This window comes from Rhodococcus maanshanensis NBRC 100610 (assembly GCF_001894865.1).
Lineage (GTDB): Bacteria > Actinomycetota > Actinomycetes > Mycobacteriales > Mycobacteriaceae > Rhodococcus_G > Rhodococcus_G maanshanensis.
This window is the reverse complement of sequence record NZ_BCXA01000013.1, coordinates 112,085-164,265: the sequence shown is the minus strand read 5'-3', so window position 1 is coordinate 164,265 and position 52,181 is coordinate 112,085. Positions and strand designations below refer to the sequence as shown.

Genomic DNA, 52,181 nt, shown 5'->3' with positions numbered 1-52,181 from the left:
GGCGCTGGCCGCGGCGGCGTCGGCGCCGTGGCTGACCGCGACGGCGCTCTCGGGCGCCGGGGCGCAGGGATCGGACCCGGCGGGGGTTGCGGCGTTCGCCGCGCGCGCCGAGCCGGGGCTGGGGACGCTCGGCAGCCTGGCCGGGCTCGGCGGGATCTGGAACTCCACCGCGGTCCCGGCGACCAGGACGGGGATCTTCGCCCTGGTCGGGACGGCGGTGCTGCTGGCGGTGGTCGCCTGCGGCCTGCCCGCGCTCTGGCGGCGCCGCGGCAACCCGGTGATCGCGGCGCTGGCCGTGGTCGCGGCCGCGGCGGTCCTGCTGCCCGCGCTGGCCGCCACCGGGTGGGGCCTGACCGCGGGCGAATGGGCGGCGACCCGGGTGCCCGGCGCCGGGCTGCTGCGCGACGCCCAGAAGTGGGTGGCGCTGGCGGCGCCGTTCTACGCGCTGGCCGCGGCGGCCGGGGCGGGGGCACTGGCCCGGATCGGGGGTCGGGTGTTCGGCCATGACCCCCGTGGCCGCGACTCCGACGGCCGCCCGGCGACCGCAGGGCGGAATCGTTCGGCGGTCGCCGCCGCCGTCGGGATCGTCGCGGTGCTGGTCTCGCTGCCCGACCTGGCCTGGGGGGTGGGCGGCGCGCTGCGGCCGGTGCACTATCCGGCGTCATGGGAGCGCGTCGCCTCGCAGCTGCCGGCCGCCGACGAGGGCGGCGACGTCGCGGTGCTGCCCTCCGGGATGTTCCGGCTGTTCCCCTACAGCGGCGACACCCCTGTGCTCGACCCGGCGCCGCGGATGCTGCCCGAGGACGTGCTGCAGACCGGCGAGCTGATCGTCGCGCACGGCACCGTCGAGGGCGAGGGCAGCAGGGCCCGCGACGTCGAACGGCTGCTGCTCGCGGGCGGGGACGCGGACGGCCTGGCCCGGCTGGGGGTGCGGTGGGTGCTGGTCGAACACAGCACGCCCGGCCCGCTTGGGCAGTCGCGCCGGACCCTCGATCAGCTCGACGAGGCGCACGCCGACGAGGAGTTGTCGCTGTACCGGGTGGCCGGGTCCGTCGAAGTGACCGCCGCCGACCCCGCGCGCCGCGCGGCCGCCGTCGCGGCCCACCTGCTGTGGGCGGCGCTGCTAACCGGCAGCGCGCTGGGACTTCTGGCCCAGCGGGCCCGCGGCAACCGCGGCCGGGGCCGCGCCGATCAGGCCTGACACGGGCCGCCCGGCGGCCGAGGCAGACAGCACGGTGCGCACGCCGGACGCGGTCTGCGCCCAGGAGAACTCCGCGGCCCGCGCGCGGGCCTTCTCGCCGAGCTCGGCACGCTGCTCGGCGTCCGCGAGGAGGGATGCCACCGCCTCGGTCAGGTCCGCGACGTCACCGTCCGCGACCTCGTCGCCGCCGACCAGTGACCCGGTGACCCCGTCGATGATCGAATCGGTCAGGCCCCGCGAGCTGCGGTAGCCGACGGTGGGGACGCCGTGCAGGGCCGCCTCGATCACCGCGAGACCCCAGCCCTCCTTGCGTGAGGGCATCACGTGCACCCAGGCCCGGGAGAGCAACTCGTGCTTGCGTTCCTCGGGGACGTGCCCGTGGAAGGTGACCGCATCGGCGATGCCGAGCTCGAGTGCGCGGTCACGGAGGTTCTCCTCCCACCAGCCGCCGCCGATCACGTCCAGGCGCAGGTCGGGGGTGCCGCGGCGCAGCGTCGCGACGGCGGAGAGGGCGTCCTCGATCTGCTTGTGCGGCACCAGCCGCGAGAGCACGCACACGCTGGGGTGTTCGGTGCGGGTGTCGTCGCACCCGATCCGCACGGCGGGCGGGACCGAGTCGGCGCCGTTGCGCACCACCGCGATCCGTTCCCGGCCGACGCCGAGCGCGGTGAGCTCCTCTGCGGACGGCAGCGACACCGTCAGGTACTGGTTGCGACGGTGGACCCGCGGCGACAGGGTGGACTCCACCCACCAGCCGACCCGCGCCATCAGCCGTCCGGCCACCGGCCACTGCTCGCGGTGGCAGTGGTGCACGAGGACCGTGACCGGGGCGCCCGCGACCGCGCGCGCGAAGAAGGGAATGCCGTTCTGGGTGTCGATCACCGCGTCCGGGCGCACGCCCTTGAGCGGGCCGATGCCGAGGCGGCCGAGCGCGATGGCGGCCAGCGCCCGCGGGTAGACGGTCAGCCGTCCGCCGCCGCGACTGATCGCGATGCCGTCGAGGGTGTCGGTGCGCGGCGCTCCCCGGTAGCGGGCGGTGCGCAGGGTGACCTTGATGCCCTGTTCCGCCAGACCGGCCCCGACCTGCTCCAGGTACCGCTCGCTGCCGCCGCCCTGCGGGTGCCCGCTGTCACGCCAGCACAACAGCAGAACCTCGCGCACGGTCACAACTCCTGTTTCGGATGGCTACGGCCGCGGTGGCGGTCAAGAGGACACAATAACCGCTGCGCAGCGCGATCGTGTCCGCTACGGTGATCCGTCGATCCGTGCGCCGCGGCGCGGCCGCTATGGTTCCTACCCGTGACCGCCCTTCCCGTGACCCGCATTTTCGCCCGCCGGGCCACCCTCCGACGGTCCGTCGGACTGCTGAGCGACTTCCGCCACGAGCAGGACGACCCGGACCTCTTCTACGGCGCGTTGGCACGGGATTCGCTGGAGCTGATCGAGGACCTGTACGCCGGGATGACCGGGCAGGCCCTGACCGGCCGCACCGTGCTCGACGTCGGCGGCGGCCCCGGCTACTTCGCTGAGGCCTTCCACCGGGCCGGAGCGCGATACATCCCGGTCGAACCGGACCCGACCGAGATGCACGCGGCCGGGCTGACCGTCGGCGGCGCGATCAGGGGATCCGGGATGGCACTGCCGTTCCGCGACGACAGCGTCGACATCTGCTTCTCCTCCAACGTCGCCGAGCACGTGCCGGAGCCGTGGACGATGGCCGACGAGATGCTGCGGGTCACCAAGCCGGGCGGGCTGATGGTGCTCTCGTACACGCTCTGGTGGGGGCCGTTCGGCGGGCACGAGACGGGCCCCTGGCACGTGTTCGGGGGCGAGTACGCGGCCCGCCGCTACGCGCGCAAGAACGGCCGCGAGCCCAAGAACCGGTTCGGGGTGTCCCTCTTCGACGTCGGGGCGGCCGACGGATTGCGCTGGGCGCGCACGACTCCGGACGGCGAGCTGCTCGCGGCGTTCCCGCGGTACCACCCGCGCTGGGCCTGGTGGATGGTCCGCCTCCCCGGCCTGCGTGAGCTGCTGGTGAGCAACCTCGTCGTGGTGCTGCGCAAGAAGTAGGCGCTGCGCGCCCGTGCGCGCTTGACGAGTGTCTGGACTCGTCAACCACGCACGGGCGGCGCAGCCGCCTACGCTTCTGGGCCATGACCGGACTCGCCCTCGACATCGGCGGCACCAAGCTCGCGGCTGGACTTATCTCCCCCGACGGTGAACTGCTCGCCGAGAAGCGCAGCCCGACCCCCGCCACCGGGGTGTGGGACGCCGCCGCGACGCTGCTGCGCACGGTCGCCGACGGGCACACGGTCACCGGGGTCGGGATCGCCTCCGCGGGGCCGGTCGACATCGAGGCGGGCACGGTCAGCCCGCTGAACATCCCCGACTGGCGCGACTTCCCGATCGTCGACGCGGTGCGCGAGCTCTTCCCCGGCGTGCCGGTGCGGATGGCGATGGACGGGACCTGCACCGCGCTCGGCGAACACCGTTTCGGCGCGGGCCGCGGCACCGGCAACATGCTGGGCATGATCGTCTCCACCGGGGTCGGCGGCGGGGTCCTGCTCGGCGGCAGGCCCGTCGGCGGCCGCACCGGCAACGCCGGGCACATCGGGCACGTGGTGGTGCCTGGAGCCGAGGACATCGCCTGCGCGTGCGGCGGCATCGGCTGCCTGGAGGCGGTGGCGAGCGGACCGTCGTCGGTGCGGTGGGCGAACACGCGGGGCTGGGCGGGCTCGACCGGGCTCGAGCTCTCGGAGTCCGCGCAGGCGGGCGACGCGATCGCGCTCGCCGCGCTGCGCAGGTCCGGGACCGCGGTCGGGGTGGCGATCGCCTCCGCGGCCGCCCTGCTCGACCTGGATCTGGCGGTGGTCGGGGGCGGGTTCGCGCAGTCGGGCCCGCCGATGTGGGAGCCCATGGTCGAGGCCGCGGCACGCCACGCCGGGCTGTCCTTCACCCGCGGGCTGCGGATCGTGCCCGCGGCGCTCGGCGGACGGGCGACGCTGATCGGTGCGGGGGCATTGACGCTGGTCGGCTAGCGTTTTCCATTTTCGTTACGGGCCCGACCGAAACTGGGACTTGTTTACCCTCCACGAGGCTGTAACGTGTTCTAATGTGCTTCTCACCACACTTCGACTTCCCGCCAGGGAACGACGGATCGAGGGCACGTGAGCACCACAGGAACAGCCCCAGACAACGCGGCCGAGGTCGCCCGGCCAAGCGACTCCAAGCGCGACCCCGACGACCTTCGGCTCGCGCTGCAGCACTGGCTGACCAGCCGCCTGCACGACGGCGCGGACCCGCTGGTCTCGGACCTCCGGCTGCCCGACGCCAACGGCATCTCCAGCGAGACCATCCTGTTCGACGCGACCTGGACCGGGTCCGCGGATGACGCGGAGCCCGGCGCCCGGCTGACACACGAGCTGGTCGCCCGGGTCGAGCCGACCGCCGAGTCGATGCCGGTCTTCCCCAGCTACGCGATGGGGACCCAGTTCGACGTGATGAAGACGGTGGGCGAGCTCTCCGACGTCCCCGTCCCGACGGCGTACTGGTCCGAATCCGACCCCGCCGCGCTGGGTGCACCGTTCTTCGTGATGCAACGGATCGACGGCATCGTCCCGCCCGATGTGATGCCCTACAACTTCGGGTCCTGGGTCTCGGAGGCCACCGACGAGCAGCGCCGGACCCTGCAGGACGAATCGGTGGCGGTGCTCGCCCGGCTACACGCGATCGAGGATCCGCAGCAGCACTTCGGCTTCCTGCGCCTGCACGACGCGGGCCCGAGCGCCGAGGAGTCCTTCCGGGCGCACCTGGCCCGCCAGCGCGGCTACTACGAGTGGGCGACAGCCGCAGGACCGCGCTCGCCGCTGATCGAGAAGTGCCTCGACTGGCTCGAGGCGAACGTGCCCGCCGACGACTCCCCCGCCGTCCTCTGCTGGGGCGACGCGCGGATCGGCAACATCATGTACCGCGACTTCACGCCGGTCGCGGTGCTCGACTGGGAGATGGCCGCGCTCGGCCCCCGCGAGATGGACGTGGCGTGGATGTACTTCCTGCACAGGTTCTTCGAGGACATCGCCGGTGTCGCCGGCCTGGCCGGACTGCCAACGTTCATGCGCCGCGACGACATGATCGCGGAGTACGAGGAGCGCACCGGGCACCGCTGCCAGAACTTCGACTACTACAGCCTGTACGCGGCGCTGCGGCACGCGACCATCATGTTCCGCATCCAGTCCCGCGCGATCGCCTTCGGCCAGGCGCAGCAGCCGGAGGACCCGGACGACATGATCCTGCACCGCGGCACTCTCGAGTCCATGCTCGACGGCACCTACTGGGCGCGGCTGCCGTGACGCCGCCGCGCACCGAGGAGGGTCCGCCGCCGTAATCGTTCCCAGGCCAGCGAACACCGACACCGATACCCGAAACCCGTTCACCAGCAAGGAAGATTTCATGACTGACTACGACAAGCTCTTCATCGGCGGACAGTGGGTGGCGCCGGCCACCGACGAGCGCCTCGAGGTGTTCTCGCCCGCGACCGTGGAGCGCGCAGGCAGCGTCCCGGTCGCCGGCCCCGCCGACATCGACGCCGCGATCGCCGCCGCCCGCACGGCGCTCGAGACCGGCCCCTGGCCGCAGACCACCCCGGCACAGCGCGCCGAGATCCTCGTCAAGGCGGCGAAGCTGATCGAGGAGCGCTCCGACGAGCTGTGCACGCTGATCACGTCCGAGATGGGCGCGCCGCGCGCGAGCGTCGAACTCATGCAGAAGACCCCCACGCTGGCCGTGCTGAACAGCTATGCGGCGCTGGCCGAGACGTTCTCCTGGGAGGAGGAGCGCACCGGACCGTTCGGCCTCTGCAAGGTCATGCGTGAGCCGGTCGGCGTCGTCGCCGCCGTCATTGCCTGGAACGTCCCGCTGTTCCTGCTGGTCAACAAGCTGGCGCCGGCCATCATGTCCGGTAGCACCATCGTGGTCAAGCCCGCGCCGGAGACCCCGATGAACGCCAACCTGGTCGCGGAGATCTTCACCGAGGCCGGCCTGCCCGAGGGCGTGCTCTCCATCGTCCCCGGCGGCGCGGAGACGGGCGAGTACCTGGTCTCGCACCCCGACGTCGACAAGATCACCTTCACCGGCAGCAGCGCCGTCGGCCGCAAGATCGGCGCGATCGCCGCGCAGAACCTCAAGCGCTGTTCGCTCGAGCTCGGCGGCAAGTCCGCCGCGATCCTGCTCGAGGACATGGACGTCCCGGCGACCATGCCGATGCTGGTCATGTCGGGCCTGATGAACTCCGGCCAGGCGTGCGTCGGCCAGACCCGCATCCTGGCCCCGCGGTCGCGCTACGACGAGATCCTGGAGTCCATGGTGCAGTTCGCCGGGTTCATGCCGATGGGCATGCCCGACGACCCGGCCGCCCAGCTGGGCCCGATCATCACCGAGAAGCAGCGTGACAAGGTGCTCGGCTACATCGAGAAGGGCAAGGAGGAGGGCGCCCGTCTCATCCTCGGTGGCGGCGTGCCTGCCGGCCTCGAGCAGGGCTACTTCGTCGAGCCGACCATCTTCGCGGACGTCGACAACTCCATGACGATCGCGCGCGAGGAGATCTTCGGACCGGTCCTGTCGGTGATCCCCTACGACAGCGTCGAGGAGGCCATCAAGATCGCCAACGACTCCGACTACGGCCTCGCCGGCTCGGTGTACACCACCGACATCGACAAGGGCCTCGAGGTCGCCAAGCAGATCCGCACCGGCACCTTCGGGATCAACTGGTACGCCTTCGATCCGGGTTCGCCGTTCGGCGGCTACAAGAACTCCGGCATCGGCCGCGAGAACGGGCCCGAGGGCCTCGACGAGTACTGCGAGCTCAAGTCGGTGCTGATGCCCCCCGGCTACGGCGCCTGATCGACGACAGAACGCAGAACGGCCCCGCGAACCACTCGGTTCGCGGGGCCGTTCGCCTGTTGTCGGCTAGCTGCCGAAGGAGAGGGCCGAGCTGCCGTCGGAGCTGCCGCCGGGCAGGAGGCCCACCTGCATGACCTGAGGCTCGTCGATGACGGGGTGCATGAGGTCGAGGAGGGCCACGCAGCCGCCGACGACGCCGTACAGCCCGGTGGGGATGTCCTGGGTGGTGCTGGTGACGGTCTGGCCGGGCAGCGCGCCGAACAGCGTCAGCGGGTTCGACACGTTCGGGTACACGACCACGCCCGGGTCGAGGAGCTTGGTCGGGTTCTCGACCACCGCGGGCACGTCCTTCGCGTTGACCACGAAGGCCTGGCATCCGGTCAGAGTCCACAACGGGTTCGGGTTCTTGATGGACATGGTGATGCTGTTGCCCGACGACGAGGCGTTGACCTCGGGCGGCAGAACCGTCGCCGCGGACGCCGTGGCCGGCATGGTCATCGTGACGGTGGCGACGGTGGCGACGGCGATCGCTGCACCGCCGGCGAGACGCTTGAGACCACCCCGGGTTGCTGCCTGCATATTCGACCCTCTCAACTGAACGTATGTCCACATGAACACTGACAAACCGAAAGGGTAAGGCGTCCGGGGGTCTCGCGTGGACGATCCGCTGAACGGTTGGACAATTCACACAGCTCGGGCGCGACGCCTATTGTTCGGGAGTGAGCCAGTCCGAGAGACAGCCAGACTCCAATCCGGCGCAGAACCCGAATGCCGGCGACGAGAGCACGCTCACCGTGCTCCTCGCGTTCGGCGCGAATCTTGCTATCGCGGTGGCGAAGTCGGTCGCCGCCGCGCTGACGGGGTCCGCCTCCATGGTCGCCGAGGCGACCCATTCCTGGGCGGACACCGGGAACGAGGTACTACTGCTGATCGCCAACAGGCGGTCCCGGCACCCGGCCGACACGGCGCATCCACTCGGGTTCGGACGCGAGGCCTACATCTGGTCGATGTTCGCGGCACTCGGCCTGTTCGCCCTCGGCGCGGGCGTCTCGATCACCCACGGCGTCCAGGAACTGTTCAATCCGGAACCGGCCAGCGACTTCGGGGTCGCCTACGCGGTCCTCGGGATCTCGTTCGTCCTGGAGGCGATCTCCTTCCGGCAGGCGTACCGGCAGCTGCGAACGGAGGCGTCCGACGCCGACCGGGATCTGCTCGAGCACGCGCTCAAGACCTCCGACCCGACGGTCCGCGCGGTGTTCGCGGAGGACGCCGCGGCGCTGATCGGTCTGGTGATCGCGTTCGCGGGCGTACTGGCGCACCAGCTGACCGGGTCCCCGATCCCGGACGCCATCGGCTCCATCGCGGTCGGCGTGCTGCTCGGGGTGATCGCGCTGATCCTCATCGACCGCAACCGGCGGTTCCTGGTCGGCGAGGAGGCGTCGCCGCAGCTGCGCGGCGCGGGTCTGGAGACCCTGTTGTCGCTGCCCCAGGTGAGCCGGGTGACGTTCCTGCGGATGGAGTACCTGGGCCCCCGACAGGTGTACCTGGTCGCGGGCGTCGACCTGGTGGGCGATCTGGCCGAACACACGGTGGCCGCCATCCTGCGCGACCTGGAGGCACAGCTCGAGGCGCACCGGCACATCGTCAAGGCCGTGCTCACGCTGTCGAACGAGGACGAGCCCAGCCTGACGGCCTGACGCGGGGCCGCACCACCCCATGAACGACCCGATGCCACACCGGTTCACACGAGGTGAACCGATGTGGCATCGGGGAAACCTGAAGCGGTCGGACTAGCCCAGACGCTGCTTGAGCGCCTCGAACTCGTCGCGGATGCCGGAGGGCACCTTCTCGCCGAGGAACTCGAACCACTCCTCGATGAGCGGGATCTCCTGCTGCCACTCGTCGACGTTCACAGCCAGCGCCTCGTCGACATCGGCGGCCTCCACGTCGAGCCCGGTCAGCTCGAGGTCGGCCGCGGTCGGCACGTAGCCGATCGGGGTCGCCTGCGCGCCCGCCTTGTGCTCGATGCGGTCGATGATCCACTTGAGCACGCGGGAGTTCTCGCCGAACCCGGGCCACAGGAACCGGCCGTCGTCGCCGCGACGGAACCAGTTGACGTAGAAGATCTTCGGCAGCTTCTCCGAGTCGGCGTTCTTGCCGAGGGTGATCCAGTGGTTCAGGTAGTCACCGGCGTTGTAGCCGATGAACGGGATCATCGCCATCGGGTCGCGGCGGACGGTGCCGACCGCACCCTCGGCCGCGGCGGTCTGCTCGGACGAGAGCGTCGCGCCGAGGAAGGTGCCGTGCTGCCAGTCGAAGGACTCGCTGACCAGCGGGACGGTGGTCTTGCGGCGACCGCCGAACAGGATCGCCGAGATCGGCACGCCCTGCGGGTCGTCCCACTCGGGGGCCAGGATCGGGCACTGCGACATCGGGGTGCAGTAGCGCGAGTTCGGGTGGGCGGCCTTCTCGCCGGACTCGGGGGTCCAGTCGTTGCCCTTCCAGTCGATCAGGTGCTGCGGTTCGCCCTCGAGGCCCTCCCACCAGACGTCGCCGTCGTCGGTCAGCCCCACGTTCGTGTACAGCGAGTTGCCGGCCTCGAGCGTCTTCATCGCGTTGGGGTTCGAGCCGTAGTTGGTGCCCGGCGCGACGCCGAAGAAGCCGAACTCCGGGTTGACGGCGTACAGACGGCCGTCCTCACCGAAGCGCATCCACGCGATGTCGTCGCCGAGGGTCTCGGCGCGCCAACCGGGGATGGTCGGCTGGATCATCGCGAGGTTGGTCTTGCCGCACGCGGACGGGAAGGCCGCCGCGACGTAGTACGCCTTGTCCTCGGGCGAGATCAGCTTGAGGATCAGCATGTGCTCGGCCAGCCAGCCCTCGTCGTGGGCCATGGCCGACGCGATGCGCAGCGAGTAGCACTTCTTTCCGAGCAGCGCGTTGCCGCCGTAGCCGGAGCCGTAGCTCCAGATCTCGCGGTCCTCGGGGAAGTGGGTGATGTACTTGGTGTCGTTGCAGGGCCACGGCACGTCGGCCTGGCCGTCGGCGAGCGGCGCGCCGACGGAGTGCAGCGCCTTCACGAACGGCTTGTCGGAGCCCAGCTTGTCGAGCGCGGCCTGGCCCATCCGGGTCATGATGCGCATCGAGACGACGACGTACTCGGAGTCGGTGATCTCCACGCCCAGCTTCGGGTCCTCGGCGCCGAGCGGGCCCATGCAGAACGGCACCACGTACATGGTGCGTCCACGCATGCTGCCGCGGTAGAGGTCGGTCATCAGCGACCGCATCTCGACCGGGTCCATCCAGTTGTTGGTGGGGCCTGCGTCGATCTCCTCGCGGGAGCAGATGTAGGTCCGCGACTCGACGCGGGCCACATCGGAGGGATCCGAGTTGCCGAGGAACGAGTTCGGCTTCTTCTCGGCGTTCAGCCGCGTGAAGGTGCCCGCCTCGACCAGCTTGTCGGTGAGCCGCTCCCACTCCTCGTCGGAGCCGTCGGCGAACACGACGCGGTCGGGCTGGGTGAGCTCGGCAACCTCTTGCACCCAGGCGAGCAGCTCGCTGTGCGAGGTGGGTGCGGTGCCGTCAGTTCCGTTCAGACCGGGAATGGTCGCTGAGGTCATCAAACTCTCCTGGGTGTGCCGGAACCGTCCAACCACCGTCAGCTGCACGAATGCATTCGACGATGTAGTCGGTTTTCCCCTCTCGGCGGGGCGCATCCCGCTGCTCCGTCGACGCATGCGTGCGAACGCAAACGGCAAACGGAGGACACGGGCGCCGGGTGTCCTGGTACGAGGTTAACGCCGAGTGTCCCCTCGTAGGGAATCGGGTCTTGTCCGATGAGTCACAAGACCGATTCAGTGATCTCTTGCGGGGCGTTCTCGGCCGCACCCCAGGTCGGCAGCGCACACCGCGTGACGGCCTCGCACCCCTTCTCGGCGCGCAACGCGTGTGCGTTCTCGTCGGCGGGGTGCGCAGGGCGTAGGAGCCGTGGACAATGTCGCGCGCGGGCCTGAGACGGCCGGAGACAGACGAACACCCCCGGAGGGGACTGAGGACCTCTTGCTCGTCCTCGGAGGGGCCCCCGACGGTCCCCTCCCGTCATCTCCGGAGGTGTTCGTGGTCTATCTGTTCAGAAAGGACTAGCTGCCGTTCTTGAGCACGTTGCTGATCGTGTCGCCGAGAACGTCGCTGACCGAGCCGGTGGAGCTGAGCTGGCCCTCAGCGGAGCCGAGGCCGCCGATGTCCAGGCTGCCGGTGACGGCCTCGCCCGGGTTCGCCATACGACCGGTGAAGCACGCGGTCAGGTTGGGCAGCTCCGTGCCGATGCCGACGGTGCCGGCGGTCGCGATGCCGCCGCTGGTGACCGCGCCGCCGACCGGGACGTTGTTCGGGACCTTGTAGGTCATCTCCAGGGTGACCGGGTTACCCGAGTTGATGAACCAGCCGGGGCTGGTCACCTTGTAGCCGGCACCGTTCGGGACCGGGGTGACGTCGAAGGTGTGCTGACCCGTGGGGATACCGAGCTGGAAGACAGTGACCGTCGCCTTGACCGGCGCGGAGAAGCCGGCCGGCGGGTAGTCGGTGATGGTGTTGAGGTACGGGTTGCCGATACCGGTGGTGCCGACGACCGTCTTGTAGGTGATCTCCGTGCCGCCGGAGGCAGTGGCCGCCGAGACCGTCTTGTCGTAGGTGTGGGTGACGCCAATGGTGGAGATGTCCTGCTTGGTGGCGTGGCTCGTCTGCGAGCACTCGGCGGCGCTGGCGGTGCCGGCACCGAGGCCGACGGTCAGGCCGGTGGCAACGAGGGCAGCGGACGCGGCCACAGCCGCAACGCGGCCCATCGGGGTGTGAGACATGTGGAGAGCTCCATTCGATCAGTTACAGCGCAAACCGCGTAAGTGTCGAGACTGTCGCGGCCAAGGGGCGCCGGATTTTTCAGGGGTGGCGAGTCATCGCACCGTGACCTTTATACGGACAAGTGTCCAACCCCACAGGCGATTGCGAAAAATCGCCCACGGCACGGCCCCGACCCCTCGTGATCCGCTCCACCCCGGCCGCGAATCCGTGCCCCTCCCGAACCCGGTGCGCTACAGGCTGCCGCGGTCGGTCCTGGCCCAGCGAACCTCGCCGTCGGCCCCGCGATGGGCCTGCCAGGACTCGAAACCACCCTCGCCCTCGACGGCGGTGATGTGATCGGCGAAGCCGTCTTCGTCCAGGTCAGAGGCCACGTACAGGGTTCCACCGGTGGCGTAGGTCCTGGTGTCGAGGAGCCCGTCGCCGTCGAGGTCCGCGGTGGGGGCGTGCAGCTCCACCTCACCGGCGTCGGGGCCCATCGGGTGCTGGGCGGTGCCGAGCGTGCCGAGCAGCAGCATGTCGTCGTGCATCGTCACCACGACTCCTTCCGTTGGCTGGACTGGTCGCTACGTGGTTGGACGCAGCACCGGCGCGGCCGGTTCCACCGTTACCGAACGGTGACCGCTCGCGTAGGCCTCGAGCACGGCGAGATCACGGTCGCAGGCGGCCAGCTTTCCCGCCCGGCTGCCCGCACGCTCGCGAAGTTCCCGATCGAGCGCGGCCAGCCGGTCCTCGGACTCGCGCGTCCGCTCTCGATGCCTCGCCAGCACCGCCTCGGCACACCGGGCTTCGGTGTCGACCAGCCGGCCGAGCACTCGCTGTTCCAGTGCCGACCGCACCGTCGCCAGCGTCTCCACGGCCCACTGACGGAGGTGCGCGCGATCGGCGAGGTGTCCGCGGGCCCTGGCCAGCCACCAGGCGGCGCCGCCGCCGAGCAGCAGGGTCACCGGGATGCTGGCCAGGTCGAGCGCGGGCAGGGTCGAGAGCGGCGCCATCACCATCCGGCCGAGACCCAGCCCGGCTGACGCCCCGAACACGATCATCACCCGGTCCTCGAGCCCGCGGTGCCGCGGCGCGGGCGGCTCCGTCGACGGGACCGTCGGCGTCCGGTTCTCGTCGGGCAGCGCCGCGCCGAGCACCTGCGTGCTGAGGTCGGCCAGGCGGGCGTCCGCCGCCGCGTCCACCCTCGCGGTGAGTGCCGCGACCTCGTCCCGCAGCTGCTGCGGGTACGCCGCCAGCGCGGCGCGGTCGGCGCGGTCGATGGCGGCCCTCGCGGCGACGGACTCCGCCCGCACCTGATCGCTCACCTCGTGCACCAGGTCCACCCGGGCCAGGGCTGTGAGCCTGCGCAGGACCGCGGCCCGCTCGCCGCGCCATCCGTCCCGGTCCGCCACCAGCGTGGACCGCTCGGCCCGCAACGTCGTGGTGTCGTCGGTCGCCCGCAGTGATTCGGCGGAGGCCCGGATCAGACCCCTGGCCTGTTCGGCCGCGCCAGCGGCCCGCAGGCGCAGCCGTGCCCGCCGCTCGGGGACGGCGGTGGTCGCCTCGAGCAGCGCCGCCCGCAGTTCCTCGATGCCAGCGCCCTCCGGCGCGGCGACAGGGTGGATCACGGCACCCGCGAACCGGGGCAGGTGCTCGGTGAGCAATTCGGCATTACGTCGCGCGACCGCCGCCCAGCCGTGGTGCGCGTCGATCTTGGTGAGCGCGAAGAGCACCGTGTGCGCGGACTCGGCCCCGCCGGACAACAGCTCGAGGTCCTCGCGCCCGAGCGGCGCCGCGGCGTCGAGCACCATCAGCGCCACACCCGCCGCGGGATCGGGCGCCTCGGTGAACCGGAGTTCACGGCTCCCCGCCGTGTCCGCCGCCAGCGCGGCGATCAGGTCGCCGCGGCCACTGCCTGGCGCGCCGAGGACCACCACCGTCACCGCGCCGCCCGGATCCGGCTCGGGCGACGGCGGCCGTTCCAGACCGGCAAGCGCGGCCGGATTCCACCGACGCAGGACCGCGGCCAACTCGGGCGGCACCGTGTCGTTCACCGGACCTCCCCACGCGCCCACTGCCGAACCGCCGACCGATGCAGCGTCAGGGCCGCCCGAGTGCTACGCGCGTCGAAGCCCCCGTTCATCCGTCCCCGCCACGCCCTGGCCCGACGCAGCGCGACAGCGGGATCGTCCGGCGGCGATTCCCGCTCTCGCGGAGGGATCGCCTCGACCGCGACGGTCAGCGCCTCGTCTCCCGCCAGGAATTCCTCCACCGCGTCGCGGACGCTCGCGGTCCCGGTCAGCGCCCGCAGCTCCCTCGACAACCCCGCCGCCCTTGCGGCCCGGCAGGCCTCGACCCGCTCGGCCACCGCGATCCGCAGATCGGCCACGCCGAACCGCGAGCGGCCATCAACAGGCAGGCAGGGCACACCCAGCACCGCCGCGGCGCGTTCGGCGGCGACGGCGGAGTCGGCGAGAGTGTCCGCCTTGTTCAGGACGGCCAGCGCGCGATCCCCCGCGACGCCCGCCGCGGCCACATCGGCGCGGCGCGGCGGGTCGCACACCACGAGCACGATCAACTCTGCGGTCAGTTCCGGATCCTCGGCGCCCGGCACGTCCCAGGCGGGGGTCTCGACGATCTCGGCCCCCGAGACCGGACCGAGCGCCCCGATGACCGCGGACCTGCCGACGCCCGCGCGCCCCGTCAGCTGTACCCGCACCGGAGCGCGGTACCTCCCCACGGCCCGGCTCACCAGGGCCCCGGCCACCGGATCCGCCTCCGTCGCCGATCGTCGTAGGCCGTCGACCGTCACACCGAATTCCATCGACGCCACCCGCGTCACTCCCCCCAGAGAAAAGAACGCGCCCCCCGGCGCGCACCGAATGATCGCAGCCCGTGCGGGCCGGCGCAGCGGAAGCCCCCTGGAATGCCGCCCTTGACCTCAACCGCACTCAAGGTTGCAGGGTCGACGAGAGCACGCCGGAACCGGCGACAACGAAAGGGAGCCAATGGAAGCCGTCGTACTGCGCGAGTTCGGGCCCGCGGAGAACCTGCGTCTCGAGCTGGTCCCCGACCCCGAGCCCGGCCAGGGGCAGGTGCGGATCGCGGTGGCGGCCAGCGGCGTCCACCTGGTCGACACCTCGGTCCGATCAGGCCGGCCGTTCGGCCCCGGCGGCCTCCCGGAGGTGCCGTACATCCCGGGCCGCGAGGTGGCAGGCACCGTCGACAGGCTCGGCGAGGACGTGGACGAGGCCTGGCTGGGCGCCCGGGTCGCCGTGTCGCTCGGGAACCCCAACGGCGGCTACGCCCGATTCGCGGTGGCACCTGCCACCGGCCTGCTGCCCGTCGATCCCGCGCTCGGCGCGCCCGAGGCGATCGCGATGGCAGGCACCGGCCGGACGGCGTTCGGGGTCCTGGAGGCAGCGCGGCTCACCGCGGGGGACGTGGTACTCGTCACGGCGGCGGCAGGCGGGCTCGGCACGTTCCTCGTGCAGTCGGCGCGCCGGGTGGGAGCCCGGGTGATCGGCCTGGCGGGCGGGCCCGAGAAGACCGCATTGGCGGCTGCCCTCGGCGCCGAACTCGCGGTCGACTACCGGCAGCCGGACTGGCAGGCGAAGGTGCGCGCGCACCTCGGCGGGGCGGGCGCGACGGTGCTCCTCGACGGGGTGGGCGGTGACATCGCCAGGGGCTCGGTGGAGCTGCTCGGTCGCGGCGGTCGCGCCCTGTTCTTCGGCTTCTCCTCCGGCGCGCCCGCCGCGTTCACCGATGCCGAACTCGCCGAACGCGACATCACCACCAGGATGACCCTCGGCCCGGCGGGCGGGTTCACGCCGGAGAACCTGAGGCGCTGGGCGGGCGAGGCGCTCGCCGCGGCTGCCGCCGGGCAGCTGAAACCGCAGGTCGAGACCTTCCCGTTGGCGCAGGCGGCGGTGGCGCACGCCCGGCTCGAGGGACGCCTGACCACCGGCAAGGTGGTGCTCGTCTGAGAAAGTCTCAACTTTCACTTCAGACCCACCTGCCACAACCCTCCGTCATGCGTGACAATGGTCGGGTGAATGACGCGAAATCCCGGGTGGCAGGGGCCACCGAACAGGGTTCCCGCCTGTACCCCCGGGTGACCAGTTTCCGCTCCCGCCGCGGCGCCCTGACCGACCCTCAGCAGCAGACCTGGGACCGGCTCTGGCCCACGATCGGCGCCGATGTCTCCGACGCCCCGCTGGACATCGCAGGGTGGTTCGGCCGCGAGGCCCCGACCATCGTGGAGATCGGCAGCGGCACCGGCACCGCGACCGCCGCGATGGCCAAGGCGGAGCCGCACGCGAACCTGATCGCGATCGAGGTGTACCGGCCGGGCCTCGCCCAGCTGCTGCAGGCGATCGAGCGGGACTCGATCCCCAACATCCGAGTGCTGCGGGGCGACGCCGTCGACGTGCTCGAGAACATGCTGGGACCGGAGTCGCTCACCGGCGTCCGAGTGTTCTTCCCCGACCCCTGGCCCAAGGCCCGCCACCACAAGCGCAGGCTGCTGCAGGGGCCGACGTTCAAGCTGATCGCGGAGCGGCTGATCCCGGGCGGCGTGCTGCACGTCGCCACCGATCACGCCGAGTACGCGGAGTGGATCGCCGAGGCAGGCAATGCCGAGCCGCTGCTGACGCCGCTCGACTGGGATGATCTCGCACAGGGTCCGGCCGATTCGCCGATGACCCATGAACGTCCGGTCACCAAATTCGAGAACAAGGCGCAGCAGGTGGGCCGACCCATCACAGAGCTGATCTGGGGAAAGGTTCGAGCATGAGCGTGAGCGAGCGGTTACCGGACACGACACCGACCGACGCCGTGGGGGCAAGCTCACTCACGGACGAGCCCCGTGAGGTGCGACACCAGAAGCGGGTGCTGCTGGTGTGGGACGCGCCGAACCTGGACATGGGCCTCGGCGCGATCCTCGGTGGCCGACCCACCGCCGCCTACCGGCCACGATTCGACGCCCTCGGACGCTGGCTCCTCGGCAGGACCGCCGAGCTGTCCGGCACCAGCGGCGTGCGCCTCGAGCCGGAGGCGACGGTGTTCACGAACATCGCCTCGGGCAGCGCCGACGTTGTCCGCCCGTGGGTCGAGGCCTTGCGTAATGTGGGTTTCGCGGTGTTCGCCAAGCCGAAGATCGATGAGGACAGCGATGTCGACGCCGACATGCTCGACCACATCGCCCTTCGCGCTCGGGACGGCGGGCTGGCCGGGATCATGGTCGCCTCCGCCGACGGTCAGGCTTTTCGCGAACCGTTGGAGGACATCGCTGCAACCGGCGTTCCGGTACAGGTTCTTGGCTTCCGCGAGCACGCGAGCTGGGCGGTCGCCTCGGAGACCCTCGAGTTCGTCGACCTCGAGGACATCCCCGGGGTGTTCCGCGAGCCGCTGCCGCGGGTGAGCCTTGAGTCCCTGCCCGACGAGGGTGCCTGGTTGCAGCCGTTCAGACCGCTGTCGGCCCTGCTCATCGGGCGTCAAGGAGTGCAATAGTGTTCGCCACCTGGGGTCGACTGGTCTACCGCCTCCGATTCGCCGTGATCGGAGCGATGGTCGGGCTGATGCTCGCCCTCGGGGCCTACGGCCTGGGCATCGAGAACCACCTCAGCCAGAGCGGCTGGGACGACCCCGGCTCCGAATCGGTTGCGGCGGCCAAGCTGGCCGACGGCACCTTCGGTCGCGACACCCTCGCCGACGTGATCCCGGTCTACACGGCTCCCGAGGGCAAGACGGTCGACGACCCGGCGTTCGGGGCCAAGATCACCAAGAGCCTCGAAGACCTGGCGGCCGACAACCCGGACGAGATCCTCAAGGTCAACGCCAGCTACTGGTCGACCAAGCTCGGGGCGATGGCCGACAAGACCAAGGAGCACGCGTTCGCCAGCGTCGCGATCAAGGGCGACAACGACACCGAGGTCGCCGCGAACTTCAAGAAGGTCCGCGACCAGTTCTACATCGACGGCGTCGACGTCCAGCTCACCGGACTGCAGCCCGTCACCGGCACGCTCAACGACACCATGGCCAACGACGTGCACCGGATGGAGATCCTCGCCATCCCGGCGGTCGCCGTCCTGCTGTTCTTCATCTTCGGCGGCATCGTCGCCGCGGCGCTGCCGCTGATCGTCGGCGGGCTGACCATCATCGCCGCCAACGGCGTCGTCAAGCTGATCACCCAGTTCACCGAGGTCAACGGGTTCGTGCTGCCGGTGGTCTCCCTGATCGGCCTGGGCCTGGCCATCGACTACGGCCTGTTCATGGTCAGCCGCTTCCGCGAGGAGATCGCCGAGGGCTACAGCACCGGCGACGCCGTGCGCCGGACCGTGATGACCGCGGGCCGCACCGTGATCTTCTCCGCGACGATGATCGTCGCCAGCCTCGGCGGCCTGCTGATCTTCCCGCAGGGATTCCTCAAGTCGGTCGCCTACGGCGCCATCGCGGCCGTCATCCTGGCCGCGCTGATCTCGGTCACGGTCTTGCCCGCCATCCTCGGCATTCTCGGCCGCCGGGTGGACGCGCTCGGACTGAAGTTCATGCGCAAGACCAAGACCACCGACGAGATCGAGAACAGCATCTGGGGCCGGCTGACCCAGTGGGTGATGAAGCACCCGCTCAAGGTGACCATCCCCATCGTCATCGGCCTGCTGCTGCTCACCATCCCGATCTCCAACATCAAGTTCGGCGGCATCAACGAGACCTACCTGCCCCCGGACAACCCGACCCGCGTCGCGCAGGGCCAGTTCAACGAGCTGTTCCCGAACAACCGGTCCGAGCCGGTCAAGCTGGTGATGGACGGCGCCCAGGGCGCGCAGATCACCCAGATCGTCAAGCAGGCCAACGAGGCCCCCGGCCTGGTCGAGAAGTTCTCCGTGAACAACCCGACCAAGGACGGGGTGACGGTCTTCAAGGCCGGCCTGGTCGACCGCAACGACTCCGAGGCCACCATCGACTACCTCCGGGCCATGGACATCCCGGACGGGGTGACCATGCTGGTCGGCGGCACCCCCGCGATCGAGCAGGACTCGATCGCCGCGCTGCTCGACAACCTCCCGCTGATGGTCGCCATGGTGGTGCTGCTGACCACCCTGCTGATGTTCCTGGCCTTCGGGTCGCTGGTGCTGCCGATCAAGGCCGTGCTGATGACCGCGCTCGGCCTCGGCGCCACCCTCGGCATCCTGACCTGGATCTTCATCGACGGCAACGGCGCCGGGATGCTCAACTTCACGCCGGGACCGATCATGTCGCCGGTCCTGGTGCTGATCATGGCGATCATCTACGGCCTGTCCACCGACTACGAGGTGTTCCTGCTCTCCCGCATGGTCGAGGCCCGCGCGCAGGGCGCGAGCACCACCGAGGCGGTCCGGGTCGGCACCGCGCATACAGGCCGGATCATCTCCGCGGCCGCGCTGATCCTCATCGTCGTCACCGGCGCGTTCGCGTTCTCCGAACTGGTGATGATGAAGTACATCGCCTACGGCATGATCGCCGCGCTCGTCATCGACGCCACCCTGATCCGCATGTTCCTGGTGCCCGCGACCATGAAGCTGCTCGGCGACGACTGCTGGTGGGCACCGGCCTGGATGAAGCGCATCCAGGAGAAGCTGGGCCTGGGCGAGCCGATCCTCGAGGACGAGCGGATGCCGTCCGACGTCCCGGTGATCGTGACGCCCCCGATGCCGGTCCCGGTCGAGCCGCGGCCCTCGAATCCCGTCCCGCTCACCAGGGCCGCGGTCGAGCAGGTGCTGCCCGCGCGCACCGCGGCCGCCACCGCCGTCGCCACCGCGGTCGCCGAGACCGCGGAGCCGGTGTCGGAACCGATGACGGTACCGATCCCCCGGGCGCACCCGCCCGCCGTCGATCCGCAGCGGGCCCCGCGTCGGGCGCCCGCCCCGCGACCCTCCACGGGCGCCGCACCCAACCCGGCCCAGGCAGAGCGGGACTCCCGTCCGATCGAGAGCTGGTTGGCGGAGCTGAAGGTCCCGCGGCCGCCGCAGGCAGCTCCTCCGCAGGCAGCTCCCCCGCAGACCAACGGCTCGAGCGAATCCGCGGGCCCGGCAGAGGATCAGGGCAGGCACCGGCACTCGGCAGGCTCGCCGACGGTGAGCGTCAGCGAGCTGCTCGCCCGCCACCAGGAGGACTGAGGCGAGGGCGAGCAGCCACAGGCCCGGGTGGCTAGGCCTCCACCCGGCCGCGCTGTGCGCCCTCGGCGAAGGCCCTGGCGTACCGGGTTCCCGCCGCCAGCAGCAACAGCCCGACCCCGATGAAGGCCAGCACGCGGAACATCCCGTCCAGCGTCGCCAGGTCGAACAGGAAGAGCTTGGCCAGGGCCGCGAAGGTCAGGGTCAGACCCGCTCCAGCGCGAGATGCGCCCGGTCCGGATGCGCCAGCCCCCACCTCAGCGACACCGTCGCGAGCACCATCGCGCCAAGCGTGGCCGCGCAGTGTCCGGCGATGAATCCCCTGTCCGCACCCAGCGCCGCTACACCGGCGGCGACGACCGCCGCGGTACCCGCGTAGAGGGCGCCGATCCCCGCCGCGATCCAGGCCGCATCGGCCCGCCGGCCATCGAGCAGGCCCACCGAATGCGCCTGCCCGACAACGAGAACCATCAGAACGGCCACCATCGCCCCTGACGCGATGACGGCGAGCGAACCCACCGCGTCGGCCTGGTTCGCCAGCGCCTCCGGAGGGGCGGCGTCGAGGAACAGCAGCGCGCCGATCGACCCGAAGCCGACCCCGGCGCCGTAGGCGATCCGGGAGCGGGCCTGACCGGCGACCGCGACCAGTCCGAGCGCGATCGCGAGCAGCACCACCGGGAGCGCGTCCCGCGGGCTGGCCCCGGAGACCGCCTGCAGCACCGCCAGCGACGCGACCGCCGCCGTCGTGACCCGGGTGTGGCCGGGCAGCGGGCGCACAACCACCGGCACGGCGAGCAACCCGGCCGCGAGCCCGCACTGCAGCGCCACCTCGGTCCAGCGGCCCGCGACGCCACCCGAGAACAGCAGCGGCAGCGTCGCCAGCACGAGCATCACCGTCGCGGTGACGTCGGCGGTGTTGCGCCGCACCAGCACCACCGCCGATCCGACACCGACAACGGCGACCACGACCGCCAACGCCAGCAGCGCGACCGCGACAGGACGATCCGCGCCGGACCACGGCGAAACCCCGTTCCATGTGGCGTCAGCGAGCGCGATCAGCATTCCCAGCACGGCCGGAATCGTCCGTGCCGCATGCAGATACGGCCAGTCCCTGCCGAGCTGGGGCGGGAACGCGGCAACCTGGAGCAGGACAAGGAAGGCGAGCAGGGTGACGGTGAGGCCGTCCGCCAAGGCCGGAGCCAGCACCGCCACCGCGACCACGGAGAGCGCGGCCAGCGGTTGCGACTGCCAGCGCGTCGCCAGCGTCATTCCACCCGCGGCGATCCCGAAGGCGACGGCGAGGCCGACAACGGGCGGCAGCCAGCCGTAGTACGACGTCGCGGCGACCACGTCCAGGTAGCCGCCCGCGACGCCGGTGCCGGCAAGGGCGAGGCCACCGATCCGTCCCCCCGGGCGGCCGTACACGCGAATGCCCGCCCCGACAAGGGCGACGGAGAACACGGCCCCTGCGGTCACCCGGGCCACCGGGCCGAAGAATCCAGCCTGCGCGGCCAGCACCAGCAGCATCAGCACTCCGATCAGGGTCACCGCCGCGCCCGCGACGGCGAGCACCCGGCTGACCATGCCGTCGCGCTGCCACCACGGCTCGCGGGGCTCCCGCCGGGGAGCCTGCGCGCGAACGGGCGGCCACGGGGCAGGTTGCGGGGGGACCGCCGGGATGACCTGCGACGCTGGCGGAGTCGGCGCCATCGGCTGATGGACCTGCGGCTGCGGAAGGTAGGCCTGCGGCTGCGGAAGGTAGGCCTGCGGCTGCGCGGGCGCCTGCGGCGCCGACAGGGGCGACGGGATCTCGAGCTGCGACCTGAGCCGCGTCAGATCCGCGGCGACACCGCGCATGTGCAGCCCGAGCGCGTCGAACTCGCCGGACAACCGCGCGACCAGCTGCGGATCGATCTGGGGGCTTGCGGGATTGACCATGCGTCAACGATCGGCGCGCGGGCCGCCGATGACATGAGTAGTCCTACCCAATCGGGATGGGGGTTTTCGCGAGATCCACGCGGGCCCCTCGGGGGTCAGCCCAGCATCCGCTTCCAGCTGGTGCCGAAGGGGTGCTTGGCGGTCAGCGAGCCGAACCGCACCTTCCCCCGCACCACGACGTGCAGCGGACCGATCGGAGGCCCGGTGCGGACCTTGTTGGTGGCGCTGCCCGCCACCGTCTCGACGGCGTTGAGGTCAACGGTGGCCTCCGGCGGGACGACGATCGAGATGGAGCCGAAGTAGTCCGACACGACGATCTCCACGACCTGGCTCGTCATGATCGCCTCGGTGAAGTCCAGGGTGACGTCGGACATCATGCTGTCCACGTGCAGCGTCGGCGACACCTGCCACGGTCCCTGACGCTTCACCGTCGACATCCGTCCGCGCACAACGCTGCCCGGATGTCCGACCGTTCCCCGGTACGGCTCGGCCGTGGCGAAATGCGGCTGGGGCTGGGGGTGCGGCTGCCCGTACGGCGCGGGCTGGGGGTACGGCACGGCCTGCGGCGCGTGCTCCCCCACCAGCTGTATCCCCGGCAGGTCGACGAGCACCGCGTTCAGCTCGCCCCGCGTCTTCGCGGCGAGCGTGGTGTCCATGCGTTCGGTGAACTCACCGAGCGAGAGCATCCCCTGCCCGACCGCGCGCTGGAGCAGCTGCCCGACGTGCTCGCGTTCCGCATCGGATACCCGCAGATCCCTCGCATCCATGCCGCCAGGATATGCGCCGCGCCGCCCGTGCGCGTTTCGCACCCCAGTCGGGGTACGGATCACTCACGGGCGGCGCAGCCGCTCACTCCAGCCCGCGCTCGATGGCGTATCGGGTCAGCTCGACGCGGTTGGCGAGCTGGAGCTTGCGGAGCGTGGCCTGGACGTGGTTCTCGACCGTCCGGTGGCTGAGCGTGAGCCGGGTGGCGATCTGCTTGGCGCTCAGTCCCTTTGCCACCAACCGCAGCACCTCCGTCTCGCGCTCGGAGAGCCGGGGCACCTCGGCGGCGCGGTCATCGGACGGACCGGACGCGATGCGCCGATACTCGCCGAGCACCAGCCCCGCGAGTCCAGGAGTGAACACGGCCTGGCCCGCGGCGGTGGCCCGCACGGCGTCCACCAGCTCGGCGGCAGAGGCGCTCTTGACCAGGTATCCGGTTGCCCCCGCCTTGATCGCCTCGAGCACGTCCTCACGCTCTGCCGACGCCGACAGCACCAACACTGTCGAGTCCGGCGAGGCCGCCAGCACCGCGGCCGTTGCCTGCGCCCCGTTTCCGTCGGGCAGCTGCATGTCCATCAGGACCACGGCCGGCCGCACCGCCGCGGCGCGCGCACGCGCCGCCGTCACACCGTCCGCGGTGGCCACCACCGCGAATCCGGCCGCCTCGAGGTCGCGGGCCACCCCGTCCCGCCACATCGGGTGGTCATCGACCACCATGACCGTCAGCGGCTCCGTCACGCTCTCTCCTTCCCCGGTGCCAACTTGCGCACCCTGATCTCCCATTCGACACCCTCCCCGGGGGCGGTTTCCAGCGTCGCGGTGCCGCCGAGATCCGCGACCCGGCCGAGGATGGAGCGCGACACCCCCATTCGCCCCTCGGCCTCGGCCTCGGCGAGGCGGCCGGGGGCGAACCCGGCGCCGTCGTCGCGCACGGAGACGATCACCTCCTCGCCGATGTCCTCCAGCAGCACATAGGCTTTCGCGCCACCGCCCGCGTGCAGCTCGACGTTCGACAGGGCCGTGCGCACCACGGCCGCGACCTCCGCGGCCCGCTCCCGCGCCATCAGCACGGGGACGGCGGGCGCCGACACCGACACCGTGGTGCTCGCCTCACCGCGCAGCAACGGCCCGAGGTCCACGTCACCGCCACCGCGCACGGGCGCCGCCTGCTCCGAGATCAGCTCCCGCAGCGCCACCTCCTGCTCACCCGCCATGGTCGCCAATTCCAATGTCGGGCCACCGATCTCGGTTCCACGGCGACGGACGTACGCGAGCACCTGCAACACCCCGTCGTGGACCTCGCGTCCGAGCCGCTCGCGCTCCTCCGCGGCGGCGGTCAGTCGCGCGGCACGCTCGAGCTGCGCGTGCGAACGCCGCGCGGTGTTGGCGGCGAGCCCGAGGGCGAGCCCAACCGAGATCAGCACCGGCGCGGTGGCGTCGCGCCACAGATCCAGATCGATCTGTCCCCGGACCAGCGCACTGACCACCGAGATCGCCGCCCCGGACGCGACCCCGAGCCATGGCCCGCCGAGGATCGCCGCGGAGATCACCGCGTTCGTGGCCCACAGCGTCGTTGGCAGGGTCTGATGCGTGGAGTACCAGTCCTGATCGGACACCAGCCGGGTCGAGGCCATCAGCGCCACGACCACCACCTGGTCGGCGGCGACCAACCACGTCCGCGCCGCCGCGTTCCTGGACAGCCCGACCGCCGCGAGGCCCGACCACACCGCCATCAGCGCGACCATGGCCCAGCTCAGCGTCGGCCGCGTGTAGTTCGCCACCGACGCGACCTGGTAGCTGACCGCGTACACCAGGGTGGCCAACCGGAACACCTGCGCGGCCCGCCACAGCGGCTCGGTGGCCCGTGAGTCTTTCTGGTCCTCCTGCGGCCCGCAGTGACTTACGGCGGCAATGCCGCCCCGACTCACGGCCCCTCGTCGGGGGTCGCCGGGAAGAGCGGAATCCGCGGGTCGGCGACATCCACTTCCGCAGGCACCTCCTCCTGATCGGAGGCGAGCAGCGACCGGACCGCGGTGTTGAGCACCGCGACGATCGGCACCGCGAGCAGGCCACCGACGATCCCGGCGAGCACGATGCCGGTGGTGATCGCCAGCACCACCGCCAGCGGGTGCAGCCGGACCGCACGCCCGAGCAGCAGCGGCTGCAGCACGTGACCCTCGAGCTGCATGATCCCGATGATGATGCCGAGGGTGATCAGGGCGGTGATCAGTCCCTTCGTGACCAGCGCGACGAGCACCGCGACGAAGCCGGTCACGAAGGCACCGACGATCGGGATGAACGCGCCGACGAAGACCAGCGAGGCCAGCGGCAGCGCCAGCGGCACCCCGAGAATCGCCAGCCCGACCCCGATCCCCACCGCGTCGGCCGCCGCGACCACGACGGTGGCCCTCACATATCCGACGAGGGAGCCGAAGCCCTGGCTGCCTGCCAGCCGGACCCGCTCACGGGAGGCGGTGGGAACCACCCGGGTGACGAACTCCCAGATCTGTTCGCCGCCGTACAGGAAGAAGATGACCGTGAACAGCGTCAGCGCCGCGCCGGTGAACAGCTCCCCGATCACCTTGCCGGTGGTCAAGGCGCCGCTGGTCACCGCCTCCTTGTTGTCCTGGATCGACTTGACGATCGAATCGCCCGCCTGTCGGATCTGGTCCTCGGAGAAGTGGAACGGGCCCGCGGTCAGCCAATCCTGGATCTGGTTGACGGACTGGGTGAACTGGTCGGTCAGCTCCGGCAGGCCTGCGATGAACTGCTCGACGACGAAGGTCATGATCCCGGCGACGACGCCGATCGCGACGACGAGCACCACCACCACGCCCGCCGACCGTGGCACCCCCTTGCTCTGCATCCAGTCCACCAGCGGATAGAGCAGGGCTGCGGCCAGCAGCGCCAGGCCGACGGGGATGAGCACCGTGTCCAGTTTGCTGATCAGGTAGCCGAGGGTGACTAACCCGGCGAAGAGGACGAGCAACCGCCACGTCCATTCGGCGCCCACCCGCACGATGGGGTGCACCACCCTGGCGTCACCGTAGGGCGGGAGATCCGATCGCGGCTCGTTCGCGCTCACCCCGGCGAGCCTATCGGCCGATGGGGCGTTGTGCGGGAGGCGGAGATCGGCGCGGCAGGGCGGGCGGTGAGGTCCAGGTCACGCCGCGTAGACGCGGTGCGCTCGGCACCGGCACCGCACGACTAAGTTGGTCCTGTGCTGGCATCCTCCTATCGAGCGGTCGCGCTGACCATGCGTAGTCGCTGGCCGCTCTACATGGGCTCGATGATCCTGGCCAACTTCTTCGGCGCGGTCCTCGTGCTGGCCTTCATCCGGTACGGCCTGCCCATCTCGGAGTCCCAGGCGATCATCGCCGATCGCGTCCGCAACGTCGTCATCTTCGGCATCTACCTGTTCTTCGCCGGGATCGTCAGCCTCGGCGCGGCGGCGATGATGCTGCGGTCGGTGATCCGCTGGCAGCTGCGCGGGGGCCCGCCGACCCGCGGCGAGCAGATGTCCGCGCTGCACGCCCCGCTCCGCCAGGCGATCGTGCACCTGATTCTCTGGGTCATCGGTGGCGTGCTTTTCGTCTTCCTGACCGTATGGGAGATGCCGGAGCTCGCCGTCGCCGTGATCGTGACGGTGTGCATGGCGGCGACCACCACCTTCGGGTTCACCTACATGCTCGGCGAGCGGATCCTGCGGCCGGTCGCGGCAAAGGCGCTGAGCGAGGGGCAGTTCGACCGCCTGCTGGCACCGGGCGTCGGGCCCCGGATGGCTATGACCTGGGGTCTGGGCACCCTGATGCCGGTGATCGGGATCATCCTGCTGTGCGCGACCCAGCTGAGCACCGACCTGCAGTTCTCGACGAACGCGCTCGCCATCGCGATCATCCTGCTGTCCGGACTGGCCATCACCACCGCGTTCTCCCTCTCCATGCTCACCGCCAGCCAGATCTCGGATCCGATCCGGCAGCTCCGCCGGGCCATCGAGCGGGTGCAGCGCGGGGCCACCGACGTCCAGGTGGAGGTGTTCGACGGCAGCGAGATCGGCAGGCTGCAGGTCGGGTTCAACCGGATGATGAAGGACGCGGGCGAGCGCAAGCTGCTGCGCGAGCTGTTCGGCCAGCACGTCGGCGAGGACGTGGCACGCCGGGCGCTGCAGTTCGGCACGGAACTGGGCGGCGAGACCCGGTTCGTCGCCGTGCTGTTCGTTGACATGGTCGGCTCGACGGGCGCGGCGGCCGAACAGCCCCCAGGCGAAGTGGTCCGGCTGCTCAACGAGTTCTTCCGTGTCGTCGTCGACGTCGTCGACCAGCACCACGGATTCGTGAACAAGTTCATGGGCGACGCCGCGCTGGCCATCTTCGGGGCGCCGCTGGACCGGCCGGACGCACCGTCCGCGGCGCTGGCCGCGGCCAGGGAGTTGCGGTTCGCGCTCAACGACATCACCGGCCTCGACATCGGCATCGGCGTGTCGGCGGGCCTGGCGGTGGCCGGCAACATCGGCGCCGCCGAGCGTTTCGAATACACCGTGATCGGCGACCCGGTGAACGAGGCGTCGCGGCTGACCGAGCTGGCCAAGCTGCGGCCGAGCCGGGTATTGGCCTCGACCAGCGCATTGTATTTCGCCGACGACGAGGAACAGGCCGAGTGGGAGCTGGGCGATCAGGTGCAGCTGCGCGGCCGCAACCGGGTCACTCACCTCGCCTGGCCGGTCCAGTATCCCTAGATGAGTGAATTGCTTGGTTACGCTGGGCAGGTGGTAACGCCGCAGCCCGACCGGAGCGAGGTCGTCCCCCACGCATCGGAGGGGCCGACACCCGACCGCCAACGCGGGCGGTTCTGGTGGCTCAAGTGGGTGGCGGGCGTCCTGCTCGTGGCCCTGCTCGTCGGCGAGGGCGTGTACCTGTGGCCGCGACTGCACGAATCCTGGATCGCGCTCTCCGAGATCCACTGGGGCTGGCTGGCCGCGTGCGTCCTCGCGCAGGCCGTCTCGCTCAGTGGCTACGGACGCGTCCAGAAGCAGCTGCTCCGGGCGGGCGGGGTGACCGTCAGCCAGCGCAAGTCGGTCTCGGTGGTCTACGCGTCCACCGCGATGGCGGTGACGCTGCCCGCCGGTCAGGTCTTCTCGACGGCGTTCACCTACCGGGAAACCCGACGGTGGGGCGCCAGCCCCGTCGTGGCCTCGTGGCAGCTGGCGATCTCCGGTGTGATCGCGGGCATCGGGCTGGCGCTGATCGGGGTCGGCGGCGCGCTGCTGGTCGGCGGCTCGGTCAGCCCCTTCACGCTGACCTTCTCCATCGCGGGTCTGATCGCGCTGATCTTCGCCGTCCGCTACGTCTCGGCGCATCCGAACTCGATCGAGGCGGCCGTCCGCTGGGTGCTCGTGCGCGTCAACGCGATGCGCAACAAACCGGCCAACACCGGGATGTCCGCGGTGCGGGAGATGCTCCAGCAGCTCGAGTCGGTGCAGCTGGGCAAGCGGGACGGCGCGATCACCCTCGGCTGGTCCGCGGTGCACCGCGTCGCGGACCTCGCCTGTCTCGCCGCGGCCTGCTACGCGATCGGCGCCGACCCCGCGCTGTCCGGGCTGCTTATCGCCTTCGCCGCAGGCAAGGCCGTCGCGACCATCCCGCTCGCGCCCGGCGGCCTGGTCTTCGTCGACGCCACCCTGATCGCCACCCTCACCACGGCGGCCAGCATCAGCGCCTCGCAGGCCGTTGCGGCCGCGTTCGTGTACCGCGGGGTGAGCTTCATCCTGGTCGCGATCGTCGGCTGGATCGTCTTCCTCTTCCTCTTCCGACGCCATCAGCACGAGGATCTGGAGTTCGATGTCGAGCTCGAACGCAGCGAACAGCGGGCGCTGCACGAGCCCCCCGCCATCCAGATCGAGGGCCTCGAGAGCCCGAAGGGCGAGCGGTCACACCGAGAAAACGGCTGATCAGCGGGTAGTTTGACCGCACGCGTCCTGCGGGGGTGCCGATTACCCGAATCGGGCAATTGTCTTCTCCGCCGTGGTCAATCTCACATAGCCTAACTCTCATGCCATGTACGGGCGACACGCCGTGAGCCGCGGAAAGTTCTGAACAGGCCCTCTCCCCCGCGGGATTCGACATGTCGACCGCCTCCTCTCACCCCAGGAGCCGACATGAAGTGGAACCGCCAAGTCCCGTCCGGGATGCCCTCGCATCGTTACCGGTCGCATTTCGACCGGGTGCCGACACCGCCGGACGACGGCATCGGACGTCAGTGGCCGTCCAACCGGCTCACCGCCGCCCCACTGTGGGCTCCCGTCGACCTGCGCGACGGCAACCAGGCCCTCCCCGAGCCGATGGACACCGCCCGCAAGCGGCTGATGTTCGAGCAGTTGGTCCGGATGGGGTACAAGGAGATCGAGTGCGGCTACCCGGCGTCCAGCCAGGCCGAATTCGACTTCACCCGCGACCTGGTGACCTTCGACCTGGTACCGGAGGACGTGACCGTCGTGGCATTCACGGCCGCGCGGCCCGATCTGATCGACCGGACCTTCGAATCGGTGCGCGGCCTCGCAAACGTGGTGATCCACGTCTACGTCCCCACCGCGCCGATGTGGCGATCCATGGTGCTGGGCCAGGACCGCAAGGAACTGCTCGCCCACATTCTCAAGTCCGCGGAGTACGTGGCCCGCATCGGCGACGCCATTCCTGGGATCCGGTACCAGTTCGCCCCCGAGGTGTTCAACCTGACCGAGCCGGACTTCATCCTCGAGATCTGCAACAGCATCACCGAACTGTGGGATGCCAGCCCGGACCGGCCGGTCTCCCACAACTTCCCGACCACCGTCGAGACGGCAACGCCGAACGTTTTCGCCGACCAGATCGAATACATGCACCGGCACCTCGACCGGCGCGACTCGGTGATCCTGTCGATCCACACCCACAACGACAGGGGCACCGGCGTCGCCTCGGCGGAGCTGGGGATGCTCGCGGGCGCACAGCGGGTGGAGGGCTGCCTGTTCGGCAACGGTGAGCGGACCGGCAACGTGGACCTCGTGACGCTCGGCCTGAACCTGCACTCGCAGGGTGTCGACCCGATGATCGACTTCTCCGACCTCGACGCGGTGCGGCGAACGGCGGAGCACTGCAACAGGATCGATGTCCACCCGCGCCACCCGTACGTCGGCGACCTGGTGTTCACGGCGTTCTCGGGCACCCATCAGGACGCGATCAAGAAGGGGTTCACCAAGCACAACGCGACGGCGAAGGCGGCGGGAGTGGAACCCGTGCAGCAGCCGTGGGAGATGCCTTACCTGCCAATCGATCCCGCCGACATCGGCCGCGACTACGAGGCGATCATCCGGGTGAACAGCCAGTCCGGCAAGGGCGGCGTCGCGTATCTGCTGCAGACCGGCTACGGGCTCGACCTGCCGCGCGCGCTGCAGATCGACTTCGCGCGACGAGTGCAGCACACCACCGACGACGGCGGCGGTGAGGTGACCGCCGAGGAGCTGTGGAAGCTGCTGACAGCCGAGTACGCCCACCACGGCGCCCTCGACAAGTGGTCGCTCGAACATCTCGGGGACGGCGACCATCTCACGGTCCGCGCGACGCTCGGCGACATGCAGGTCAACGGAGAGGCCTCGGCAAGTGGGCCGGTCGAGGCGCTGACCCTGATCCTGGCCGACCACGGCTGTCCGGTCGAGGTGCTCGCGATGTCACTGCAGTCGGTCGCCGAGGGCGCGGGCGGACAGGCCATCACGTTCGCCCAGTGCCGGATGAACGGCAAGACGCAGTGGGGCATGGGCATCGAGGCGTCGGTCACGGCGTCGGCACTGCGGGCGGTGCTCGCCGCGGCGACGCTCGACTGACCCTGGCGCTCATCGGGTGATCCCAGGAGGACCGCCGGCCGATTCCCTCGGCCGGCGGTTCTGTGTGTCGCAGGTCACATGGGCCCGGGAAATATCCGCGTCCTCGACACCGTTGGACGGTGCACATGCTTGAAATTTGAACTACTTACGAGGAGTCCACATGACCACCGCCATCGCCCTCCCCACCCTGGCCACCGGCACCTGGGCCATCGACCCCAGCCACTCCACCGTCGGCTTCTCCGTCCGGCACCTGATGGTCAGCAAGGTCCGCGGACGCTTCCAGGAGTTCTCGGGCGCCATCACCGTCGCCGAGGACGGCACCCCGTCCGTCGACGCGCAGATCCAGGTCTCGTCCATCACCACCGACAACGAGCAGCGCGACGGCCACCTCAAGACGGCGGACTTCTTCGACGCCGAGCAGTTCCCGACCGCCACCTTCACCTCCACCGGCGTGCGCGCCAAGGGCGAGGACTTCGTGGTCGACGGCGACTTCACCCTGCACGGTGTGACCCGCCCGGTCGAGCTCAAGCTCGAGTTCAACGGTGTGAACCCGGGCATGGGCCACGGACCGGTCGCCGGCTTCGAGGCCAGCACCGTCATCAACCGCAAGGACTTCGGCATCAGCATCGACATGCCGCTCGAGGGCGGCGGCGCCGTGGTGGGCGACAAGATCACCATCACCCTGGAGATCGAGGCCGGCCTGCAGGCCTGATCCCCCACACGCAACAACGCCCCCGTCGCGACCCAACTCCTGGGGTCGCGACGGGGGCGTTCTCGCGTTTCTAGCTGCCCGCCGCCATGTCCAGCACCGCGAGATGGCTGAACAGCATGCTGGTACCGATCGGGTTACCGCCGCCGGGGTACACGGTGCCGCTCGGCGCGGCCATCGTGTTGCCCGCGGCGTACAGGCCCCGGATCGGGTTGCCCGACTGGTCGAGCACCCGCGCCGCGGTGTCGGTGCGCAGCCCGCCCTTGGTGCCGAGGTCGGAGATGCCGAACGCGGCCGCGTGGAACGGCCCCTGATCGATGGTGACCAGCGGCGGCTCACCGCCCGAGAACGCCCGGTCGTAGGCCTCGTCGCCGCGGCCGAAGTCCGGGTCGACGCCGTCGGCGACGAACCCGTTGAACCGCGCGACGGTCTCGATGAGGTTCCCGACAGGCACACCGATCTTCTCGGCGAGCTCCTCGAGGGTGTCCGCGGTGTGCCACAGGCCGGCGGCCTGGTACTTCTCGGCCTCGACCATGGAGACGTTGGTGGCCTTGACCGGCGGCACCTCGCCCTCCTTGTTGTCGTAGACCATCCAGTACGGCAGCGTGGCGGTGCCGTCCTCCATCTGGGCGATGATGTCGCGGCCCATCCGGTCGTACGGCGCGGACTCGTTGACGAACCGCTTGCCGTCCTGGTTGACGAAGATGCCGCCGGTGAACCACAGCGCGAACGCGGAGCGGCCGTCCGGGTGGGTCATACCCGGCGACCACCAGGCCTCGCCCATCAGGTCGGTGTCGGCACCGGCCGCGATGCCCGCCTCGTGCGCCTTGCCGAGGTTCGCCCACGGGCCCATGGTGTCGCGGGCCTCGCCCGGCACCCCGAACTTCTGCCGCAGCTCGTCGTTGCCCTCGAAACCGCCTGCCGCGAGGACGATGCCCTTGCGGGCACCGATCGCGATCCGCTCGCCATCCCGCTCGACGACGGCACCCACGACTGCGCCGTCCTCGACCACCAGCTCGACCAGCGCGGTGTTCAGGTTCAGGGTGGCGTTCGGGTACTTCTCGATCGCCTTGAGGAAGCGTGCGATCAGCGCCCGTCCGCCGATGAAGTAGTCGTCGGGCGCGGGCGCTCCGAGCCGGTCGACGTCCAGCGGGCCGCGCACGACCTCGCGCAGCTCGGGGGCCTCGGCCACCGGCAGCACCGACGGCATGATGTGCCGCTGACCGTCCAGGCGCGCCTTGGGGGCCTTGCCGAAGTAGTCCGGCCAGGGCAGCATCTCGAACTTGAGGTTCTCGTCCTGCTCCAGGTACTCGATCAGCGGGGCGCCGCCGCGGACGTACGCCTCCTGCAGGTCACGAGGGGTGCGATCGCCGACGACGGCATGGTAGTACTCGAGCGCGTCCTCGATGGTGTCGTCGGTGCCCGCGCGCTTGAGCACCGGGTTGCACGGGAACCACACCCCGCCGCCGCCGGAGTACGCCGTGGTGCCGCCGAACTTGTCCGTGGCCTCCACCAGGATCACGTCCAGGCCCTCGCGGGCCGCGGTGTAGGCGCCGGTGACGCCGCCGCCACCCGACCCGACCACCAGCACGTCACACGTCTCGTTCCACTGCACCATCTCTGCACCTCTCACACACCGCCGCCCGCCAGGGCGGCATTCGTCGGCTCGACCGGACCGTCTTGGTATGCCCAAGGTAGGCGGCCGCGAGACCTGCATCACATCGTTGTCCCAGTCAGAGGGAACCTCCCGGTTCGGCGCCTGGAGATCCGCGGCCTACCCTGAATCCGTGAACAAGCGCCCGCCCGTCCTGGCCGTCCTGGCCGTCGACATCGTCCTGGTGGTCGTGTTCTGCGCGATCGGCCGACGGAGCCATGACGAGGCGAACGCCCTCGCCGGGCTGGCGACCACGGCATGGCCGTTCCTCGGCGGACTGGCGGCAGGCTGGCTGGCCAACGAGGCGCTGTACCGCAACAAGTCGCTTCCCGCTTCGGTGGTACCGGCCGGGGTGATCATCTGGCTGAGCACGGTGGTGGTCGGGATGGTCCTGCGGGTCATCAGCGGTCAGGGCACCGCGTTCAGCTTCATCATCGTCGCGACCAGCGTGCTTGCGGCGTTCCTGCTGGGCTGGCGCGCGATCTATGCCGCGGTCAGGAAGCGCTCGACCGTCGCCTAACAACTTGGCTTCGAGGCCCGCCCCGCACCACCCACTCATGAGAAAGTTTGGCGATGAGCGAACTCACTTCGCCGCCCCGTGATCCCAAGGCCGACCACGGCTTCTTCGGCCAGCCATTGGCGCTTGCGAACCTGTTCGGCGTCGAGATGTGGGAGCGGTTCTCGTTCTACGGGATGCAGGGCATCCTCATCTACTACCTGTACTACTCGGTGGCCGACGGCGGGCTCGGCATCTCCCAGGCCGCCGCGACCAGCATCGTCGGCGCGTACGGCGGCACCGTTTACCTCTCCACGATCCTCGGTGGCTGGATCGCCGACCGCATCCTGGGATCCGAGCGCACCCTCTTCTACAGCGCGGTCCTGGTCATGTGCGGCCACATCGCCCTTGCCGTGATCCCGGGCCTGGCGGGCGTCGGGGTCGGCCTCATCGCGATCGCCGTCGGCAGCGGCGGACTCAAGGCCAACGCCACCTCCCTTGTCGGCGACCTGTACGCCGAGAACGACGACCGCCGCGACGCCGGGTTCTCGATCTTCTACATGGGCATCAACCTGGGCGCACTGGTCGGCCCGCTGCTGACCGGATGGGCGCAGAAGGAGTGGGGATTCCATGTCGGATTCGCGCTCGCCGCGATCGGCATGGCACTGGGCCTGATCCAGTACACGCTCGGCCGCAAGCGGCTCGCCGGGATCGGGGAGCGGCCGCTGAACCCGATGCCGCACGCGCAGCGGCTGCGGTACGCGGCCATCGGCGCCGTCGCGATCCTCGCGATCCTCGCGCTCTGCCTGATCGGGGCCATCACCACCGACAACCTCTCCGATGTGGTCGTCGGCCTGACGATCGTCGCGTCGATCACCTACTTCCTGGTGATCCTGACCAGCAAGAAGATCACCAGCACCGAGCGCAGCCGCGTCATCGCCTTCATCCCGATGTTCCTGGCCAGCGCCGCGTTCTGGTCACTGTTCCAGCAACAGTTCACCGTCGTCGCGATCTACTCCGACAAGCGACTGGACCGCAACCTGTTCGGCTGGGACTTCCCGGCCTCCTGGGTGCAGTCCATCAACCCGGTCTTCATCATCATCTTCGCGGGAGTGTTCGCGGCGATCTGGACGAAGCTCGGCCCCCGCCAGCCGTCCTCGCCGCTCAAGTTCGCGGCGGGCACCATCATCATGGGCCTGGCCTTCCTCGCGTTCCTGCCGTTCGCGGGCGGCGGGCCGAACAGCACCCCCCTGTTGGGCCTGATGTTCATCCTGCTGCTGTTCACCTTCGCGGAGTTGTTCCTCTCCCCCGTCGGGCTCTCGCTGTCGACCAAGTTGGCGCCCAAGGCATTCCACACCCAGATGGTCGCGCTCTTCTTCCTGTCGGTGGCACTGGGGTCGTCGATGGCAGGCACCCTGGCGAGGTACTACAACGAGAACGACGAGGCCCCGTACTTCACCTGGGTCGGCGCGGCCTCGATCTCGGTCGGCGTCGTGATGATCCTGCTCTCGCCGTGGATCAGCCGGATGATGCGCGGAGTCCACTGACAGCGGCAGGCGGCCGGACCCTTGTGCGCGGTGACGCCTCGGGCGGACGATGGTTGAGAGCCATGAGGGGTGGCTCGACCGAAGGTTCGTCCCACTCAAAGGTGTGAGCACAATGTCCACCAAGATCACGAAAACCCTCGCCGCGACCGCCATCGCCCTGACCGTCGGAGTCTTCGCGGCCCCCGCCGCCTCCGCGAGCGACACCGTCGCCGCTACGCCGGCCCTTGGCTCGGTTGCCCTGTGCTTCAGTGTCCCGCTCGGGTCCGCCGCACTCGTCTGGTGCATCTGAACCGCGCCGCGAGACGCCCCTGTCGTGCGGTCCAGGGGCTGATTCAGCCGTAGAACGGCAAACCGAACACGCCCGTCGGCCGTATCGCCATCACCGCGGGATCTGGGCCTGGATCGGTCGTAGGAACCGTCCGGCCGCGTCCACCGCTGGGGCCGAGCTGTCCGCCCCCGCAACGAACACCGCGAAGGCCACGTCTCCGTCGATGCCGACGAACCAACCGTGCGCGGCAGCATCGCCGACCTCGGCGGTGCCGGTCTTGCCGCGCAGGTCGGCGATGTCCGCGAGCTGGGTGGCGGTACCCGCCGTGACGGTCTCGCGCATCATGGTCCGCAGCTGCTCGGTGACCTGCGGGGGCGCCGGGGCCGGTGTCGTGTTCGCGACGCCCGGCATCCCCGCGACCAGCGTCGGCGCGGGCGTGGAGCCCTTGGCGATGGAAGCCGCCACGAGCGCCATCCCGAACGGCGTCGCGGTCACCTGCCCCTGTCCGATCGCGGATTCGACGCGCTGCGCCGGGGTGTCCGCGGGCGGCACGCTGCCGGTGACCGTGGTCAGCCCGGGGGTCACGTAGTCCACTCCGAGACCGAACTGCAGGGCGGCGTGGGGCAGTGCTGTCGGCGGCAACGCGACCGCGAGCGCACCCATGGTGGTGTTGCAGGAACGGGCGAACGCGGTGTGCAGCGGCACCGAACCGAGGTCGAAGTTGTCGTCGTTCGGGATGGTGCGCCCCTCGATGTTCGCGCTGCCCGGGCACGGCAGCACGGTGTCGGGGGTGACCGAACCCGATTGCAGCGCTGCGGAAGTGGTGACCGTCTTGAAGGTGGACCCCGGCGGGTACAGACCGGTCAGCGCGATCGGCCCCTGCGCGGTGGCGGCCGGGTTCTGCGCCACCGCGAGCACCGCGCCGGTGGACGGCCGTAGTGCCACGATCGCGGCCTGCTGTGGGAGGTCGGCGATGGCGGCCTGGGCGGCGCCCTGGATCGCGGGGTCGAGGGTGGTGGCGATGTCGGGCTGGGGCGTGCCGTCCGCACCGGCAAGTCGCTCGGCGGATCCGTTGGCGCTCACCAGCTGTACGGCCCATCCCGCGGAGGCATCCTGGCCCTGCTGCCACAGCTCGCGGAGTCCGTCGAGGGTCGGCGAGGTCATGGCCTTGTCCGCGGTGAGCAACCGGGTCTGCTTCACCAGCTGCACGCCGGGGATCGCGGCGAGCCGATCGGCGATCGGCTGGAAGTCCGCGTCCCGCAGCGTGATCGCGGTGACGGTCTTGCCCTGGGCTCCGGCCAGATCCGCCTGCAGCGAGGCCGCGGTGACCGTGGGCGCCACCGGGCCGACCAGCTGCGCGACCGCGGCGGCGGTGCCGGCCGGGTCGGCGATCGTCGCGGGGTCGAGATTGACCAGGGTGACGGTCTGCTCGCTCATCAGCGGGCGGCCTGCGGCGTCGAGCACCTGTGGGGAGCCACCGGCGAGGGTGGTGTAGCGCAGCGTGGTGTCCGCCGTCAGCCCGGGCGCCAGCAACTGCGGGTCCCACGGGATCTTGCCGCCGCCGGCGACGGCCTTGCCGCCGCCGGTCGTGGTGTAGCTCCAGGTCTGTGCCGAGTCGGTCTCGGCGGTCGGGGTGGCGCTCGTCGTGCCGGCCGTCGGCGTCGTGGTGGACTCCGCCTCGGGTTCGGGTTCGGGTTCGGCGCCGAGAGTCCAGTCCGCATCGAGGGTGAAGGTGCCCGCGTCGCTGTCGGTGCTTGCGACCACGAAGGTCGCATCCCTGGCGGCAAGGCCGTCGAACATCTGGCTGATCGCGGCCTTCGCGGCCGCAGGGTCGCTGGTGAGGTCCGCAGCCGCCTGCGCGTTCCGCTGGGTGAGCGCGTCGGCGAACTGCTGGGCCGCGATCTCCGTTTCCGACTCCGACTGCCCGATGGTGCATCCGCCCAGCACCAGCGCCGACACCGCGATCCCCGCCACACTCAGCTTCATCCGCATGGCCTCGAGGTTAGGCGGCTCCGGCGTCGGCGCGCAGTTCTGGCACCTCACGCCCTCGAGAACGTGCCGATCCTGGGGTGGCGGGACTCCATTCCCCGGGTGGCTGCGCCGCACCCTTGGGTTGCTTCTGAGCTGGGGCCGGGCTCGGCAGAGTTGTACCCGTCACCGAGACACCTCACCACCACCCCAGGAGATACTGAATGTTCAACGCCCGTCGTACCTTTGCCGCCGTCGCCATCGCCACCCTTCCGATCCTCGGCGCTTTCGGGGCGGCGTCCGTCGCCAACGCCGAGCCCAGCAGCCCCATCGGCCCGAACGGCCCGACGGGGCCGTGCCCGATCGTGAACACCGACGACCAGGGCAATGAAACGGTGATCAACAAGAAGCCAGGTGACGTCAGCCACGGTCTGGTGTGCGGCGCGGACGGCGAATGGCACATGCCCGCGAAGGCAGGCGGTGCCGCCGGTGGCCCCGGGAAGATCCAGACCCAGCCGGGACTGTCGCAGGGCTAGGAGATCGTTCGCCCCTGTCCCGATCTGACGATGACCCCGCATCGATACCGACGCGGGGTCCATTGTCTGTGGCGCAATTCTCGAAAGGGGCGTATGACTGTAATCAAGTAATCATCGCAACCTTCGAGGTGAGTTCGATGGGATACACAGGACACGGCGGACGCAGGTTCGGGCGGCCCGGCGGGTGGCAGCAGGCGGACATCCCCGACGCGAGCGACGCGAGCGAGTGGTTCGCCGGACGACTACCCGAGGACTGGTTCACCGGTCCGGCCACGGTGGTGGTGGACCGCGAGGAGATCGTCGTCACCGGCGAGCTGCCCGCGCCGGAGGAGACCTCCCAGGCCGCCGTCGACGGCCGGATCTCCCGGTTCCGGGAGACCACGAGGGCTGACCGGATGCGGATCGCCGACGAGGCCGAGGCCCGCTACGGGCGCAAGGTCGCGTGGGGGGTCACCGTTGGCGAACGGCACGTGCTGTTCACCCATCTGGCGGTGCCGGTGATGACCCGGCTGCGCCAGCCCGAGCGGCGGGTGCTCGACACCCTTGTCGACGCCGGGGTGGCCCGATCCAGGGCCGATGCGCTGACCTGGGCGGTCAAGCTCGCGGGCGAGCACAGCGAACAGTGGCTCGCCGAGCTGCGCGAAGCCATGGGCCGGGTCGACGAACTGCGGTCCGAGGGACCGAACATCTGAGGCGCCGCTCATAATTCCCTTGTCGAACCGCCGGGGTCGTCCTATCGTGGTGGACGTCTTGTCGTCGACGATCGGAGAAGGGCCCTTGCTCATTCAGAGGTAGTGAACGCATCGCGTCGCGTGCTCGTGCACGCCGTCGCACAGCAACCCACCTCTAGGAGCACCCATGGCCCAGCCCTACCTCGCCCTTTCCGATCTCACCTTCAGTTGGCCCGACGGCGACCCCGTCTTCGATGGCCTCGACGCCGTGTTCGGCAGCGGCACAACCGGACTCGTCGGTCTGAACGGCGCAGGCAAATCCACGATGCTCCGGCTGATCGCCGGCGAGCTGACCCCAGACCGCGGTTCGGTGACCGTGCACGGGTCGCTGGCGTACCTGCGCCAGGACCTCGCCCTCGACCCGGACCGACGGGTGGACGCCATTCTCGGCATCGAGTCTGCGCGAAAGGCACTGCACCGCATCGAATCCGGTGCGGGCACGGACGAAGACTTCGCCGTCGCCGCCGGACACTGGGACATCGAGGAACGCGCCGTCGCCACGCTCGACCGGCTGGGGCTCGCGCACATCGCCCCCTCGACGGACGCGCTCGGCCGGACCGTCGGCACGCTGTCCGGCGGGGAGACGATGCTGCTCGGCCTCACCGCCGCGCTGCTCGGCGACCCGCAGGTGCTACTGCTGGACGAGCCGACCAACAACCTCGACCCGGCCGCGAAGGCCCGGTTGTACACGGCGGTCGGACAGTTCCCCGGCACCGCGATCGTGGTCAGCCACGACCGCGAGCTGCTCGAGCGGATGGGCTCCATCGCCGAGCTGCGCCGCGGGGAGGTGCGGATGTTCGGCGGCAACTTCAGTGCCTACCGAGCCACCATCGACGCCGAGCAGGAGGCGGCCCGCGCGGCGGTCCGCGACGCCCGCAGCGACGTGCGCAAGCAGGGCCGCGAGCTCGTCGAGGCGCAGACGAAGATCGCGCGCAGGGTGCGGTACGGGAAGAAGATGGAGGGCAGTGTCCCACGAATTCTGGCCGGCGAGCGCAAGCGTCAGGCCCAGGTGTCGGCGGGCAAACTCCGCGGCAGCCACATCGACAAGCTGGAGGAGGCCCGACAGACCCTCACCGAGGTCGAGGACCTGATCCGCGACGACCGCGAGATCCGAATCGACCTGCCGGAGACTGCCGTCCACCCGGGCCAGCAGGTCATCGAACTCGAGGACGTCACCCTGGCCTGCGGGCCGACGGTGTCGCTGACCGTGTCCGGGCCGGAGCGCATCGCGCTGGTCGGACGCAACGGGATCGGCAAGACCACCCTGCTACGCGCGATCGCCGATGCGGGCCCACGGGTGCCGTGGCGGTCGCTTCCGCAGCGGCTCGACATCTTCGACGGCGACCGCACGGTGGCGCAGAACGTCGCCGACGCCGCGCCGCACGCGACGCAGGAGCAGATCCGGGCCCGGCTGGCCCGGTTCCTGTTTCGCGGCGATGCGGCCGACACGCAGGCATCGGCCCTTTCGGGAGGGGAACGGCTGCGCGCCGCGTTGGCGATGATCCTGCTGGCCGAGCCCGCACCCCGGCTGCTGATGCTCGACGAGCCGACCAACAACCTGGACCTGCCCAGCCTCGCGCACCTCACCTCGGCGCTGGCCGAGTTCCGTGGCGCGCTCGTGGTCGCCAGTCACGACCTGCCCTTCCTCAGGGAGATCGCGGCGACCCGGTGGCTCGAACTCACCGAGGACGGTCTGCGGGAGGTGGATCCGCGTTAATCTCGGAGTCGGCCGGTCACACCGCCGGTCGGCCGTGCAGGCAACCCGATCCGAGGACCCGATGACCGACGACGCACGCATCCACGCCTTCCGCGACGACGCCCTCGGCGACCTCGACGCCACCGGCATCGCCGAGCTGATCGCCTCCGGGGAGCTGTCCTCCCACGAGGCGGTGCTGGCGTCGGTCGAGCGCGCCGAGTCCGTCAGGGATTCCCTCAATGCGATCGCCTTCCCCGACTTCGATCGCGCCCTGACCAGGGCTGCCCATCCGCACAGTGGCGTCTTCGCCGGCGTCCCGACGATCGTCAAGGACAACGTCGACCTCGCGGGCCTTCCGACGAATCACGGCAGTGCGGCGTTCGTGGCGCGACCCGCCCGCGCGGACAGCGACTTCGCCAGGCAGTTCCTGTCCACCGGCGCGGTCCCCATCGGCAAGAGCAGGCTGCCGGAATTCGGTTTCAGCGCCTCCAATGAGTACGCGTCTGCCGAGCCCGTGCACAACCCGTGGAATCCGGCGTACTCCTCCGGAGCCTCCTCCGGCGGATCCGCGGCGTTGGTCGCGTCCGGGGTACTCCCGTTCGCGCACGCCAACGACGGCGGCGGGTCCATCCGGATCCCCGCGGCCGCGTGCGGCCTCGTCGGCCTGAAGCCGACGAGGGGGCGCACGGTCGCGGACCCGGCGGACCGGGCGATGCCGATCCGGATCGTCGCCCAGGGCGTGCTGACGAGGTCGGTCCGGGACACCGCTCGGTTCTATTCCGCCGCCGAAACCTATTACCGCAATCCGAAACTCCCGCCCATCCGGCTCGTCGAGGGCCCGGGGCGCACCCGCCTGCGGATCGGTGTGATCATCGATTCGATCACCGGGATCCCCACCGACGACGAGACCCGCGCCTCCGTCACCGAGACCGCGGACCTGCTCGACGAGCTCGGTCACCATGTCGAGGAGGCGCCGCTGCCGGTCGATCGGTCGTTCGTCGAGGACTTCTCGAACTACTGGGGATTCCTGTCGTTCGCGATATGCGCGAGCGGAAAGCGGATGCTCGGACCGGACTTCGACAAGTCCAAAACCGACAACCTCACCCGCGGGCTGGATGCGATGTACCGCAAGAACATCGCGAAGACGCCGCAGGTGCTGTACCGGTTGCGGCGCACGCATCGGCAGTACTCGGAGCTGTTCCAGAAGTACGACGTGCTGCTCTCGCCCGTCCTCGCGCACACCACCCCGAGGCTCGGATACCTCTCTCCGGCACAGAGTTTCGAGGAGCTGTTCACCAGGCTGGTGAACTACACCGCGTTCACGCCGATGAACAACGCGTCCGGCGGTCCCGCCATCTCGCTGCCGCTGCACGAGACCGCTGCGGGGTTGCCGCTGGCCTCGCACTTCTCGGCCGACCACGGTGACGAACGCACCCTGCTCGAGCTCGCGTTCGAGCTGGAGGAGGCCCGTCCGTGGCGGCGGATCCAGGACTGAGACCGACCGAGGCGTCGGAGTTCACTCCCGCCGCAGCGGCTGCGTGGTACACCGAAACGCCCCGCCGAAGCTGCGGGTGACCGCGAAGTCCACGTACTCGACTGTGACGCCGTGCTCGGCGATCCGGTCACCGATGTGACGGAAGACCGGATCGGTGAGGTAGACCTCCGGGCTGATCGGCAGGCCGTTGGTGCCGAGGTCGATACCGTCGCTCTCGCTGATCTCGATCCGATCCCAGTCGCGTAGCGCGGCGGGCAGGCCGTCGACGAGGGCGTCCGGGCACGCCACCAACAGCCCCTCCCTGATCAGGCCGAGGGCACAGTCGAGGTGCAGGAAGTTCGGCGCGAGGCGGACGGTTTCCACGGTGTAGCCAAGCGGCGTCAACAGCTTCTCCAGCCAGCGGATCCCCAGGTCGTTGGATGCGAGCCCGGAGTTGCCGACGAAGACGTGCTTGCCGTACACGAGCACGTCACCACCCTCGAGGAAGGGCCCGGCGCCCAGGTCGCCCGGCGCCCCGTCAGGAACCGCGGGCTGCGGCAGCGCGAGGTAGGAACAGCGCCCGTCGAGCGCCCTGGTGGTGAGGATCTCGCGGCTGGGCAGTACCTCGAGGCGGCGGTGCGGCAGCCGCAGGCTCCCCTCGACGACGATGTCGCCGATGGTGAACCAGGGGTCGCGGACGAAGAAATTCGCGTAGCCGTTCGAGCCGCCTGCCGCCTTCTCCGCGTCGGTCAGCATCCGCGGCCTCAGGACCTCGACGCCGTAGCGTTCGAACACCGAGCACAGGTTCTCGCGTTCGGACTCCCACAGCCGCTGGCGGTCGGGGAAGACGTCGGCGTGATCGCGGCCGAGCATGCTCTCGAGGAGGGGCCGCGCCTCGGATCCGAGGAACGACACCTCGCTGTCCGACACCTCGTCGGGAGGGCGGAGCTGCGACTGGGCAACGGCGACGGTCCGCAGCGGCGCGAACTCACTGCGCACCATGACCCGGCCCGGGTCGGGGATTGCTTCGGTCGAATCCGTGACAGCTTCCATCGAGCCCCTCCACCCTCGGACATCGCGACCCGGTACTGATGCTAGTTCGCCACGGCGGCCTGGCACGCTGGTCGGGTGAACTCGTACTGGGCGCAGTGGTCGGCCTACCTCCCCATCGCCATCGCCGCCGCGCTGGTCCTGCTCAGCCCGCTGTGGTCGTTGACCCGGCACGCGGTGACGCTCGTACACGAGGCAGGGCACGCGATCGCCGCGGTCGCGACGGGCCGTCGGCTCACCGGGATCCGGCTGCACTCGGACACCTCCGGCCTGACGCTCTCGCGCGGTAAGCCCCGCGGCCCCGGCATGGTGCTCACCGCGGCGGCCGGCTTCCTGGCGCCCTCGCTGCTCGGTCTGGCAGGCGCGCTCCTGATCGCGGCCGGTCAGCTCCCGGTGCTGCTGTGGGGCGCGGTCGCGCTGATCGTCGCGATGGTGCCGTTCATCCGCAACATCTTCGGGCTGCTGGTGCTCGTGGTCTGTGGATCGGCGATCGGCGTCGTCGCCTACTACGGATCCCCCACGCTGCAGCTGCATTTCGCGTACAGCGCGATCTGGCTGCTGCTGTTCGGCAACCTGCACACGATCGTCGAGGCCGCCCGCACCCGCTCCGGCCGTTCGGATCTCGACCAGCTGCGGTCGCTGAGCCACCTGCCGCGGTTCGTGTGGGTGGTCCTGCTGGTGGCCGTCGCGGTCGGGACCGGGGTGCTGGCGTGGCGGGCGCAGTATCTCGGGTAGCGCCCGCCGGGACCAGGTGCCGGCCCCCGCACACCTTTTGACGCGAACGCACACGCGTTGCACGCCGAATAGGGGTGCGAACTCGCCAAGGGGGGTGTGCCTCCTACCCCGCCCTCACTCCGCCGCCGCGTACGGCCGCATCGTGTAGTCGTCCAGCGGGAAGCTCTTTGCCTCCCGGAACGCGTTGACCGTCGAGGTCGGCCGCAGGATCGCCGCCTCCCCGTGCTGGTTGAAGTAGTAGCTGCGCGCGGTCTGGCAGCTGCCCCCGTAGAACACCGAGTCGTCCAGCTTCTCGGTCATCCGATCCAGGAAGCCTGCGTTCGCCGCCTCGGTCACCTCGAAGACATCGGCGCCGCGCCGCCGCAGCTCCCCGAACAGCCGCTTCATGTGCGCCATCTGCGACTCGATGGTGGTGAAGTACGACAACCCGCTGTACGAGTACGGGCTCGCCAGGGTCAGGAAGTTCGGGAAATTCGGCACCGCCACACCCTCGTACGCCTGGAATCGGTTGTCCCGCCACCACTTTCCGAGGTTACGGCCCTCGCGCCCGATCACCTCGATGGCCGGGAAGTTCACGTCCCACAGGTTGAAGCCGGTCGCGAGGACCAGCGTGTCGATCTCGGTCTTGCGTCCGTCCGCGGTGACGATGCCGTCGGACTCTAACCGCTCGATCGAGTCCGTCTCGAGGTGCACGTGCGGCTTGGTGAAGGTGCTGTAGTAGCTGTTGGAGAAGGTCGGCCGCTTGCAGCCGAAGTCGTAGTCCGGGGTCAGCTGACGACGCAGTTTCGGGTCGCGGACCTTCGCGCGCAGGAAGATTCGCGAGAGGGCGGCGGCGCCCTTGTTCAGCAGCTTGGTCTGCCGGTAGTGCAGCACGGCACTCACCATCACGGCCTCGAGGATCCCCGAGCTGATCCCGCGGGCCGCGCGCTGGACCGCGGGCACCCGGGCGAACAGCCGCTGCACCGGGCCGGGGATGGGGGTGTCGATCTTCGGCAGCACCCAGATCGGGGTCCGCTGGTACACCGTCAGGGCGGCGGCCTTGCGGGCCACCTCGGGGATCAGCTGGACCGCGGTCGCCCCGGTGCCGATGATCGCCGTGCGGGTGCCCCTCAGGTCGCAGGTGTCGTCCCACGCCGTCGTGTGGATGACCTTGCCCTCGAACGAATCGATGCCGGGGATGTCGGGCTTGTGCGGCTGCGACAGGAACCCGGTCGCGGTCAGCAGGTACTTCGCGGTGACGAGTTCGCCGCCCTCGATCGAGATCTCCCACCGCTGCGCGTCCTCGTCCCAGCGGGCACCCTCGACGACCGCACCGAAGCGCATGTGGCGGCGCAGGTCGTACTTGTCCGCGACATGCTCGGCGTACCGCTTGAGCTCGGCACCGGGGGCGAACAGCCGCGACCAGTACGGGTTCGGCTCGAAGGAGTAGGAGTACGTCACGGAGGCGATGTCGACGGCGAGACCCGGGTAGCGGTTGACGTGCCAGGTGCCGCCGAGGTCGTCCTCGCGTTCGAGGATCGCGAGGTTGGTCAGGCCGAGCCGCTTGAGCTGGATCGCGGCCCCCATCCCGCCGAATCCGGCGCCGACGATCACCGCGTCGTACTGCACGTTCTGGTCCACAGGTCCAACCCTTCGCCGATGTGCGTTACATGCAGTATCACGCACTTTCCGCCGCGGCGACAGCCCCCTTTTCGGCCGAACACGGGTTCCGAAACTGTTCTGCGGTGGTATGCAGAACCATGACCGCGACGATCGACGACCTCGCCCTGGCACTCGACGCGACGGCGACGCTGGTGGCCGGCGTCGCCGTCGACCAGTGGTCCGCACCCACACCCTGCACCGGGTGGTCCGTCCGCGACGTCGTCAACCACGTGACCGCAGGCAACCACCTGTACGCCTCGTCCCTGCGGGGGCGCCCGCTGCCCGTCACCATCGTTGGCGCGCCGCCCGACCTGCTGGGCCCCGACCCCGCGGGCTCCTTCCGCGCCTCGGCCGACGCGCTTGTGCATGCCTTCGCCCTGCCGGGCGCGCTGGACCAGCAGATCACCCTGCCGATGGGTCAGGTTCCTGCCGTACAGGCCCTGAACATGCGCGTCACCGAAATGCTCGGGCACGGCTGGGATCTCGCCCGCGCGTCGGGGCAGGCACCGCACTACCCCGACGCGGTGGTCGAGGACCAGATCGCCTTCAGCCGAGCGCTGCTGCCGAACCTCCCGGCCGGACGCACCCCGTTCGCCCCGTCCCGGCCGGTGCCCGTGGACGCTCCGCCCCTCGACCGACTCGCCGCGCTCCTCGGCCGGACCCCCTGATCCGGGTCAGTCCCTCGGCAACCCCAGCATCCGCTCACCGATCACGTTCAGCTGCACCTCGGTGGTGCCGCCGTAGATGGTGGTCGCGCGACCGGCGATGAGCTGCTCCATCGCCTTGTCGCTCGGCTCCCCCGGCACCGCAACCGTGCCCGCGGCCCCCAGTTCGGCGACCACGAACTCCGAGATCGCCTGTCCGAGTCCCATGCCCAGCAGTTTCCCGACCGACGAGGTGGTGCTCACGTCGGTGCCGGAGAGCTGCCCGAGGACCACCCGCGAGCCGATCAGGTCGATGGCCTGACTCTCGGCGATCAGCTCCCCGAAGTGGTACCTCCCGACCGGGCCCAGTTCCCGACCCCGCACGAACTGCATCAGGTCGGAATCGCTCGCGTAGGCCTCCATCTTCTGACTCAGCGCCACCCGTTCGCCTGCGAGGGTGGTCCTGGCGACGTGCCAGCCGTCGTTCACCTCGCCGATCACGTTCGCGTCCGGGATGAAGACCTCGTCCAGGAACACCTCGTTGAACAGTGCCGAACCGGTCATCTCCCGCAGAGGCCGCACCGTCACCCCCGGCGTCGCCATGTCCAGCACGAAGTAGGTGATGCCCTCGTGCTTGGGCCTGCTCGGGTCGGTCCTGGCGATGAGCATCGCCCAGTCCGCGAACTGCGCCACGGTGGTCCAGATCTTCTGGCCGGTGACCTTCCACCCACCCTCGACCTTCTCAGCCCGGGTGGACAGCGACGCCAGATCCGAACCGGCGCCCGGCTCGGAGAACAGTTGGCACCACACCAGGTCGCCGCGCAGCGTCGGGACCACCAGATCCCGCTTCTGTTGCTCGGTTCCGTGTCCGACCACCGCCGAGACCGCCCAGCCACCCATCAGCAGCTGCGGCATCTCGATTCCGGCGGCCTTGATCTCCTGCGAGATGACGATCTGCTCCAGTGGTCCCGCCCCGCGGCCGTAGGGCCTCGGCAGGTGCGGCTGCACCCAGCCGCTGTCGCCGAGCGCGATCAGTTGGTCGTCCTCGTCCTCGATGGCCGCGATCGGCGCGAGCTCGGCCCGGACCGCGGCCCTGATGACATCGGCCTCGGCAGGCAGTTCGAGCACCGACGCCCGGGACACCCCGGCAAGGGCCTGCTCCGCCACCCGGTTCGCCCGCTGCTCGCGGGTGCCGAGCACGCCCCGGAGCGCCAGCGCGCGCCGGTAGTACAGGTGCGCGTCGTGCTCCCAGGTGAACCCGATGCCGCCGTGCACCTGGATGCAGTCCTGCGCCACCTGTACGGCGGAGTCGGCCACGATGACCGCCGCGACATCGGCCGCGAAGTCCGCGGTGTCATCACCCTTGTCGAGCGCCGACGCCGCGTCCCACACCACCGCGCGGGCCTTCTCCAAGGCGATGCCCATGTGCGCGCACTTGTGCTTGACACCCTGGAACTGGCCGATCGGCCTGCCGAACTGCACCCGGGTCTTGGCGTACTCGGCCGCCGTCGACACACACCAGGACATGATCCCGACGGCCTCCGCCCCCAGCACCACCGCGGCGATCGCCCGCACCCGCTGCTCACCCAGCCCGTCGAGCACCCGCTCGGCCGCGACCAGCACGCCGTCCGCCTCGACCCGCGCCGACCCGCGGAGCACGTCGATGCTGTCCTGCCCGGTCACGGTCAGCTCCGCAGAATCGACCACCACCCAACGAATCTCGTCCCCCACCTCGGCGGGGAGGAGGAGCACATCGGCATGCTGCCCGCCGAGCACCGCATCGGTGCTGCCGGTCAGCCGGTAGCCGCCCCGCTCGGGTTCCACGTGAAACGGCGCGCCGAGCGCGAGCGCCGCGGTCCGGGAGCCGTCGAGCAGGCCGGCCAGCACCTCGATGCCGACCTTCGAATCAGCGGCCGCGAGCACCGCACAGGAAAGCACGGTGGGCACGAATGGACCCGGGGAAATGGTGCGGCCCAACGCCTCCAAGGCCACCGCCAGAGTGAGCAGGCCGCCGCCCTGGCCGCCGTGCGCCTCCGGCACGTGCAGGCCCACCAGGTCCTGGCCGACCAGCGCCTGCCAGAACTCCGGGAACTTGGCCTCGGACTTCGCCTCGACCGCGGCGCGGACCTGTTCGGCGGTGATGGTCCGCTCGGCGAAGGCGCTCACCGAATCGGCCAGCGCCGCGTGCTCCTCGCTCAGCCCGAGGCCGAGTTCATAACTGATGCGCGCCATGATGTTCCCGCCCTCAGCCGAGCCGGTTCGCGAGATCGGCGATGGTCCACGGGCCCTCGGACTCGATGGTGTTCACGTCGTGCCAGCCACCCAGCTCGGTGATGCCGCCGCCCTGGACCGCGTAGACCTTGCCCGTGAGCTTGCACTCGGCCGAGGCGAGGCGGGCCACCAGCGGGGAGATGTTCGCAGGGGCGAACGCGTCGAACTCGCCCTCGGGGACCTCGGCCGCGAACAGCGCTCCCATGCCCGGGGTCGCCAGCGTCAGCCGGGTGCGCGCGATCGGGGCGATCGCGTTGACCCGCACGCCGTAACGCTCGAGCTCGTCCGCGGCGACCAGCGTCAGCGCGGCGATGCCTGCCTTTGCCGCGCCGTAGTTGCCCTGTCCGGCGTTCGGCATGAACGTGCCGGACGCGGACGAGGTGTTGACGACGGAGGCGTTGACGGTCTTGCCCGCCTTGGTCCGCGCCTTCCAGTACGCGGCGGCGTGGTGCAGGGTGGCGGCATGGCCCTTGAGGTGGACGGCGATGACCGCGTCCCACTGGCTCTCCTCCATGCCCGCGATGAAGGCGTCGCGCAGGATGCCCGCATTGTTGACCAGCACGTCGAGGCCGCCGAACTCGTCCACGGCCTGATCGACCAGCGCCTTGGCGCCCTCCCAGCTCGCGACGTTGTCGGTGTTCGCGACTGCCCTGCCGCCCGCCGCGACGATCTCGTCGACGACCTGCTGCGCCGGTCCGGCATCGGAGCCGGAGCCGTCGTTGGCACCGCCGAGATCGTTCACCACGACGCTGGCGCCCTCGGCAGCGAAGAGCAGGGCGTGCTCGCGCCCGATGCCGCGGCCCGCGCCGGTGACGATCGCCACCCGTCCGTCCAGGGTTCCCATAGTTACTACTCCTTGGTCCATGAAAGTCGTTGTTCCGACTCAGTTGTCGGAGATGACGGCGAGGCCGTCCTTGATCACCAGGTCGTCGCTGACGGTGGTCTCGTAGGCATACGCCCGTGAGTCCTTGTGGCCCGCAGGAGGACCAGAAGGACTCACGGCCCAGAAGCGGGTGACGATGTCCTGCTCGGGCAGCACCGGCTTGGCGAACCGGACCGCGAGCCGCTTGAGCCGCTCGGTCCTGCCGTCGGCCAGCTCGGTCAGCGCACCCCAGGAGGTGAAGGCCATCGTGCACAGGCCGTGGTTGATGATCCCTGGCAGACCCGACATCTTGGCGATCTCGTCGTCCAGGTGGATCGGCATCGGATCCCCCGAGGCGGGCGAGTAGCGGAACGTCTGGTCCCTGTCGATGTGCTGGAGCAGCCGGGCCGCCGGGGCCTGCTCGCGCAGCGACTCGTCGAACCGGTGGCCGGGCGCCTTGTCCCCGAGGCCGGGGCCCGCATCGACCTTCCGGAAGAAGGCGGTCATCCACTGCTCGTTCACCAGTTCCCCGGCATCCGTGCGGGTCTCGACGTACACGACCACGGTCGAGCCGTTCTCCCTGCCCTCGAATCCGATCGGCTTGGCACGCACCGCCAGTGTGTCGCCGGGGTAGATCGGGCGGTGGAAGTGGAAATCCTGCTCGCCGTGCACCAGCTTCATCAACAGCTCGACCGGCGCCACCGACAGGGCCGCGGGGGCCATCGAGAAGAAGGCGGGCACCACCGCGAACACCGGCGGAGCGATCTCCCCGAGCAGGTGCCGCTCGATCGGGTCGTTGGTGGCCGCGGCGTACTCGGCGATCCGCTCGGCGGTGACCTCGAAGCGCTCCTCGTCCGTCCAGACACCGAGCCCCGAAGTATCGAAATCAACGGTAGGCGTGGTCATGTCGCGCCTAGCCGACCAGCTCGGCGAACTTCGCGAGCGACGCCTCGAGGTCCGCTGCGGCATTCTTCGCGACGGCCTTGCCGATGGGCCCGACGATCATGGCGCCCTTGAAGCTCGCGTCGATGGTCGCCGTGGAGCCCGCGCCCTCAGGCTCGACCTTGAGCGTGAACTCGACGGTGACGCCCGCCATGCCGGTGCCCGCGATCTTGACCAGGTTCGGCGCGTCGACCTCGGTGACGGTCCACTCGATCTTGTTGGCCATACCCATCACCGAGACGACCTCGGTGAAGGTCGCGCCGAGCGCGACCTCGGTGGGCAGCTCGCTCTTCCAGCTCTGGTGGATGGTCAGCCATTCCTCCCAACGGGACAGGTCGGAGAGCGCCTCCCAGGTCTTCTCGGGGGCGGCGGGCAGGTCAGCGGAGACGGAAACGGAAGCCATGGTGAAACTCCTTGCATACGAGGAATGTTGAATCGGACGAGAAGGAACGGTCAGCGCTCGGCGGGCCGGTAGGCGGTCACGACCACCGCGCCGCCGAGACCGATGTTGTGCTGCAGCGCGACCGTCGCACCGTCGACCTGGCGGGCGTCCGCGGTGCCGCGCAGCTGCCAGGTGAGCTCGCTGCACTGGGCGAGCCCGGTCGCGCCGAGGGGATGCCCCTTGGAGATCAGGCCGCCGGACGGGTTGACCACCCACTGACCGCCGTAGGTCGTCGCGCCGGCATCGACGAGCTTGCCGCCGTCGCCCTCCGGGCACAGGCCGAGCGCCTCGTAGGTGAGCAGCTCGTTGGTCGAGAAGCAGTCGTGCAGCTCGATGACGTCGACGTCGGTGGCGTCGATGCCTGCCTGTTCGTACACCTTTCGGGCGGCGACACGGGTCATGTCGGCGCCGACGCGGCTGATCGCACTCCTGTCGGCGAAGGTGGACTCCATGTCGGTGACCATCGCCTGACCGACGATCTCGACGGCCTGGCCCGCGAGACCGTGCTCGTCCACGAACGCCTCACTGGCCACGATCACCGCGCCGGATCCGTCCGAGGTCGGCGAGCACTGCAGCTTGGTCAACGGGCCGTAGATCCGCTTCGAGGCGAGGATCTCCTCGAGCGTGTACTCGTCCTGGAACTGGGCGTACGGGTTGTTCATCGAGTGCTTGTGGTTCTTGACGCCGATCTTGGCGAAGTGCTCCTCGGTGGTGCCGTAGCGCTCCATGTGTTCCTTGCCCGCGGCGCCGAACATGTACGGCGCGGGGGGCATCGCGAACTCCTGCAGCTCGGCAAGCGCGAGCAGGTGCCGCATCATCGGCTGCTCGCGGTCGTCGTAGGTGGTGCCGAGCGAGCCGGCCTGCATCTTCTCGAAGCCGAGCGCGAGGGTGCAGTCGGCCTGTCCGCTCTTGACGGCCTGGGTCGCCAGGTACAGCGCGGTCGAACCCGTCGAACAGTTGTTGTTGACGTTGACGATCGGGATGCCGGTCAGGCCCAGCTCGTACACGGCCCGCTGGCCGGAGGTGGACTCGCCGTAGACGTAGCCGACGTAGGCCTGCTCCACCTGGCGGTAGTCGATGCCCGCGTCCTCGAGCGCCTTTGTCCCGGCCTCGCGCGCCATGTCGGGGTAGTCCCACTCGCGGGCCCCCGGCTTTTCGAACTTCGTCATGCCGACCCCGACGACGAAAACCCTGTTGCCCATCTGAACTCCTGAGTGAGAGTGACAAATCTGTCTGCGACACGCTGTCTCACTAAAGTAAGTGAGACAGGATGTCCCGTCAATCACTCGATGGGTATCGTGGGGCCGATGCCAGAACGAGTCGACGCCGTTACGCGCCAAGGACCGGACGGTCGCGCCACCCGGTGGGACGACCACAAGGCGGATCGCCGCGACCGGATCCTCGAGGCCGCCATGGACGCCATCAACGAGGGCGGCTCCGACATCGGGGTGAAGCAGATCGCCGAGCGGGCCGGGGTCCCGCGCTCGGTGGTGTACCGGATCTTCAAGGACCGCGGCGACCTCGACGAACAGCTCCGGGCGCGGATCATCGAGCGACTCATGCAGTTCGTGGCGCCCGCCCTGCTGCCCGAGGGCACGGTCGGCGAGACCATCGCGCACGCCGTCGAGACCTATCTCCGCTGGATCGTCGACTTCCCGCGCCTGCACCAGTTCCTCGGCACCGGCTCCCCCAGCCACCGGACCACCGGCTCCAGGGTGGTCACCGGCACCAAGACCGCCATCGCGCTGCAGATCACCGCGCTGCTCGAGGCGATCCTGACCAAGCTCGGCAAGGGAACCGAGCTGTCCGAGACGCTGGCCTTCGGGCTGATCGGGCTGGTCGACGTCAGCGTCAACCGGTGGCTGAGCAATC

General features: G+C 70.1%; 46 protein-coding genes (1 of these 46 cut by a window edge). 24 read left to right on the top strand and 22 right to left on the bottom strand.

All coding sequences use genetic code 11. The annotated features are described in order from the left end of the window. A partial coding sequence (locus tag RM1_RS07775) for an MmpA family trehalose lipid delivery protein (protein ID WP_501193743.1) occupies positions 1-1,201 on the top strand: 1,201 nt, incomplete at its 5' end. Here RM1_RS07775 and RM1_RS07770 read toward each other — a convergent pair. Next, positions 1,124-2,362, bottom strand: coding sequence for a glycosyltransferase family 4 protein (locus tag RM1_RS07770; RefSeq protein ID WP_072750764.1), 1,239 nt, complete (start codon positions 2,360-2,362; stop codon positions 1,124-1,126). The genes RM1_RS07775 and RM1_RS07770 overlap by 78 nt on opposite strands. A gap of 153 nt (positions 2,363-2,515) precedes the next feature. Between RM1_RS07770 and RM1_RS07765 the strand changes: the two genes are divergently transcribed. The 4 genes from RM1_RS07765 to RM1_RS07750 all read left to right on the top strand — a co-directional run bounded on the left by RM1_RS07765 (position 2,516) and on the right by RM1_RS07750 (position 7,099). Beyond that, a complete protein-coding gene (locus RM1_RS07765; RefSeq protein ID WP_037177705.1) occupies positions 2,516-3,271 on the top strand; it encodes a class I SAM-dependent methyltransferase in 756 nt (251 codons plus the stop codon). Positions 3,272-3,354: 83 nt separating this feature from the next. After that, entirely contained in the window at positions 3,355-4,239 is an 885-nt protein-coding gene (locus tag RM1_RS07760; protein ID WP_072750741.1) for an ROK family protein, read from the top strand. A gap of 129 nt (positions 4,240-4,368) precedes the next feature. Then, positions 4,369-5,550: a phosphotransferase family protein gene (locus RM1_RS07755; RefSeq protein WP_072750740.1), complete on the top strand. Its 1,182-nt coding sequence runs from the start codon at positions 4,369-4,371 to the stop codon at positions 5,548-5,550. Between the two features lie 100 nt (positions 5,551-5,650). Then, positions 5,651-7,099, top strand: a complete 1,449-nt coding sequence (locus tag RM1_RS07750) for an aldehyde dehydrogenase (RefSeq protein ID WP_072750739.1) — start codon at positions 5,651-5,653, stop codon at positions 7,097-7,099. 66 nt (positions 7,100-7,165) lie between these two features. On the opposite strand, the gene RM1_RS07745 is transcribed toward RM1_RS07750, so the two are convergent. Next, positions 7,166-7,678 carry a hypothetical protein gene (locus RM1_RS07745; RefSeq protein WP_072750738.1) on the bottom strand — a complete coding sequence of 171 codons (513 nt, stop codon included), beginning with the start codon at positions 7,676-7,678 and terminating at the stop codon, positions 7,166-7,168. Between the two features lie 140 nt (positions 7,679-7,818). Between RM1_RS07745 and RM1_RS07740 the strand changes: the two genes are divergently transcribed. Then, entirely contained in the window at positions 7,819-8,796 is a 978-nt protein-coding gene (locus tag RM1_RS07740; RefSeq protein WP_072750737.1) for a cation diffusion facilitator family transporter, read from the top strand. A gap of 93 nt (positions 8,797-8,889) precedes the next feature. Here RM1_RS07740 and RM1_RS07735 read toward each other — a convergent pair whose 3' ends face one another. The 5 genes from RM1_RS07735 to RM1_RS07715 all read right to left on the bottom strand — a co-directional run bounded on the left by RM1_RS07735 (position 8,890) and on the right by RM1_RS07715 (position 14,768). Beyond that, on the bottom strand, positions 8,890-10,719 hold the full coding sequence (locus RM1_RS07735) for a phosphoenolpyruvate carboxykinase (GTP) (RefSeq protein WP_072750763.1): 1,830 nt from the start codon (positions 10,717-10,719) through the stop codon (positions 8,890-8,892). Positions 10,720-11,238: 519 nt separating this feature from the next. Then, positions 11,239-11,955, bottom strand: coding sequence for a hypothetical protein (locus RM1_RS07730; protein ID WP_072750736.1), 717 nt, complete (start codon positions 11,953-11,955; stop codon positions 11,239-11,241). Positions 11,956-12,186: 231 nt separating this feature from the next. Continuing rightward, a complete protein-coding gene (locus RM1_RS07725) occupies positions 12,187-12,483 on the bottom strand; it encodes a DUF6802 family protein (protein WP_072750762.1) in 297 nt (98 codons plus the stop codon). 36 nt (positions 12,484-12,519) lie between these two features. Then, positions 12,520-13,989, bottom strand: a complete 1,470-nt coding sequence (locus tag RM1_RS26745; protein WP_072750761.1) for a GTPase Era family protein — start codon at positions 13,987-13,989, stop codon at positions 12,520-12,522. Next, the gene (locus RM1_RS07715; protein ID WP_143069448.1) at positions 13,986-14,768 is read right to left on the bottom strand and encodes a hypothetical protein; all 783 of its coding nucleotides are present in this window, start codon (positions 14,766-14,768) and stop codon (positions 13,986-13,988) included. The genes RM1_RS26745 and RM1_RS07715 overlap by 4 nt, the downstream gene beginning before the upstream one ends. Positions 14,769-14,943: 175 nt before the next feature. Here RM1_RS07715 and RM1_RS07710 point away from each other — a divergent pair, with 175 nt between their 5' ends. From RM1_RS07710 to RM1_RS07695, 4 genes are read left to right on the top strand one after another with little or no spacing between them, the layout of a single operon-like run. Then, positions 14,944-15,921 (top strand): zinc-binding dehydrogenase, encoded by a 978-nt coding sequence (locus tag RM1_RS07710; RefSeq protein WP_072750734.1) that lies wholly within the window; start codon positions 14,944-14,946, stop codon positions 15,919-15,921. 47 nt (positions 15,922-15,968) lie between these two features. Beyond that, entirely contained in the window at positions 15,969-16,730 is a 762-nt protein-coding gene (trmB, locus tag RM1_RS07705) for a tRNA (guanosine(46)-N7)-methyltransferase TrmB (protein WP_072750733.1), read from the top strand. After that, a complete protein-coding gene (locus RM1_RS07700) occupies positions 16,727-17,446 on the top strand; it encodes an NYN domain-containing protein (protein WP_072750732.1) in 720 nt (239 codons plus the stop codon). The genes trmB and RM1_RS07700 overlap by 4 nt, the downstream gene beginning before the upstream one ends. Continuing rightward, on the top strand, positions 17,446-20,091 hold the full coding sequence (locus tag RM1_RS07695; protein ID WP_072750731.1) for an MMPL family transporter: 2,646 nt from the start codon (positions 17,446-17,448) through the stop codon (positions 20,089-20,091). Before RM1_RS07700 ends, RM1_RS07695 begins: the two co-directional genes overlap by 1 nt. Positions 20,092-20,122: 31 nt before the next feature. On the opposite strand, the gene RM1_RS27155 is transcribed toward RM1_RS07695, so the two are convergent. The 6 genes from RM1_RS27155 to RM1_RS07670 form a co-directional block, all read right to left on the bottom strand. After that, a complete protein-coding gene (locus RM1_RS27155) occupies positions 20,123-20,344 on the bottom strand; it encodes a DUF2339 domain-containing protein (protein ID WP_343286935.1) in 222 nt (73 codons plus the stop codon). Next, positions 20,293-22,026 (bottom strand): DUF2339 domain-containing protein, encoded by a 1,734-nt coding sequence (locus RM1_RS07690; protein WP_343286934.1) that lies wholly within the window; start codon positions 22,024-22,026, stop codon positions 20,293-20,295. The genes RM1_RS27155 and RM1_RS07690 overlap by 52 nt, the downstream gene beginning before the upstream one ends. Positions 22,027-22,121: 95 nt before the next feature. Continuing rightward, entirely contained in the window at positions 22,122-22,793 is a 672-nt protein-coding gene (locus RM1_RS07685) for a DUF1707 SHOCT-like domain-containing protein (RefSeq protein ID WP_072750730.1), read from the bottom strand. A gap of 82 nt (positions 22,794-22,875) precedes the next feature. After that, positions 22,876-23,574 (bottom strand): response regulator, encoded by a 699-nt coding sequence (locus RM1_RS07680; protein ID WP_072750729.1) that lies wholly within the window; start codon positions 23,572-23,574, stop codon positions 22,876-22,878. After that, positions 23,526-24,704, bottom strand: a complete 1,179-nt coding sequence (macS, locus tag RM1_RS07675; RefSeq protein ID WP_072750760.1) for a MacS family sensor histidine kinase — start codon at positions 24,702-24,704, stop codon at positions 23,526-23,528. The genes RM1_RS07680 and macS overlap by 49 nt, the downstream gene beginning before the upstream one ends. 11 nt (positions 24,705-24,715) lie before the next feature. Next, positions 24,716-25,876, bottom strand: a complete 1,161-nt coding sequence (locus RM1_RS07670; RefSeq protein WP_072750728.1) for an AI-2E family transporter — start codon at positions 25,874-25,876, stop codon at positions 24,716-24,718. Positions 25,877-26,071: 195 nt separating this feature from the next. Between RM1_RS07670 and RM1_RS07665 the strand changes: the two genes are divergently transcribed. From RM1_RS07665 to RM1_RS07650, 4 genes are all read left to right on the top strand, one after another. After that, positions 26,072-27,526 carry an adenylate/guanylate cyclase domain-containing protein gene (locus tag RM1_RS07665; protein ID WP_072750759.1) on the top strand — a complete coding sequence of 485 codons (1,455 nt, stop codon included), beginning with the start codon at positions 26,072-26,074 and terminating at the stop codon, positions 27,524-27,526. Continuing rightward, the gene (locus RM1_RS07660) at positions 27,527-28,738 is read left to right on the top strand and encodes a lysylphosphatidylglycerol synthase transmembrane domain-containing protein (RefSeq protein ID WP_083576589.1); all 1,212 of its coding nucleotides are present in this window, start codon (positions 27,527-27,529) and stop codon (positions 28,736-28,738) included. It begins immediately after the preceding gene. Between the two features lie 207 nt (positions 28,739-28,945). Continuing rightward, positions 28,946-30,643, top strand: coding sequence for a 2-isopropylmalate synthase (locus RM1_RS07655; protein WP_027502582.1), 1,698 nt, complete (start codon positions 28,946-28,948; stop codon positions 30,641-30,643). 160 nt (positions 30,644-30,803) lie between these two features. Next, positions 30,804-31,355 (top strand): YceI family protein, encoded by a 552-nt coding sequence (locus RM1_RS07650; protein ID WP_072750726.1) that lies wholly within the window; start codon positions 30,804-30,806, stop codon positions 31,353-31,355. 70 nt (positions 31,356-31,425) lie between these two features. On the opposite strand, the gene RM1_RS07645 is transcribed toward RM1_RS07650, so the two are convergent. After that, the gene (locus tag RM1_RS07645) at positions 31,426-32,970 is read right to left on the bottom strand and encodes an FAD-binding protein (RefSeq protein WP_072750758.1); all 1,545 of its coding nucleotides are present in this window, start codon (positions 32,968-32,970) and stop codon (positions 31,426-31,428) included. Between the two features lie 169 nt (positions 32,971-33,139). On the opposite strand from RM1_RS07645, the gene RM1_RS07640 reads away from it, so the two are divergent. The 3 genes from RM1_RS07640 (at position 33,140) to RM1_RS26355 (ending at position 35,338) form a co-directional block, all read left to right on the top strand. Beyond that, positions 33,140-33,526, top strand: coding sequence for a DUF3054 domain-containing protein (locus RM1_RS07640; RefSeq protein ID WP_245816126.1), 387 nt, complete (start codon positions 33,140-33,142; stop codon positions 33,524-33,526). A gap of 53 nt (positions 33,527-33,579) precedes the next feature. Continuing rightward, positions 33,580-35,049, top strand: a complete 1,470-nt coding sequence (locus RM1_RS07635) for a peptide MFS transporter (protein WP_072750725.1) — start codon at positions 33,580-33,582, stop codon at positions 35,047-35,049. A gap of 112 nt (positions 35,050-35,161) precedes the next feature. Beyond that, the gene (locus tag RM1_RS26355; RefSeq protein ID WP_027502587.1) at positions 35,162-35,338 is read left to right on the top strand and encodes a hypothetical protein; all 177 of its coding nucleotides are present in this window, start codon (positions 35,162-35,164) and stop codon (positions 35,336-35,338) included. A gap of 90 nt (positions 35,339-35,428) precedes the next feature. Here RM1_RS26355 and RM1_RS07630 read toward each other — a convergent pair whose 3' ends face one another. Continuing rightward, complete coding sequence (locus RM1_RS07630) at positions 35,429-37,303, bottom strand: penicillin-binding transpeptidase domain-containing protein (protein WP_072750756.1); 1,875 nt, start codon at positions 37,301-37,303, stop codon at positions 35,429-35,431. Between the two features lie 206 nt (positions 37,304-37,509). On the opposite strand from RM1_RS07630, the gene RM1_RS07625 reads away from it, so the two are divergent. The 4 genes from RM1_RS07625 to RM1_RS07610 all read left to right on the top strand — a co-directional run bounded on the left by RM1_RS07625 (position 37,510) and on the right by RM1_RS07610 (position 41,743). Next, on the top strand, positions 37,510-37,821 hold the full coding sequence (locus RM1_RS07625; RefSeq protein ID WP_072750724.1) for a hypothetical protein: 312 nt from the start codon (positions 37,510-37,512) through the stop codon (positions 37,819-37,821). Between the two features lie 137 nt (positions 37,822-37,958). Then, entirely contained in the window at positions 37,959-38,513 is a 555-nt protein-coding gene (gene abmR / locus RM1_RS07620; protein ID WP_072750723.1) for an ATP-binding transcription factor AbmR, read from the top strand. Positions 38,514-38,679: 166 nt separating this feature from the next. Continuing rightward, entirely contained in the window at positions 38,680-40,269 is a 1,590-nt protein-coding gene (locus RM1_RS07615; RefSeq protein WP_072750722.1) for an ABC-F family ATP-binding cassette domain-containing protein, read from the top strand. 61 nt (positions 40,270-40,330) lie between these two features. Then, the gene (locus RM1_RS07610; protein ID WP_072750721.1) at positions 40,331-41,743 is read left to right on the top strand and encodes an amidase; all 1,413 of its coding nucleotides are present in this window, start codon (positions 40,331-40,333) and stop codon (positions 41,741-41,743) included. Positions 41,744-41,764: 21 nt separating this feature from the next. On the opposite strand, the gene RM1_RS07605 is transcribed toward RM1_RS07610, so the two are convergent. Further along, complete coding sequence (locus RM1_RS07605; RefSeq protein ID WP_072750720.1) at positions 41,765-42,775, bottom strand: dimethylarginine dimethylaminohydrolase family protein; 1,011 nt, start codon at positions 42,773-42,775, stop codon at positions 41,765-41,767. 75 nt (positions 42,776-42,850) lie between these two features. On the opposite strand from RM1_RS07605, the gene RM1_RS07600 reads away from it, so the two are divergent. Further along, on the top strand, positions 42,851-43,507 hold the full coding sequence (locus RM1_RS07600) for a M50 family metallopeptidase (RefSeq protein WP_072750719.1): 657 nt from the start codon (positions 42,851-42,853) through the stop codon (positions 43,505-43,507). Positions 43,508-43,621: 114 nt separating this feature from the next. On the opposite strand, the gene RM1_RS07595 is transcribed toward RM1_RS07600, so the two are convergent. Further along, the gene (locus RM1_RS07595; protein ID WP_072750718.1) at positions 43,622-45,127 is read right to left on the bottom strand and encodes a flavin-containing monooxygenase; all 1,506 of its coding nucleotides are present in this window, start codon (positions 45,125-45,127) and stop codon (positions 43,622-43,624) included. A 119-nt stretch (positions 45,128-45,246) separates the two neighbouring features. Here RM1_RS07595 and RM1_RS07590 point away from each other — a divergent pair, with 119 nt between their 5' ends. Beyond that, positions 45,247-45,816, top strand: coding sequence for a TIGR03086 family metal-binding protein (locus tag RM1_RS07590; protein ID WP_072750717.1), 570 nt, complete (start codon positions 45,247-45,249; stop codon positions 45,814-45,816). Positions 45,817-45,822: 6 nt separating this feature from the next. On the opposite strand, the gene RM1_RS07585 is transcribed toward RM1_RS07590, so the two are convergent. Genes RM1_RS07585 through RM1_RS07565 form a run of 5 tightly spaced genes read right to left on the bottom strand, consistent with a single transcriptional unit; the run spans position 45,823 to position 51,511 of the window. Continuing rightward, positions 45,823-48,024, bottom strand: coding sequence for an acyl-CoA dehydrogenase family protein (locus RM1_RS07585; RefSeq protein ID WP_072750716.1), 2,202 nt, complete (start codon positions 48,022-48,024; stop codon positions 45,823-45,825). 13 nt (positions 48,025-48,037) lie between these two features. Then, positions 48,038-48,907: an SDR family oxidoreductase gene (locus RM1_RS07580; protein WP_072750715.1), complete on the bottom strand. Its 870-nt coding sequence runs from the start codon at positions 48,905-48,907 to the stop codon at positions 48,038-48,040. 39 nt (positions 48,908-48,946) lie between these two features. Continuing rightward, the gene (locus RM1_RS07575; protein WP_072750714.1) at positions 48,947-49,831 is read right to left on the bottom strand and encodes a MaoC/PaaZ C-terminal domain-containing protein; all 885 of its coding nucleotides are present in this window, start codon (positions 49,829-49,831) and stop codon (positions 48,947-48,949) included. A gap of 7 nt (positions 49,832-49,838) precedes the next feature. Continuing rightward, positions 49,839-50,270, bottom strand: a complete 432-nt coding sequence (locus RM1_RS07570) for a type II toxin-antitoxin system Rv0910 family toxin (RefSeq protein ID WP_072750713.1) — start codon at positions 50,268-50,270, stop codon at positions 49,839-49,841. 50 nt (positions 50,271-50,320) lie between these two features. After that, a complete protein-coding gene (locus RM1_RS07565; RefSeq protein WP_072750712.1) occupies positions 50,321-51,511 on the bottom strand; it encodes a lipid-transfer protein in 1,191 nt (396 codons plus the stop codon). 105 nt (positions 51,512-51,616) lie between these two features. Here RM1_RS07565 and RM1_RS07560 point away from each other — a divergent pair, with 105 nt between their 5' ends. Continuing rightward, positions 51,617-52,181 carry the 5' portion of a TetR/AcrR family transcriptional regulator gene (locus RM1_RS07560; RefSeq protein ID WP_072750711.1) on the top strand. Its footprint extends 131 nt past the window's final position, so only the first 565 of its 696 coding nucleotides appear in the window; it begins with the start codon at positions 51,617-51,619; the stop codon falls past the right edge of the window.

Excerpts from the sequence above, each read along its gene's own strand:
- RM1_RS26355 (WP_027502587.1), top strand. The coding sequence starts at position 35,162 with ATGTCCACCAAGATCACGAAAACCCTCGCCGCGACCGCCATCGCCCTG.
- RM1_RS07625 (WP_072750724.1), top strand. The coding sequence starts at position 37,510 with ATGTTCAACGCCCGTCGTACCTTTGCCGCCGTCGCCATCGCCACCCTT.
- RM1_RS07615 (WP_072750722.1), top strand. The coding sequence starts at position 38,680 with ATGGCCCAGCCCTACCTCGCCCTTTCCGATCTCACCTTCAGTTGGCCC.
- RM1_RS07725 (WP_072750762.1), bottom strand. The coding sequence starts at position 12,483 with ATGCACGACGACATGCTGCTGCTCGGCACGCTCGGCACCGCCCAGCAC.
- RM1_RS07590 (WP_072750717.1), top strand. The coding sequence starts at position 45,247 with ATGACCGCGACGATCGACGACCTCGCCCTGGCACTCGACGCGACGGCG.
- RM1_RS07660 (WP_083576589.1), top strand. The coding sequence starts at position 27,527 with ATGAGTGAATTGCTTGGTTACGCTGGGCAGGTGGTAACGCCGCAGCCC.
- RM1_RS07665 (WP_072750759.1), top strand. The coding sequence starts at position 26,072 with ATGGGCTCGATGATCCTGGCCAACTTCTTCGGCGCGGTCCTCGTGCTG.
- RM1_RS07700 (WP_072750732.1), top strand. The coding sequence starts at position 16,727 with ATGAGCGTGAGCGAGCGGTTACCGGACACGACACCGACCGACGCCGTG.
- RM1_RS07585 (WP_072750716.1), bottom strand. The coding sequence starts at position 48,024 with ATGGCGCGCATCAGTTATGAACTCGGCCTCGGGCTGAGCGAGGAGCAC.
- RM1_RS07645 (WP_072750758.1), bottom strand. The coding sequence starts at position 32,970 with ATGGTGCAGTGGAACGAGACGTGTGACGTGCTGGTGGTCGGGTCGGGT.
- RM1_RS07655 (WP_027502582.1), top strand. The coding sequence starts at position 28,946 with ATGAAGTGGAACCGCCAAGTCCCGTCCGGGATGCCCTCGCATCGTTAC.
- RM1_RS07610 (WP_072750721.1), top strand. The coding sequence starts at position 40,331 with ATGACCGACGACGCACGCATCCACGCCTTCCGCGACGACGCCCTCGGC.
- RM1_RS07680 (WP_072750729.1), bottom strand. The coding sequence starts at position 23,574 with ATGGGAGATCAGGGTGCGCAAGTTGGCACCGGGGAAGGAGAGAGCGTG.
- RM1_RS07730 (WP_072750736.1), bottom strand. The coding sequence starts at position 11,955 with ATGTCTCACACCCCGATGGGCCGCGTTGCGGCTGTGGCCGCGTCCGCT.
- RM1_RS07570 (WP_072750713.1), bottom strand. The coding sequence starts at position 50,270 with ATGGCTTCCGTTTCCGTCTCCGCTGACCTGCCCGCCGCCCCCGAGAAG.
- RM1_RS07650 (WP_072750726.1), top strand. The coding sequence starts at position 30,804 with ATGACCACCGCCATCGCCCTCCCCACCCTGGCCACCGGCACCTGGGCC.
- RM1_RS07575 (WP_072750714.1), bottom strand. The coding sequence starts at position 49,831 with ATGACCACGCCTACCGTTGATTTCGATACTTCGGGGCTCGGTGTCTGG.
- abmR (WP_072750723.1), top strand. The coding sequence starts at position 37,959 with ATGGGATACACAGGACACGGCGGACGCAGGTTCGGGCGGCCCGGCGGG.
- RM1_RS07685 (WP_072750730.1), bottom strand. The coding sequence starts at position 22,793 with ATGGATGCGAGGGATCTGCGGGTATCCGATGCGGAACGCGAGCACGTC.
- trmB (WP_072750733.1), top strand. The coding sequence starts at position 15,969 with ATGCGTGACAATGGTCGGGTGAATGACGCGAAATCCCGGGTGGCAGGG.
- RM1_RS07745 (WP_072750738.1), bottom strand. The coding sequence starts at position 7,678 with ATGCAGGCAGCAACCCGGGGTGGTCTCAAGCGTCTCGCCGGCGGTGCA.
- RM1_RS07580 (WP_072750715.1), bottom strand. The coding sequence starts at position 48,907 with ATGGGAACCCTGGACGGACGGGTGGCGATCGTCACCGGCGCGGGCCGC.
- RM1_RS07710 (WP_072750734.1), top strand. The coding sequence starts at position 14,944 with ATGGAAGCCGTCGTACTGCGCGAGTTCGGGCCCGCGGAGAACCTGCGT.
- RM1_RS07735 (WP_072750763.1), bottom strand. The coding sequence starts at position 10,719 with ATGACCTCAGCGACCATTCCCGGTCTGAACGGAACTGACGGCACCGCA.
- RM1_RS07565 (WP_072750712.1), bottom strand. The coding sequence starts at position 51,511 with ATGGGCAACAGGGTTTTCGTCGTCGGGGTCGGCATGACGAAGTTCGAA.
- RM1_RS07630 (WP_072750756.1), bottom strand. The coding sequence starts at position 37,303 with ATGAAGCTGAGTGTGGCGGGGATCGCGGTGTCGGCGCTGGTGCTGGGC.
- RM1_RS07690 (WP_343286934.1), bottom strand. The coding sequence starts at position 22,026 with ATGGTCAATCCCGCAAGCCCCCAGATCGATCCGCAGCTGGTCGCGCGG.
- RM1_RS07605 (WP_072750720.1), bottom strand. The coding sequence starts at position 42,775 with ATGGAAGCTGTCACGGATTCGACCGAAGCAATCCCCGACCCGGGCCGG.
- RM1_RS07760 (WP_072750741.1), top strand. The coding sequence starts at position 3,355 with ATGACCGGACTCGCCCTCGACATCGGCGGCACCAAGCTCGCGGCTGGA.
- RM1_RS07635 (WP_072750725.1), top strand. The coding sequence starts at position 33,580 with ATGAGCGAACTCACTTCGCCGCCCCGTGATCCCAAGGCCGACCACGGC.
- RM1_RS07750 (WP_072750739.1), top strand. The coding sequence starts at position 5,651 with ATGACTGACTACGACAAGCTCTTCATCGGCGGACAGTGGGTGGCGCCG.